Annotated in this window: 54 protein-coding genes, 1 tRNA gene and 1 riboswitch (1 of these 56 running past the window's edge); of the genes, 22 read left to right on the top strand and 33 right to left on the bottom strand. The window is 64.7% G+C overall.

The window, feature by feature from the left end:
• From ychF to BT108_RS03670, 8 genes are all read right to left on the bottom strand, one after another.
• A protein-coding gene (ychF, locus tag BT108_RS03705) for a redox-regulated ATPase YchF (protein ID WP_072293206.1) crosses the window boundary here: on the bottom strand, positions 1–464 show its 5' end (the start). 628 nt of this gene lie to the left of the window's left edge; the window shows 464 of its 1,092 coding nt (coding positions 1–464); it begins with the start codon at positions 462–464; its stop codon lies off the left edge, out of view.
• A 26-nt stretch (positions 465–490) separates the two neighbouring features.
• A complete protein-coding gene (gene pth, locus BT108_RS03700; protein WP_143142389.1) occupies positions 491–1,072 on the bottom strand; it encodes an aminoacyl-tRNA hydrolase in 582 nt (193 codons plus the stop codon).
• Between the two features lie 279 nt (positions 1,073–1,351).
• Complete coding sequence (locus BT108_RS03695; protein WP_072293205.1) at positions 1,352–2,035, bottom strand: 50S ribosomal protein L25/general stress protein Ctc; 684 nt, start codon at positions 2,033–2,035, stop codon at positions 1,352–1,354.
• A 54-nt stretch (positions 2,036–2,089) separates the two neighbouring features.
• The gene (locus BT108_RS03690; protein ID WP_072293204.1) at positions 2,090–3,040 is read right to left on the bottom strand and encodes a ribose-phosphate pyrophosphokinase; all 951 of its coding nucleotides are present in this window, start codon (positions 3,038–3,040) and stop codon (positions 2,090–2,092) included.
• Between the two features lie 68 nt (positions 3,041–3,108).
• Positions 3,109–3,183 (bottom strand) — tRNA-Gln (locus BT108_RS03685).
• A gap of 6 nt (positions 3,184–3,189) precedes the next feature.
• Positions 3,190–4,053, bottom strand: a complete 864-nt coding sequence (gene ispE, locus BT108_RS03680) for a 4-(cytidine 5'-diphospho)-2-C-methyl-D-erythritol kinase (protein ID WP_072293203.1) — start codon at positions 4,051–4,053, stop codon at positions 3,190–3,192.
• On the bottom strand, positions 4,050–4,730 hold the full coding sequence (gene lolB / locus BT108_RS03675; protein ID WP_072293202.1) for a lipoprotein insertase outer membrane protein LolB: 681 nt from the start codon (positions 4,728–4,730) through the stop codon (positions 4,050–4,052). Before lolB ends, ispE begins: the two co-directional genes overlap by 4 nt.
• 6 nt (positions 4,731–4,736) lie before the next feature.
• A complete protein-coding gene (locus BT108_RS03670; RefSeq protein ID WP_072293201.1) occupies positions 4,737–6,458 on the bottom strand; it encodes a tetratricopeptide repeat protein in 1,722 nt (573 codons plus the stop codon).
• Positions 6,459–6,654: 196 nt separating this feature from the next.
• Between BT108_RS03670 and BT108_RS03665 the strand changes: the two genes are divergently transcribed.
• From BT108_RS03665 to BT108_RS03635, 6 genes are all read left to right on the top strand, one after another.
• A complete protein-coding gene (locus BT108_RS03665) occupies positions 6,655–7,422 on the top strand; it encodes an ABC transporter ATP-binding protein (protein ID WP_072293200.1) in 768 nt (255 codons plus the stop codon).
• A complete protein-coding gene (locus BT108_RS14090) occupies positions 7,419–9,494 on the top strand; it encodes a DUF4350 domain-containing protein (RefSeq protein WP_255369597.1) in 2,076 nt (691 codons plus the stop codon). Before BT108_RS03665 ends, BT108_RS14090 begins: the two co-directional genes overlap by 4 nt.
• A 28-nt stretch (positions 9,495–9,522) precedes the next feature.
• Positions 9,523–10,338, top strand: a complete 816-nt coding sequence (mutM, locus tag BT108_RS03650) for a bifunctional DNA-formamidopyrimidine glycosylase/DNA-(apurinic or apyrimidinic site) lyase (RefSeq protein ID WP_072293199.1) — start codon at positions 9,523–9,525, stop codon at positions 10,336–10,338.
• Between the two features lie 116 nt (positions 10,339–10,454).
• Positions 10,455–11,267, top strand: a complete 813-nt coding sequence (gene proC, locus BT108_RS03645) for a pyrroline-5-carboxylate reductase (protein WP_072293198.1) — start codon at positions 10,455–10,457, stop codon at positions 11,265–11,267.
• Positions 11,268–11,284: 17 nt separating this feature from the next.
• Positions 11,285–11,857 (top strand): YggT family protein, encoded by a 573-nt coding sequence (locus tag BT108_RS03640; protein ID WP_072293197.1) that lies wholly within the window; start codon positions 11,285–11,287, stop codon positions 11,855–11,857.
• Positions 11,858–11,916: 59 nt separating this feature from the next.
• On the top strand, positions 11,917–12,216 hold the full coding sequence (locus BT108_RS03635; protein WP_072293282.1) for a DUF167 domain-containing protein: 300 nt from the start codon (positions 11,917–11,919) through the stop codon (positions 12,214–12,216).
• 12 nt (positions 12,217–12,228) lie between these two features.
• Here BT108_RS03635 and BT108_RS03630 read toward each other — a convergent pair whose 3' ends face one another.
• From BT108_RS03630 to BT108_RS03615, 4 genes are all read right to left on the bottom strand, one after another.
• Positions 12,229–13,428 carry a hypothetical protein gene (locus BT108_RS03630; RefSeq protein ID WP_072293281.1) on the bottom strand — a complete coding sequence of 400 codons (1,200 nt, stop codon included), beginning with the start codon at positions 13,426–13,428 and terminating at the stop codon, positions 12,229–12,231.
• A gap of 5 nt (positions 13,429–13,433) precedes the next feature.
• Positions 13,434–13,745: a hypothetical protein gene (locus tag BT108_RS03625; protein ID WP_072293196.1), complete on the bottom strand. Its 312-nt coding sequence runs from the start codon at positions 13,743–13,745 to the stop codon at positions 13,434–13,436.
• A 132-nt stretch (positions 13,746–13,877) separates the two neighbouring features.
• Positions 13,878–14,207, bottom strand: a complete 330-nt coding sequence (locus BT108_RS03620) for a hypothetical protein (protein ID WP_072293195.1) — start codon at positions 14,205–14,207, stop codon at positions 13,878–13,880.
• Positions 14,204–14,764: an EndoU domain-containing protein gene (locus BT108_RS03615; protein WP_177257247.1), complete on the bottom strand. Its 561-nt coding sequence runs from the start codon at positions 14,762–14,764 to the stop codon at positions 14,204–14,206. The genes BT108_RS03620 and BT108_RS03615 overlap by 4 nt, the downstream gene beginning before the upstream one ends.
• 456 nt (positions 14,765–15,220) lie before the next feature.
• On the opposite strand from BT108_RS03615, the gene BT108_RS03610 reads away from it, so the two are divergent.
• Together BT108_RS03610 and BT108_RS03605 are read left to right on the top strand one after the other, a co-directional pair.
• Positions 15,221–17,329, top strand: coding sequence for a TonB-dependent receptor (locus tag BT108_RS03610; protein ID WP_218184805.1), 2,109 nt, complete (start codon positions 15,221–15,223; stop codon positions 17,327–17,329).
• 264 nt (positions 17,330–17,593) lie between these two features.
• Positions 17,594–19,738 carry an Agd3-related carbohydrate deacetylase gene (locus BT108_RS03605; RefSeq protein ID WP_072293192.1) on the top strand — a complete coding sequence of 715 codons (2,145 nt, stop codon included), beginning with the start codon at positions 17,594–17,596 and terminating at the stop codon, positions 19,736–19,738.
• A 73-nt stretch (positions 19,739–19,811) separates the two neighbouring features.
• On the opposite strand, the gene BT108_RS03600 is transcribed toward BT108_RS03605, so the two are convergent.
• Entirely contained in the window at positions 19,812–20,483 is a 672-nt protein-coding gene (locus BT108_RS03600; RefSeq protein ID WP_072293191.1) for an O-methyltransferase, read from the bottom strand.
• Positions 20,484–20,640: 157 nt separating this feature from the next.
• On the opposite strand from BT108_RS03600, the gene BT108_RS03595 reads away from it, so the two are divergent.
• The 5 genes from BT108_RS03595 (at position 20,641) to BT108_RS03575 (ending at position 26,937) form a co-directional block, all read left to right on the top strand.
• Positions 20,641–22,767, top strand: a complete 2,127-nt coding sequence (locus BT108_RS03595; RefSeq protein ID WP_072293190.1) for a TonB family protein — start codon at positions 20,641–20,643, stop codon at positions 22,765–22,767.
• An 11-nt stretch (positions 22,768–22,778) separates the two neighbouring features.
• Positions 22,779–23,102, top strand: coding sequence for a hypothetical protein (locus BT108_RS03590; protein ID WP_072293189.1), 324 nt, complete (start codon positions 22,779–22,781; stop codon positions 23,100–23,102).
• 10 nt (positions 23,103–23,112) lie between these two features.
• Positions 23,113–24,300: an exonuclease/endonuclease/phosphatase family protein gene (locus BT108_RS03585; protein ID WP_143142384.1), complete on the top strand. Its 1,188-nt coding sequence runs from the start codon at positions 23,113–23,115 to the stop codon at positions 24,298–24,300.
• Positions 24,301–24,645: 345 nt separating this feature from the next.
• Complete coding sequence (locus BT108_RS03580) at positions 24,646–24,888, top strand: hypothetical protein (RefSeq protein ID WP_072293187.1); 243 nt, start codon at positions 24,646–24,648, stop codon at positions 24,886–24,888.
• Between the two features lie 210 nt (positions 24,889–25,098).
• Positions 25,099–26,937 carry a S9 family peptidase gene (locus BT108_RS03575; RefSeq protein WP_072293186.1) on the top strand — a complete coding sequence of 613 codons (1,839 nt, stop codon included), beginning with the start codon at positions 25,099–25,101 and terminating at the stop codon, positions 26,935–26,937.
• Between the two features lie 22 nt (positions 26,938–26,959).
• Here BT108_RS03575 and BT108_RS03570 read toward each other — a convergent pair whose 3' ends face one another.
• The 3 genes from BT108_RS03570 to BT108_RS03560 are packed head-to-tail and all read right to left on the bottom strand — an operon-like array spanning position 26,960 to position 28,783.
• A complete protein-coding gene (locus tag BT108_RS03570) occupies positions 26,960–27,736 on the bottom strand; it encodes a hypothetical protein (RefSeq protein ID WP_072293185.1) in 777 nt (258 codons plus the stop codon).
• Positions 27,737–27,746: 10 nt separating this feature from the next.
• Positions 27,747–28,148, bottom strand: a complete 402-nt coding sequence (locus BT108_RS03565; protein WP_072293184.1) for an ExbD/TolR family protein — start codon at positions 28,146–28,148, stop codon at positions 27,747–27,749.
• 2 nt (positions 28,149–28,150) lie between these two features.
• A complete protein-coding gene (locus BT108_RS03560) occupies positions 28,151–28,783 on the bottom strand; it encodes a MotA/TolQ/ExbB proton channel family protein (protein ID WP_072293183.1) in 633 nt (210 codons plus the stop codon).
• A 538-nt stretch (positions 28,784–29,321) separates the two neighbouring features.
• Between BT108_RS03560 and BT108_RS03555 the strand changes: the two genes are divergently transcribed.
• Both BT108_RS03555 and pbpG read left to right on the top strand, forming a co-directional pair.
• Positions 29,322–31,178, top strand: coding sequence for a putative bifunctional diguanylate cyclase/phosphodiesterase (locus BT108_RS03555; RefSeq protein WP_072293182.1), 1,857 nt, complete (start codon positions 29,322–29,324; stop codon positions 31,176–31,178).
• A gap of 142 nt (positions 31,179–31,320) precedes the next feature.
• Entirely contained in the window at positions 31,321–32,157 is an 837-nt protein-coding gene (gene pbpG, locus BT108_RS03550; protein ID WP_072293181.1) for a D-alanyl-D-alanine endopeptidase, read from the top strand.
• Between the two features lie 94 nt (positions 32,158–32,251).
• Here pbpG and BT108_RS03545 read toward each other — a convergent pair whose 3' ends face one another.
• The gene (locus BT108_RS03545; protein ID WP_255369596.1) at positions 32,252–32,890 is read right to left on the bottom strand and encodes a tetratricopeptide repeat protein; all 639 of its coding nucleotides are present in this window, start codon (positions 32,888–32,890) and stop codon (positions 32,252–32,254) included.
• 59 nt (positions 32,891–32,949) lie between these two features.
• Positions 32,950–34,359, bottom strand: coding sequence for a type I glutamate--ammonia ligase (gene glnA / locus BT108_RS03540; RefSeq protein WP_072293179.1), 1,410 nt, complete (start codon positions 34,357–34,359; stop codon positions 32,950–32,952).
• A 238-nt stretch (positions 34,360–34,597) separates the two neighbouring features.
• Here glnA and BT108_RS03535 point away from each other — a divergent pair, with 238 nt between their 5' ends.
• Positions 34,598–35,050 carry a rhodanese-like domain-containing protein gene (locus BT108_RS03535; protein WP_072293178.1) on the top strand — a complete coding sequence of 151 codons (453 nt, stop codon included), beginning with the start codon at positions 34,598–34,600 and terminating at the stop codon, positions 35,048–35,050.
• Positions 35,051–35,089: 39 nt separating this feature from the next.
• Here the strand turns inward: BT108_RS03535 and BT108_RS03530 are convergent, their stop codons facing one another.
• Positions 35,090–35,914 (bottom strand): undecaprenyl-diphosphate phosphatase, encoded by an 825-nt coding sequence (locus tag BT108_RS03530; protein ID WP_072293177.1) that lies wholly within the window; start codon positions 35,912–35,914, stop codon positions 35,090–35,092.
• Positions 35,915–36,010: 96 nt separating this feature from the next.
• Positions 36,011–37,918, bottom strand: coding sequence for a phosphomethylpyrimidine synthase ThiC (gene thiC, locus BT108_RS03525; protein ID WP_072293176.1), 1,908 nt, complete (start codon positions 37,916–37,918; stop codon positions 36,011–36,013).
• A gap of 45 nt (positions 37,919–37,963) precedes the next feature.
• Positions 37,964–38,070: riboswitch (TPP riboswitch) on the bottom strand.
• 83 nt (positions 38,071–38,153) lie between these two features.
• Here thiC and BT108_RS03520 point away from each other — a divergent pair.
• From BT108_RS03520 to hpnA, 4 genes are all read left to right on the top strand, one after another.
• Positions 38,154–38,825: a protein-L-isoaspartate O-methyltransferase family protein gene (locus tag BT108_RS03520; protein WP_072293280.1), complete on the top strand. Its 672-nt coding sequence runs from the start codon at positions 38,154–38,156 to the stop codon at positions 38,823–38,825.
• A 108-nt stretch (positions 38,826–38,933) separates the two neighbouring features.
• Complete coding sequence (locus tag BT108_RS03515) at positions 38,934–40,322, top strand: TolC family outer membrane protein (RefSeq protein WP_072293175.1); 1,389 nt, start codon at positions 38,934–38,936, stop codon at positions 40,320–40,322.
• A 141-nt stretch (positions 40,323–40,463) separates the two neighbouring features.
• Entirely contained in the window at positions 40,464–42,113 is a 1,650-nt protein-coding gene (locus BT108_RS03510) for a MutS-related protein (RefSeq protein ID WP_072293174.1), read from the top strand.
• Positions 42,114–42,219: 106 nt separating this feature from the next.
• Complete coding sequence (hpnA, locus tag BT108_RS03505; protein WP_072293173.1) at positions 42,220–43,230, top strand: hopanoid-associated sugar epimerase; 1,011 nt, start codon at positions 42,220–42,222, stop codon at positions 43,228–43,230.
• 46 nt (positions 43,231–43,276) lie between these two features.
• Here hpnA and lysS read toward each other — a convergent pair whose 3' ends face one another.
• The 4 genes from lysS to BT108_RS03485 all read right to left on the bottom strand — a co-directional run bounded on the left by lysS (position 43,277) and on the right by BT108_RS03485 (position 48,005).
• Positions 43,277–44,806 carry a lysine--tRNA ligase gene (lysS, locus tag BT108_RS03500; protein WP_083566163.1) on the bottom strand — a complete coding sequence of 510 codons (1,530 nt, stop codon included), beginning with the start codon at positions 44,804–44,806 and terminating at the stop codon, positions 43,277–43,279.
• A 2-nt stretch (positions 44,807–44,808) separates the two neighbouring features.
• A protein-coding gene (gene prfB / locus BT108_RS03495; protein ID WP_143142383.1) for a peptide chain release factor 2 occupies positions 44,809–45,913 on the bottom strand; the annotation gives its coding sequence in 2 pieces (ribosomal slippage) (positions 44,809–45,831 and positions 45,833–45,913; 1,104 coding nt in all).
• Between the two features lie 107 nt (positions 45,914–46,020).
• A complete protein-coding gene (gene fghA / locus BT108_RS03490) occupies positions 46,021–46,884 on the bottom strand; it encodes an S-formylglutathione hydrolase (RefSeq protein ID WP_072293172.1) in 864 nt (287 codons plus the stop codon).
• Positions 46,881–48,005, bottom strand: a complete 1,125-nt coding sequence (locus BT108_RS03485) for an S-(hydroxymethyl)glutathione dehydrogenase/class III alcohol dehydrogenase (protein ID WP_072293277.1) — start codon at positions 48,003–48,005, stop codon at positions 46,881–46,883. Before BT108_RS03485 ends, fghA begins: the two co-directional genes overlap by 4 nt.
• Positions 48,006–48,245: 240 nt before the next feature.
• Here BT108_RS03485 and BT108_RS03480 point away from each other — a divergent pair, with 240 nt between their 5' ends.
• The gene (locus tag BT108_RS03480) at positions 48,246–48,755 is read left to right on the top strand and encodes a DUF1269 domain-containing protein (protein WP_072293276.1); all 510 of its coding nucleotides are present in this window, start codon (positions 48,246–48,248) and stop codon (positions 48,753–48,755) included.
• A gap of 69 nt (positions 48,756–48,824) precedes the next feature.
• On the opposite strand, the gene BT108_RS03475 is transcribed toward BT108_RS03480, so the two are convergent.
• Positions 48,825–49,439: a GNAT family N-acetyltransferase gene (locus tag BT108_RS03475; RefSeq protein WP_072293171.1), complete on the bottom strand. Its 615-nt coding sequence runs from the start codon at positions 49,437–49,439 to the stop codon at positions 48,825–48,827.
• Between the two features lie 59 nt (positions 49,440–49,498).
• Positions 49,499–50,047 (bottom strand): inorganic diphosphatase, encoded by a 549-nt coding sequence (gene ppa, locus BT108_RS03470; RefSeq protein WP_072293170.1) that lies wholly within the window; start codon positions 50,045–50,047, stop codon positions 49,499–49,501.
• A gap of 284 nt (positions 50,048–50,331) precedes the next feature.
• Between ppa and BT108_RS03465 the strand changes: the two genes are divergently transcribed.
• Entirely contained in the window at positions 50,332–51,009 is a 678-nt protein-coding gene (locus BT108_RS03465; protein ID WP_255369595.1) for a glycerophosphodiester phosphodiesterase, read from the top strand.
• Between the two features lie 22 nt (positions 51,010–51,031).
• Here the strand turns inward: BT108_RS03465 and BT108_RS03460 are convergent, their stop codons facing one another.
• From BT108_RS03460 to BT108_RS03430, 7 genes are all read right to left on the bottom strand, one after another.
• Positions 51,032–52,513, bottom strand: a complete 1,482-nt coding sequence (locus BT108_RS03460) for a M48 family metalloprotease (RefSeq protein WP_072293275.1) — start codon at positions 52,511–52,513, stop codon at positions 51,032–51,034.
• Positions 52,514–52,853: 340 nt separating this feature from the next.
• Positions 52,854–53,078, bottom strand: a complete 225-nt coding sequence (gene rpmE, locus BT108_RS03455; protein WP_072293168.1) for a 50S ribosomal protein L31 — start codon at positions 53,076–53,078, stop codon at positions 52,854–52,856.
• A 118-nt stretch (positions 53,079–53,196) separates the two neighbouring features.
• Positions 53,197–55,386: a c-type cytochrome gene (locus BT108_RS03450; protein ID WP_072293167.1), complete on the bottom strand. Its 2,190-nt coding sequence runs from the start codon at positions 55,384–55,386 to the stop codon at positions 53,197–53,199.
• On the bottom strand, positions 55,383–55,793 hold the full coding sequence (locus BT108_RS03445; protein WP_072293166.1) for a copper resistance CopC family protein: 411 nt from the start codon (positions 55,791–55,793) through the stop codon (positions 55,383–55,385). The genes BT108_RS03450 and BT108_RS03445 overlap by 4 nt, the downstream gene beginning before the upstream one ends.
• Before the next feature lie 113 nt (positions 55,794–55,906).
• Positions 55,907–56,485, bottom strand: coding sequence for a hypothetical protein (locus BT108_RS03440; protein WP_072293165.1), 579 nt, complete (start codon positions 56,483–56,485; stop codon positions 55,907–55,909).
• 80 nt (positions 56,486–56,565) lie between these two features.
• Entirely contained in the window at positions 56,566–57,099 is a 534-nt protein-coding gene (locus BT108_RS03435) for a hypothetical protein (protein ID WP_255369594.1), read from the bottom strand.
• A 293-nt stretch (positions 57,100–57,392) separates the two neighbouring features.
• Positions 57,393–57,671, bottom strand: a 279-nt coding sequence (locus tag BT108_RS03430; RefSeq protein ID WP_218184804.1) for a methane monooxygenase/ammonia monooxygenase subunit B, incomplete at its 5' end; no start/stop codon positions are given.

Here is a 57,671-nt window from a genome sequence, read left to right as displayed (position 1 = left end):
CTGCCCGACCGGGCGAGCTTGGTCTCGCGCTGCAGGGCCTTCTCCACCGTCGCAAGGTCGGCCAAGGCGAGTTCGGTCTGGATGGTCTCGATGTCGGAAACGGGATCCACCCGGCCGCCCACGTGGACGACGTTGTCGTCGATGAAGCAGCGCACCATGTTGACGATGCCATCGGTCTCGCGGATGTTGGCGAGGAACTGGTTGCCCAGCCCTTCTCCCCTGGAGGCGCCCGCGACCAGGCCGGCGATGTCCACGAACTCGACGATGGCGGGCTGCACCTTCTGGGGGTTGACGATGGCGCTGAGCGCGGCAAGGCGCGGGTCGGGCACCTCCACGATGCCGACGTTCGGCTCGATGGTGCAGAAGGGATAGTTCTCGGCCGAGATGCCCGCCTTGGTCAGAGCGTTGAACAGGGTGGACTTGCCCACGTTGGGCAGGCCGACGATTCCACACTTGAGGCTCATGATGTCTCTCCGCCCGTGGTTGTCCGTTATATCCTGGTATGCAGCTTCAGCATGGCCGCCTGGCAGTCGCCCTGCGCGAGGAGCGGCCAGGTCTCCAGGCTGCGGCCGATCGCCTCGTCGATGAGCGCCCCCTCGTCCTTGTGCGGCGGCTGCAGTACGTAGCCCACCACGGCGTCCCGATCCCCCGGGTGGCCGATGCCGATGCGCAGGCGCCAGAAGTCCTGCGTGCCGAGCCGGGCGGCGATGTCCTTCAGGCCATTATGCCCACCCAGCCCGCCGCCCAGCTTCAGCTTCGCAGCACCGGGCGGCAGATCCAGCTCGTCGTGCACCACCAGCACCTCGTCGGGGTCGATCCTGTAGAAGCGGCACAGTGCCGCCACGGCCTTGCCGCTGGCGTTCATGTAGGTCTGCGGATTGAGCAGCCACACCTCTGCGTCATTCTGGCTCACGCGCGCACACAGGCCATGGAACTTCGCCTCGGCGTTCAACGTAACCCGCAGTCGCTCCGCCAGACGCGCCACCCACCAGGCGCCGGCATTGTGACGGGTGGCGGCGTACTCCCTGCCCGGATTGCCGAGGCCGACGACGAGTTTCATCGAGGATGCGATGCCGCAATGGGCATATGGGTAATAAAAAGATTCATCGAAGATTGCCGGGAAAAGCGGCACGGATTGTCAGGAAGGCGTACTCCTGGTCGTGAGATCCACAAACCAGACAGGATGGGCCAAATGAAATGCAACCCATCGCAGCCCCGTTCTCCAGGATGTGATGGGTTGCGCTGCGCTCCACTCATCCACTGATTCGCTCCACGCTATTCCACGATGAACCAATGAAAAGGCCCGCCGGAAGCGCGCTGCGCCAGCGGGCCGCTTGGAAGACTGCCGGGATTATTTCTTCCCGGAATCCTTCTTGTCGTCCTTTGCGCCGGCTTCCTTCTTCTGCGCCGCCGCAGCCGACTGGGCCTCCGCGGCAGCCGCCTCGGCGGCGTCCTCGGCGGCGACGCCGCGCGGGATGACGATGGTGGCGACCGGCAGGTCCTCACCCTTGGCCAGGCTGGGAATCTCCACGCCCTCGGGCAACTGGAGAGCGCTCAGGTGCACCGTGCTGCCGGCCACGAGTTCGGAGAGATCGACGGTGATCGACTCGGGCAGGTCCTTGGGCAGACACGAGACGTCGAGCTCGGTGAGGACATGGCTGACGATGCCCCCCGACAGCTTCACGCCCGGCGCGATGTCGCCGTTGATGAAGTGCAGGGGAACCTTCACGTGTATCTTCTTGTTGCGGTCGATGCGCTGGAAGTCGACGTGCAGCACCTGCTGCTTGAACGGATGCATCTGGATGTCGCGCAGCAGCACCTGCTCCCTTTCGCCATCCAGGCTCAGGGAAAGGATGGAGGCATGGAACGCATCCAGCTTGAGTTTGTGGAACAGGGCGTTGTGATCCAGTTCGATGGACTGGGCCGGACCCTCCCCGCCGTATATGACGCCCGGCACCTTGCCGGCCACGCGCAGGCGGCGGCTCGCACCCTTGCCCTGCAGCGTACGCTTGCTGACGCTGATTTCCAGTTGCATCTTTTTTCTCCAGGATGAGGAGCCTCCGCGACCAGACGGCTCCGGTTAAAAACCCTACTCCATGAACAGCGAACTCACCGAGTCCTCGTTGCTGATTCTCAGCATCGTTTCCGCCAGCAGGCTCGCCACGCTCAGCTGGTGGATGCGATCGCAGCCCCGGGCGTCTTCGCGCAGCGGAATGGTGTCGGTCACCACCAGCTTGTCGAGCGCGGAACCGGCGATGCGTTCCACCGCCTTGCCGGAGAGTACCGCGTGCGTACAGTAGGCCAGCACGCTTTCCGCGCCCTCTTCCTTCAGCGCGCGGGCCGCCTCGCACAGGGTGTTGGCGGTATCCACCATGTCGTCCATGATGACGCAGGTGCGTCCCTCCACTTCGCCGATGATGTTCATCACCTTGGCGACGTTGAACTTCGGGCGGCGCTTGTCGATGATCGCCAGGTCGCATTCGAGGCGCTTCGCCATCTGCCGGGCGCGCACCACGCCCCCCACGTCGGGCGATACCACCACCAGGTCCCGGTAGTCGCTCTTCCACAAATCCCCCAGCAGGATCGGCATGCTGTAGATGTTGTCCACGGGGATGTCGAAGAATCCCTGGATCTGGTCCGAGTGCAGATCCATGGTCAGCAGGCGATCGATGCCGACCGTGGTCAGCATGTTCGCCACCACCTTGGCGGTGATGGGCACCCGCACCGAACGCGGCCGCCGGTCCTGGCGGGCATAGCCGAAGTAGGGAATCGCCGCGGTGATGCGGCTGGCGGAAGCCCGCTTCAGCGCATCCACCAGCACCAGCAGTTCCATCAGCGTGTCATTGGTGGGCATGCAGGTGGATTGCAGCACGAACACGTCCTTGCCACGGACATTCTCGAGGATCTCCACCATCACCTCGCCGTCGCTGAAGCGGCCCACCGTGGCGCGCCCCACGTGGATGTTGAGATGCCGCACCACCTCCTGCGCCAGCTTGGGATTGGCGTTGCCGGTGAAGACCATCAGGCTGTCGTAGGACATGGGATAGGATGACCGTCAGAGGGCTCCCGGCAGCCCCCGCATGGCTCGCGCCCGGGGCTGCCGAAACCTGGCTGGGGAGGTAGGGATCGAACCTACGAATGCCGGAATCAAAATCCGGTGCCTTACCACTTGGCGACTCCCCAAGTCTGCTACTCCAAAAAAGCGTGCATGGGATGACGTTCCAGCCCTCGCGCCACGAAACCCGTCATGTCCGCCGGAATCTGCGCCCATGCCGCCCGTGCCGCGGATTCCGTCGAAAACTCTGCGAATACACAAGCGCCCGACCCCGTCATCGCCACTTTCCGGGCGTGCTTCCCGAATCGCCCGAGCCACTCCAGATGCCGCGCAACCTCCGGATATTCGCTGCACACCACCGGCTCCAGGTCGTTGCGTCCATGCTCGACCGAAAAGGGCGGTATTTTGATGGGAATCGTGTTTCGTGTCAATTCCTTACTGGCGAACACCCGCGGCGTCGACACGTGCACGGGGGGCGTCAGAATCAGGTACCATGCGGGTTCCAGCCGGATGGGCGAGAGCTCCTCGCCCACCCCTTCGGCGAAGGCGTTCTCGCCGAAGATGAATACCGGAACGTCCGCGCCCAGCTCGAGCCCCAGCGCCTGCAGGCGATGCCGGCTCCAGCGTGTGCCCCACAGGCGATTCAGCCCCAGCAGCGTCGCCGCGGCATCGGAGCTGCCGCCCCCCAGCCCGCCTCCCATCGGGATGCGTTTTTCCAGTGCGATGTCCGCCCCCAGCGCGGTGCTGCTCGCCGCCTGCAGCCGCCTCGCGGCACGCACGCACAAATCCTGCTCCGCCGGCACGCCCGGTGTCGGTACCACGAGCCTGATGAGGCCATCCTCCCGCAGGGTCAAGGTGAGACGATCGCAAAAATCCACGAAACGGAATACCGTCTGCAGGAGATGGTAGCCGTCCGCCCTGCGCCCGACCACGTGCAGGAACAGGTTGAGCTTGGCGGGCGCGAGGCAGGCGAGTTCGGTCTTGCGCGCGCGGCTCATCGCTCGCCCGCGTCCCAGCTATCTATGACCAGCTTCATCCGCAGACCGGGGCGCCTGAGCACCAGCAGCTTCGGGCGGGCGGAAGACAGCCGCGCCTTCCCGTCCTGTGCCTCAGCGGCAGGAAAATAGCGCATGTAGTCGATTTCCCATCCATCCTGACGGATGGCCACGACGGTGCCCTGCGCATCGCTGTCCACCTCTGCCGCCGACACCGGCGCGTGCACGCCCTGCACCCAGTACAGCAGGCCCGCCAGCGGCAGGCGCCAGCCCAGCACCTCCTGTGTCAGGGTTTCCGCATCGGGCGCATGGAAGGTCTCGTCCGACGCGGTCGTCAGCGACACTCCCGCGCTATCCTGCCGTATCCGCGCCACGGCCTGCCCCAGCGGCGAAAGCAGCAGGATTTCGTCGCCCGCGCCGGCGTGGTGCCACTGGACACCGCCGGAGAAATCCCCATCCTCGCTGTCCACCGACGCCCGCCCCGCCAGCCTGAAGACGTTCGGATCCGGCGCCGAGGCACCCGCCACCGGCTCGATGACGACGGTGCTGACGGCGGCCTGCCTGTGCGCCGGCCCGGTGCAGGCGGCAGAGAGCATCCCCGCGCACGCGATCAGCCCCAGCCACGAGGAGATCCGGCGGGATGCGGGCGGAACCGGCACGATGCCGGCAATGTCCGTCATCCGCGCCTACTTCATGAATTTCTTCATGGTGCCGATCAGGGTTTCATTGCCGGGATTGTTCTCGAGCGAGTTTTTCCAGACCTCCCTGGCTTCATCCTCTATCCCCTGCACCCAGAGCACCTCGCCCAGGTGCGCGGCGATCTCGGGATCGGGATTCATGCCGAAGGCCTGCCTCAGGTAGCTGAGCCCCTGGTTGAGATTGCCCATGCGGTAGTGCGCCCAGCCCAGGCTGTCCATGATGTACGGATCGTTGGGAGACAGCGTGACGGCTTTTTCTATCAGCTCCAGCGCTTCCGGGAGGCGGTCGTTGCGCTCGACCAGGCCATAGCCCAGGGCATTGTAGGCATGGGCGTGATCGGGCTTCAGCTGGATGAGCTTGCGCAGATCCTTTTCCATGATGTCGGGCTTGCCGATCTTCTCCGCCGCCAGCGCCCGGTCGTAGAGCAGATCGACATGATCCGGCAGCTGTTTAAGGCCATTGCTCAGCAGCTCGTACACCTTCCGGTGGGCGCCCGTCTCCCGCAGGAGCTGTGCCTCGGCGATGATCAGCTGGGCACGCTGCTGCTCGGTCGCGACGGGGAGTTTGTGCAGGTGCTCGCGCGCCTCTTCCATCCTGCCCTGCTTCGTCAGCAGCATGGCGTACCGTACCTGCGCCGGGATGTACTGCGTCCCGTCCGTGACGGAACGGTACCACTCCATCGCCTCGTCGAAGCGCTGCGTCTTTTCGTAAATGCCGCCGATATGAAAGCGTATCAGCCCCGGATCCTTGTATTCCAGCTCCAGCGCCTTCTTGAAATTCGATTCGGCGATGTCGTATTCGCGCAATTCCATGGACAGCAGGCCCACCGCCAGGGCCACCTCGGCATTGCCCGGGTTTTCGGCCAGCAGCCTTTCGAATTGCTCGCGGGCTTCCCCATATTTCTTTTCCATCAGCAGCAGGCGCGCATAGGTGAGGCGCGTATCGTTGGCGCGGGGATAGCTGTCCAGATAGCTCTTGTAGAAATCCATCGCATCGACATGGGAAGTGCGCGCCAGGATCCTGCCCTGGTAGATCGCGGCCGCCTCCCACTCCGGACGCAACGCGAGCGCCTGCTTCATCTCGCTCAGCGCGGTATCGAAATCGCTGGCGAACCAGGCGGCCTGGGACAGGGCGAAGTGCGCCTCCGGCAGAGCCTCGTAAGGCTGGGCAAGCTGGCGCACCAGCTCGAATACCGCATACTTGTTCGGGTTGCGCCCCAGCAGATTGTTCAGCTGCATGAAGGCTTCGTCGACCTTGGTGCCTTCGGAAGCCAGCAGTTGTTCAAGATACGGACGCGCCTCGTCCAGCCTGCCGGTATTCACCAGCAGCGCCGCGATGGCCTGGCGGGCAGGCACCGAATCCGGATCGAGCTCCGTCCACAGTTTCGCGGCCTCGAAGGCGGGGGCGGCCAACCGCGAATGCAGCGCGATTTCGGTAGCGCGCTGGGCCACGCGCGGATCGCGGGTTTCCTGCGCCAGCTTCAGGTAGGTGCGCGTGGCGACATCCTGGTCGCCTCGCTGCAGCGCCGTCTCCCCCAGCAGGAAGTCGAACAGCAGGGGCGGGGTCAGATCCCGGTTGGGCAGGCTGGTCACGCCCGCGCTGGCCCGTGGCGCCGGCTTGCCCGCCACCACGGCGGATTTCCCCGGCATCTGCGCACAGGCGGCAAGAAAGAGCAGCGGCAGGAATCTGCCGGGCGTTCTAAAATTCATGGAGAATGGGATTCGAAAAAAATATGGCGATAGGAAGCATGGAACCAGGCGGGCCGGGATACAAGCCCACATACTAGCAGGCTGTCGGACTGCTGGGTACATTTTACGCTTCTCGCGCGTGCGCGCCGACCGATGAAGACAGCGGGATCACCATGACTTATGGCAATCGGGCCGATTCAAAGTTCCGGATCTTCCGATGACGAGGACGCCAGCCCTGCTCGCCACGAATCTCGTGCGCGACTTCGGCGCATGCAGCGCCGTGCGCGGTGTCAGCCTGGTGCTCGCGCAGGGGGAAGTCCTCGGGCTCCTGGGCCCCAACGGTGCCGGCAAGACCACGCTGATGCGCATGCTCACCGGCAATCTCGCGCCCGGTTCGGGCAGCGTCGAGATCTGCGGCATCGATCTGCGGGACAGGCCGCTCGAAGCCAAGGCGCACCTCGGTTACCTCCCTGACGTGCCACCGCTCTATCCGGAACTGGCGGTCGGCGAGTACCTGCGGTTCGCGGCCGGTCTGCGCCGCGTCCCGGCCGCGGCCATTCCCGCGGCACTCGACAGGGTCATGCGGAAATGCGGCCTGGAAGGCACCGGCAGACGCCTGATCGGGGCCCTGTCGCAAGGCTACCGGCAGCGCCTGGGCATTGCCCAGGCGATCCTGCACGAACCGGACGTGATCGTACTCGACGAACCCACGGTCGGCCTGGATCCCGCCCAGATACGGACGATGCGCGCGCTCATCCGCGAACTGGGCACGCGCCACGGCGTCATCCTCTCGACCCACCTGCTGGCGGAAGTGGAAAGCGTCTGCGACCGCGTGCAGATCATGCATCGGGGAAGCATGGTACACCAGGATACCCTGGCCGGCCTTCGCCGGCGGGGACTGAGCCTGGAAGCGCTGTTCATGCAGGCCACCACAGGTGGGGGCGATACCGAAGACGCGGCGGATGAGCCCGCGGCCCTCTCATGATCCAGCTCATCGCCCGCAAGGAACTGGTGAGTCTGTTCGGCTCGCCGCTCGCCTGGATACTGCTTGCACTGGTTCACTGGGTATTGGCGTGGAGCTTCCTGGCACGCCTCGATTCCTTCCTGCACATCCAGCCGCAGCTGGCGATGATCGCCAACGCGCCGGGCGCGACGGAAGCGATCGTCGCGCCGGTGTTCGCCATGGCCGCGGTGATGCTGCTCATGGCCACACCCCTCATGAGCGCGCGCCTCATCGCCGGAGAGCGGCACAACCGCACCCTGGCCCTGCTGGTGTCGGCGCCCGTGGCGGCGAGGGATATCGTGCTGGGAAAATTCCTCGGCCTGATGACGTTCCTGTGCGTAATGATCGTGCTGGCGACCGCGCTCCCGGCTTGCCTCCTGGCGGGCGGAAGACTGGACCTCGGCCTGGTGCTGGGCAATGCGGCCGGGCTGTTCCTGGTCGCCGCCTGCTTTGCCTCCCTCGGGCTCTATCTTTCCTGCCTCGGCACCCGCCCGGCGACCGCGGCGGCGGCCACGCTGGGACTCCTGCTGATATTGTGGATGCTCGACACGCCGGGAGAAAGCGGCAATCTCGGCCTCGCTCGCGACCTCTCCCTGTTGGCGCACTACGAGCATTTCAATCGCGGCCTGATCGACAGCTTCAGCCTGGCCTACCTCACGTTGTTCGTCGTGGTTTTTCTGACGCTGTCGTCTCACCGCCTGGGCGGCGAAGGATTGCATGACGGCGCCGGCCGCGCGCTGCGGCACGGGATGCTGGCGCTGCTGGCGATCTTGGTGGCGGCATCGCTGGGCTATCTCGCACGCGAGACCCGCACCCAGTGGGATATCAGCCAGAACGGGCGCAATAGCCTGAGCCAGGCCAGCGTGACGGTGCTGGAGAACATGCACGGCCCTCTGGAAGCGGTCGTCTATGCTGCGCCGCAGGATGCGCAGGCAAGGGACGTACGCCGCATCGTCCGCGAATTCCTGGCGCGCTACCAGCGTGCCAAGCCCGATTTCAACGTCACGTTCGTCGATCCCGCAGAGCATCCCGACCACGCCCGCAAGGCGGGCATCCAGGCCCCGGTGGAAATGGTGGTCTCTTTCAGGGATCGCCACGAGCGCCTGGACCAGTTCAACGAGCCGGCGCTCACCCATCTGCTGATGCGCCTGGCACGCCCCGGCGAACGGGTGGTCGCCCTGCTCGGCGGCCACGGCGAGCGCAGGCCGGACGGCATGGCGGGTCACGACATGGGTGCGTTCGGCAGCCGGCTGGCAGCGAGGGGATACACGGTCGAGACCTTCAACCTCGCCGCCACCGCCGGTACGCCGGCCGGTTTCGATCTGCTCGTCATCGCGTCGCCCCGCATCGAATTGCGGGAAGGGGAAGTCGACAGGCTGCTGGCCTACCTCGACGCGGGCGGCAACCTGCTGTGGCTGGTGGACGCGGGCCCGCTGCACGGCCTGCAGCCGCTCGCCGAGAAACTGGAACTGACACTCATGCCGGGCGTGGTGGCCGACCCCCGGGCACGGGACCTGAAGCTCCCCATGACGGTCGCGCTGGGTATCGGTTATGGCCGGCATCCGGTCACGCGGGATTTCGGCGATACCACCATGTTCCCCTTCGCCCGCCAGGTGATCGTCGACGAGAACGAAACCTGGCGCAGCGTGCCGCTGGTCGAGGCGGCACACCAGGGCTGGGTGGAAACCGGCGACGCCGATGCCGCCATGGCCTTCGACGCAGCCTACGACGTGCCGGGTCCCGTGAACGTCGCCGTCGCCCTGACCCGCATCCTGCAGGATCGGGAGCAGCGCGTCGCCGTCGTCGGCAGCGGGCACTTCCTCACCAACACCTACCTGGGCTACGGCGGCAACCTGGACTTCGGCATCAATCTCGTCAACTGGCTCACCGAGGACGAGGATCTCATGACCATCCAGCTGCGCAGCGTGCTCGACGCCGGCCTGGCGTTCGACGAGCCCACGCTCGCCGTCATCTCGGCAACGCTTCTCGCCATCCTGCCGCTGGGTCTGCTGATGAGCGGATTGATCATCGGCTGGCTGCGTGGTAGAAGGTGAGACCCGAATCCCGCGAAACACGCCGCCCTTGCCCGAACTGCCCGAAGTCGAAGTCACCCGCCGCGGCATCGCTCCATATCTGGAAGGATGCCGCGTCGCGAGCGTCGTGCTGCGTACTCCCGGCCTGCGCTGGCCGCTGCCGGAAGATCTGGCGCGCACCCTCGAAGGCGCCACCATCCGCACCGTGTCCCGGCGGGGGAAGTATCTGCTGCTGGACTGCGGCCGCGGCACGCTGATCCTGCACCTGGGCATGTCCGGCAGCCTGCGGGTGCTGCACGCCGCCCTGCCGCCGCGGAAACACGACCATGTCGACCTGGTGCTGGCCACCGGCGCCATCCTGCGCTTCCATGATCCGCGCCGCTTCGGCGCGATGCTGTGGTCGACCGGAGACGTCATGCGCCATGCGCTGCTGGCCCGGCTCGGCCCCGAGCCCCTGGCCGCGACGTTCACCGGCCGCCTGCTGTACGAAAAGACACGGGGGCGCACTGCCAGCATCAAGCAGATACTGATGAACAGCCAGGTCGTGGTGGGCGTGGGCAACATCTACGCAAGCGAGGCTCTCTTCGCCGCGGGGATCGATCCCACCGTGTCCGCGGGGCGCATCGGCCTGCGCCGGTACGGAAAATTGGTGGAGGCCATCAAGGAAACGCTCAGCCTGTCGATTGCGGCGGGCGGCAGCACGCTGCGCGATTTCGTCGACAGCACCGGCAATCCCGGCTACTTCCAGCAATGCTACTGGGTATACCGGCGCGGAGGCCAGCCCTGCCGCAGGTGCGGCACCGCCATCCGCCACATCCGCCAGGGGCAGCGCTCCAGCTTCTACTGCCCGCACTGCCAGCGATAGCCCATGGAGGAAGAAACGATGCCATATTCCCGCAGGAACTTCCTGGCCCGGCGGTTGTTGCCCCCGGGAGTCAGGCGGTATACTTGACCCGATACGGATCGGCTGATGGAACATCCATGAACATTGCATTCATCGGCGGCGGCAACATGTCGTTCGCCCTGATCGGCGGATTGCTGCGGCAGGGCTATTCGCCTGGACGGATACGGGTGGTGGAGATCGACGCCGGCCGACGTGAAAGGATACGGACGGAACTCGGCGTCGCGTCGACGGCGGAACTTGCGGAGGGCGTCGCCGGCAGCGACGTGGTCCTGCTGGCGGTCAAGCCGCAGCAGCTTGCCCCCGTGGCGCGCGCACTGGCACCCCTGCTCGAGCGCCACCTGGTGGTTTCCATCGCGGCCGGCATCCGCGCCATGGATATCGGCCGCTGGCTGGGCGGCTACGAACGGGTGGTGCGGGCCATGCCGAACACACCTGCGCTGGTGCAGGCGGGGGTCACCGGCCTGTATGCGCTGGCGGGGGTCGACGCGGAGCAAAGACACGCCGCCGAAACCATACTGGGTGCGGTGGGCTCGGTGCTGTGGTGCCAGAGCGAGGAGCTGCTGGATGCGGTCACCGCCGTCTCGGGCAGCGGCCCGGCCTACGTCTTCTATTTCATGGAGGCCCTGCAGGCAGCAGGACAGACGCTGGGCCTCGATGCGGATCAGGCGCGGCAGCTGACGCTGGACACCTTCCTGGGGGCCGCCAGGCTGGCAAGCCATGGCGGCGACGACGCCGCTACGCTGCGCGCCCGCGTCACCTCGCGAGGGGGAACCACGGAACGGGCGATCCAGGCGCTGGATGACGGCAAGGTCAGGGAGGCGATCCTGCACGCGGCCCGTGCGGCCAGCCTGCGATCGCGCGAACTGGGCGACCAGCTGGGCGAACCGTAGCGATTCCGGAGATACGCGTGCTCAACCAGATGCTGGCATTCCTGCTCGATACCCTGCTGGGCCTGTTTTCCCTCGCGCTGCTGCTGCGATTCTACATGCAGCTGGTGCGTGCGCCCTACCGCAACCCGCTGTCGCAGTTTCTGGCAGCGCTCACCGACTTCATGGTGCGGCCGGCACGCCGCATCATCCCCGGCTACGGTGGCATGGACCTGTCCACCCTGGTACTGGCATGGCTGACCCAGTGCATCCTGCTGGCCAGCATGCTCATGCTGCAGGGATACGCGTTCGCGTCGAGTCCCGGCATCGCCGTCGCGGGGCTGGGCCTGCTGGGTATACTGGCCATCATCCGCACGACGCTGTACATCATCCTGGTGGCGGTGATCGCGCAGGCGCTGCTTTCGTGGGTCAACCCCCATACCCCCTTCGCTCCGATACTCGACAGCTTCACGAGACCCTTCCTGGGAGTCGTCCGCCGGTACGTTCCGCCCATCGCCAACGTCGACCTGTCCCCCCTGTTCGTGCTGGTGATCATCCAGTTGCTGCTGTTCATGGTGGCAAGCGCGAACCGCCAGGTCTCCATGCTGTTCTGACGCCCGGGAACCCTGCCCTGCCGCAGCCCCTACAGCCTTTCATGCCCGGCACCCCGCCCATGCCATCCTGGTACCGCAGCGACGACGCCGGACAGCGGTATACGCTCACCCTGCACGTGCAGCCCGGCGCGAGGCGTACCGAGGTCGCCGGATTGCACGGCGACGCACTCAAGATCAGGCTTGCCGCACCCGCGGTGGACGGCGCGGCCAACGCCGCCCTGCTGGCGTTTCTCGCCGAGGCGTTCGGCGTGTCGCGGCATCGGGTCACGCTCCGGCATGGGGCGAGAAGCCGCCGCAAGACGGTCGAGATCCGACAGGCGGCGCTGCCTCCGGAGGCATTGATCAGCGAAGGGCATTGAGGCGCGCCCGGCCTACTTGGCGATGGTGATGCTCGGTACGCCCGTACGCGGCAAATCGGTCACGGTCATCTGGAACAACAGGTACAGCATCTGGAACGCGTCGCGGTTCCAGCGGGCATGCGCTCCCCGCGCATGCAACGCGTAGTATCGGCCGTGCGAGCGGATCGACAGGTCGGCATCCGGCGGCACGGCGTCCTCCACGACGAATTCCATGGTGGCGGCAGGATTCTCGTCGTCGATGACGGGCGGGGTACGCGGATCCTTTCCCACGGCATACTCCGGTTCATCTCCCAGCGAGCGGCCGAGGAAACTGATGATCGCGTGAAAGCTTCTCAGGCGGAACACGCCGCGCATGGGCCACTCTCCGCCCGCTCCATCGGGACGGATGTCGAATGCGACGTCATGGACATCCCAACCCTTGGCCTCTTCCGCCAGTTGCGCGCGCTCGGTGCCGGATAGCATGCCAGGATCATAATTGGTGATCAGAATGGGTCCCTGCCTCTTGCGATGGAGCGTGAAGGCGTCATCCTGGCGGTCGTAGCGTACAGAGAACTCCTTCTCCAGGGCCTGGAACCCCTCGGCGGACACCGACGCCGCAGGCAGGACCCAGCTGTGCTCCAGGTTCAGCGGCTCGGCGTACAGGCGGTTCTGATCCTGGATCGCCGACAGGTGCAGCACCACCTTGCGAAACATCTCGTAACCCACCGCATCAGAAGGCCTGTTGCGGTACGTCGCCACCGATCCGAGCTCCTGCACGAGGACTTCCTGTGCCATCAGCCGCAGCAGCAGATCGATATCGAAGCGCTGGCGCAACAGCAGCATGAGCTTGCCCTGCTGGAACGGGGTCAGCAGCCGCCTGGTGAACTCCTCGCCTTCGATCGGAACGATGCTGATCGTGGGATTCTCCGCCACGCTGCCGCCGAATATCGGCATCAATACCTGCCCGGCCAGCCCTCCGAGCGCAGGCGTGGCGCCGGCACTGAAGCGGAAATCGAAGGTGGCCGCCACGTTCGAGACGCCGGTGAAATGGATCGGCTGGTGATGGTGGGCACGGGCGATGTTCGTCAGCAGCTGCCGGGAAACGGCACTGGTGATGGCATCGTCGTAGGCGCTCACCGCGCGATGCAGCGCCACCGGCGACACGCATCCGTAGAGCAGGGGCAGCAGGCACACGCACAGGAACCGCGATGGATGGCGCCACAGGATCGGCATGGCGGTCAGGGCGCGTCCGGTGCGGGCCGGGGATGGCACCTGATCTCCCAGACGAGGCGCGAAGAGACCACGCTTCCGCTGGGATTCATGATCGGGCGCGCCTCCTCGGACAAGCGCGTGTACTCCGCTCCGCACAGGTTGCGCGCATCGATGTCCAGGGCGTACAGGGCCTGCTCCCTCGACCCCGATTCGCCGTCGTACAGGCCGGTGATGGAGTATACCCTGCGGCCGTCGTTCGCCACGGCGGATTCCCGATCGGCGAGCAGGGCGCATCCTCCCAGGCAGAGAATGGACAGCGCCGCAAGTACGCTCTTCATGAGGAACAAGGCATCGGAATGAGGGAACGGGGCGAGGCGCGCAGATCGATGCCTCGCGGAACGCTGGAAGTATCCCGAATAATCGCCTGGTGGTCAACGCTCCCGGAACGGATCATCCGCCCCGGATGGATTTCACCCACGCAGCGCCAGGAATGCCCGCCATGCTACAACAGCCGCCTCGAACTCGCCAAGGGGAACCGTGGTGGCACTGCCGGGTTCTGCGGCATAGTCTTCCTCGATCTCGGCATGGTCGGGGTACAGGCGCAGCCAGTAGGCGTTCCCCATCCTCTCCCAGAAGGGTGCCTCCCCCGCTCCCACCGCCCGTGTCTTGCGCAGCAGCTCCTCAGCCCACTGGAGATTCTTCTGGATGTCGACGACGAGATAGGCGACGATCAGGTCGTGTGCCGGATCGCCGTGCAACCGTCCCGGCCAGGTGAAGTTCGCAATGGGGGAAGCATTCATGGGCGGATGGGGAATGCGGTGTTGATCCTGCCGTTCCAGGGCTCGGAGAAGCCGATCAGAAAAAACGTCCCGTCGCGGCTGCAGTAGTTCGCCAGCCCGCCCGCCGCGGGATCGGCGGGGCGGTTCCTGCCGCACCGGATCCATCCGGGGGCGCCCGGCGGACAACTGCGCTCGGGATGCGACGAGGCATGGGCGACGGACTTGAGGATCTGTTCCACCGAGCAGTCGTCCGGAAACATGGAGGAAAACTTCCCGCGCCCGGGGCTGCGCACGTGGGACCATCGCCCGCTGTAGATTCCCGTGGAATCGGGAAAATCCTGGATCGTGAAATCCCGCACCGTCGCCGGGTTCTTCCCCCCGGGACGCGCATGCAGGCCCTTCGCGCGACCTTCCGATTCCTCGCCACAGAAAACGTGCGCCTGATTCAGCCGCACGCCATTCTCCATCCTGACCCAGCGCGGCAAGGTAGCGCAATCCACCGCTGCCCATGCAGCGTGCATGAATGACAGCGAAACCAGCAGGCAGGCGGCATAGATCGCCACACATGCAGAATTCATGGCCATTCCCGGCCGCTCCAGCGGCAGGCTCATACCGGACCTGCATAGGATAGCACAGTCTCATTTCACGCGGAAACCGCAGGCGGCATGACGGCGGGGTATTCCGCGCACGGGTGTGCGGCAACGGCGACTCGGTATCTGCTCAACGCAAACGAAAATGCTTATCATTCATTTTACAAGCCGGCTATAATCTCCGCGCGGATGGATCCGCCATGCATCGGGCGACGTCCCGCCACCTTTTCCCGACCACCGATTATTGATACGGCCTTCATCGCCGTCCGACATCCTATGCCATCGAACCGATTCCCTCCACTACTCCTAGCCGTCGCACTCGCCGCCGCGACTCACGCCGCCCAAGCCCAATCCGTCAGCCCCGGGGAAGTCCCGCCGGGGAAGGCCACCACGCCCCCAACCGATCTTCGACCCGCCTCCGGCTCAGAGGCACCCGAGGTCGGCATGGCAGCGGTGGAACTTCCCGCCATCACCGTCAATGCGAGTGCCGATGCCTCCGCCCAGGGCCTTTCGCCCGCCTACGCGGGCGGCCAGGTGGCGCGCGGCGGACGGGCGGGGATACTGGGCACGAACGACAACATGGATACCCCCTTTTCCATCACCAGCTACACCAATGAATTCATCCAGGACAGACAGGCGCGCAGCGTCGGCGAAGTCCTGCAGAGCGACCCCAGCGTGCGGGTGGCGCGCGGTTTCGGCAACTTCCAGGAATCCTACTTCATCCGCGGCTTCACGCTGGGTTCCGACGACCTGGGCTTCAACGGGTTGTTCAGCGTGCTGCCACGCCAGTACATCGCCACAGAACTGTTCGAGCGCGTGGAGGTGCTGCGCGGGGCCTCGGCCTTTCTCATCGGCGCCAACCCGGGCGGCGGGGGCATCGGCGGCGCGATCAACCTGCTGCCCAAGCGTGCGCCGAACGAAGCCCTCACCCGCCTGACGGCGAACGTGGGTAGCGGCCTGCACCATCATGTGGCGGTCGACGTCGCCCGCCGCTTCGGACCCGATCGGAACCTGGGCATCCGCTTCAACGGCGCCTATCGCGGCGGCGGCACGTCGGTGGACCACGAGGATGTGGGCCTGGGACTGGCCGCCGTGGGACTGGACTGGCGCAGCCACAGGCTGCGCCTGTCGCTGGACGCCGGCTGGCAAGACAACCGGCTGAAGCGCACGCGCACCAACGTGATGCTCGACAACAGCCTGACCTCCGTACCGCGGCTGCCCCACCCTACCACCAACTACGCACAGCCGTGGTCCTACTCCAACGAGCGCGACCTGTTCGGCACCCTGCGCGGCGAATTCGACATCACCTCCCGTATCACCGCGTGGGGCGCATACGGCCTGCGCCGCTCGACGGAGAACAACTCACTGGCCAACTTCACCTTGACCGACGGCGCAAGTGGGGACGGCGGGGCCGCGCGCTTCGACAACGCCCGCAAGGATTACATCGATACGAGCGAACTGGGCCTGCGCGGCAACTTCGACCTCGGCCCGGTCAATCACCGCTGGGTCCTGTCCGGTGCCTATTTCAAGGACGAGCGCAGGAACGCCTACGCCTGGGACTTCTTCAATCCGCTACCCACCAATCTCTACGCACCCGTGTCCTGGAACCGGCCCGCGTTCAGCGGCACCGCATTCACGGGCAACAACCTCGCCGCGCCGGCGTTGAACGCGCGGGTGCGCCTGATGAGCTTCGCAGCCGCCGACACGCTCTCGGTGATGCAGGACAGGCTGCTGCTGACTTTCGGCCTGCGCTACCAGACCCTGCGCATGGAGGACTTCGAATACAACACGGGTATTCGGGCACCCGTCTACGACCGCGACCACGTCAGCCCGACCATCGCGGCGGTCTACAAGCTCACCCGGCAGATCTCCCTCTACGGCAATTACGTGGAGGGCCTGAGCCGGGGCGAGCAGGCGCCCGTGACGGCGACCAACAACGGCAGGATGCTGGCCCCGTACGTCTCCAAGCAGACCGAGGTGGGCGTCAAGTTCGACGGCGGCAGGCTTGGGGCGACGCTGGCACTGTTCACCACCAGCAAGCCGCGTGGCGTGATCGACGCGAGCTCGACCTTCGTCGCCGCCGGGCAGGACCGTCATCGCGGGGTCGAATTGGGCGTGTTCGGGGAACCGGTGCGCGGTCTGCGCGTGCTGGGAGGCGCGACCTGGCTGGACGCAAGGCAGCAGGCCACCGGCAACGCCCGCCTGGATGGCATGCGCGTGATCGGTGTGCCCAACTTCCAGGCCAGCATGAGCGCTGACTGGAACATCCCCTTCGTGGACGGGCTGATCCTGGACGGGCGTGTCGTACACACCGGCCCGCGATATTCGTATATCAACGACACGGATCCGGTCAAGATCGCGGGATGGACCCGCTTTGACCTCGGCCTGCGCTACCTCGCCGAGGTAGCGGGACGCCTGGTCACGGTACGCGGGCGCATCGACAACATCACCAACCACGGCTACTGGGCATCCGTGGGAGGCTATCCGGGACAAGGCTACCTCGTGGCGGGCATGCCCCGCACCTTCCTGCTGAGCGCCAGCGTGGACTTCTGAGCCGCGCGGCGGTTCCTCCTTCGCGAGCGCTGCAAGGCTTGGCGCCGCCAGCCGCGAGCCATCCCCATCCTTCGGCATGCCGTGCCATGCGCTGGTCCGTCTCGAGACCGGCGGGCCGGCAAGCCCGTATCCGGGGATGCCCATCTCGTGGAAAATATGCGGAACGCGATACGCTGGCCGGCGTCAAACCACCCGGGACGATCCTCGGAAACGAGGCCACGCAGCGCGGCAGGCCGAGCCTGCGCCAGCACAAGGAGATTTTCCATGAGATGGAACCTGGTTACGAAAAGCTGCCGCTTGGCAGCACTGTCGGCATGGCTGGCCCTGATCGCGATTGCGATCGCGTTCCCCGCGTGGGCGGACGACGCCGTCAGGCTCAGGATGCTGGTCATCGCGACGGGAACGGAGGGGGAGGATGCAGGACTCGCCTACATCCGGCCCGTCCTCGACGTGATCGGCATCCCCTACGACATCCTGGATGCCCGCAGGCAGGATCTGGCACCGGCGACACTGGCGTCACTCCCGACGGGGGATGGCTGCCAGGCGGAGGATGCGGGCTGCACGGGCCGCTACAATGGCGTCATCCTGACGCAGGCGGGGCTGGTTCCCGAGTTCACGCCGGCGGAATGGGACGCCCTGCACCGCTACCAGAAGGACTTCGGTGTGCGTGCCGCGGTCCTCGCAGGCCGGGCCGTCACCTATTCCGACCCTGCTCCCCCGCACGGCGTCTACCTGGACTACGGTCTGGCCCACGCCGCCAGCAGGAACGGCCTCGAGGCGCAATGGACGATCCCGGCCGCGTACGACCATGAAGTTTTCGAGTATGTGAACCGGGCCTACCCGCTTTCCATCGCGGGTCCCGCCCATCCCGCCCATCCCCGGCAACCCCCTGGCAGCCTGCGGGACGGTTCCCGGCCGCAGGTCGAGGTGCTGCTGAAAACGCCGGACGGCGCGGCGCTGGTATCGGTCGTGCGCTACGTCATGCCGGACCAGGAAAAACCGGTACGCGAGGTGATGATCTCCACGATCGACAATGCTTCCTCCCATCTCCACTCGAGCGTCCTGGCCTACGAATTGATCAACTGGGCGGCGCAAGGCGTTTTCTTAGGGGCGCGCTACGTGCATCTGGCCGTGCACCTGGACGACCTGTTCCGTCGCAATACCCTGTGGGATGTGGATCTGAACCGGGACAATCCCGCCACCACCTATCGCCTGAACAGCGGCGACATCGCCAACGCGGTCGACCGACAGAACGCCTTCCGCGCCGCGCATCCGCTCGTCGCCGACTTCAAGCTGGACTTCGCCTTCAACGGCTCCGGAGCGGTGGTCGACGCGGCGGCCATGCCGCTGGCAGCAAACCTGAAGGAGGATCTGGTATCCGCTGTGGTGGCCAACAGGGCGAGCTTCCGCTTCATCAACCATACCTTCGCGCACTCGGACATGGACAAGGCGCCGGCCTTTCCCGGGACGCCGTGCGACTACGCCACCTTCAGCAGCGTCGCAGCGGCGCAGGCGGACATCAACCGGAACCGGGTCATTTGGGCGCTACTGGATCTGCCCGAACGGGAGCCGAACCGGCGCGTGCTGGTGACCGGCAGCCACTCCGGCTTGAGGGATCGCAGGTGTACGGACATTTCCGCCGCCCATGCGGACATGTCCGACGTCCAGGCCGACGACGTCGCCTTCGATGCCGGCGGCGCCAATCCGCTCTTCCTGGAGGCCGCGGCGAGGGCGGGCGTGGACTACCTCGCCGCCGACGCATCCCAGCGTAGCCAGGATGTCGAACAGTACATCGCCCGGTACGACGACCGCAGCCCGAAGGATCGGCTGATGCTGCCGCGCTGGCCGACCAACGTCTTCTACAACGTGACCCATCCGTCCCAGCTCGAGGATGAATACAACCATGCCTACCACGGCAGATTCGTCGATGCGGGGCAAAACCCCTGCCGAATACCGGGCGCGCTCTGCGTCCCCCGCAGCTACCGGGAAATCCTCGAGGCCGAGGCCGACAAGGGGCTGCGGCACATGCTGACCTTCAGCCGGTGGCCGCACTTCTTCCATCAGGCCAATCTCGCCCGTTACGACGAGAGCGGGCATACGCTCCAGTTCGACTGGCTCGACGCCGTGCTCGTGCGGTACGAGCGGCTGTTCACGCTGCCCGTCAGGAACCTTCCCTACTACCTGATCGGAGACCGCACCGCGCAAAGCCTTGCCGCCCGGTCAGCCGTCATCCACGCGATCTGGAACCGCACGACCGGCCAGGTCACCCTTTCCGCGGACCGGGCCCTGCCCCATCTGCGCGTCACCGGCCTCGCGGGCGGAGAACGCTACGGCGGACAATCCATCCGCGAGGTCGCCGTGGACACGCATCCCCGCACCTATCCGGTCGACCGGGGCCTGGAGTGGTGAACGTCGGACTGGGAAGCCGCCGGACGCAACGCATCCGCTCAGGCACGCCGGGTCGCGACCGACGGGGGACACGTCATCCGCCCTCGACGAGTGAGATGGAGAGGCCGTCCCAGCCCTTCACCCCCACCGTCTGGATCGCGGTCGAAATCAGCCGCGGCTGCTCGGCGAGCAGTTCGAAGTAGCGGCGGGTGCCCGCAACATCCGCGTCATCGCTGCCCGCATCCAGCACCCGCCCGTTGCGCACGACGTTGTCGCAGACGATCAGGGATCCCGGACGGGTGAACCTGAGCGCAGCCTTGAGGTACACCGGATTGTTTTCCTTGTCCGCGTCGATGAACACCAGGTCGAACGGCTCGACGCCTTCGGCCGCCAGGCGGGCGAGCGTGTCGGTGGCCCTGCCGACCATGATCGAGACCGCATCCGACAGGCCGGCGGCCTCGACGTTTTCCCGCGCGACCTGCGCATGCGTGGCACTCACCTCCAGCGACACCAGCTTCCCGCCGGGTGCAAGCGCCCTCGCCAACCAGATGGTGCTGTATCCGCCCAGGGTGCCGATCTCCAGGATGCGTCCAGCCCCGCGGATGCGTGCCAGCAGATACAATAGCTTGCCCTGGTTCGGCGCCACGCCGATCGGCGGCAGGGCAGCCCGGACACAGCTGTCCAGCACCGCGTCCAGCACGGGGTCGGAGGGGATCAGCATCGCTGAAAAATACTCGTCTACTGCGGACCACTGCTCAAGGCTCATGTCGAACGCTCCTTTCTTCCATCCCTTCCACGGGATGCAACTGAAGTATAAAATAGGGTCGAATCCCGTCCGCGATCGAGGTGTCCATCCGTTCCAACCTGCGGATGCATGGCGGCTCTCGACGGCTGCGGCGGTCCCCGGACGATACGCGCATTCCATGGATCGATACAACAACAACCGTGCGAAGCGCCGCACGAGACCCGTCCTGGCTCTCCTGGCACTGGCCGCCTTGATTGCCGCCTCGCCGCTGCGGGCGCAGCAGAACGAGAGCGAAATCCAGGCCTATAGCGAGGAGTTCGACGAACTGTACGGCGAGCGGCGCTTCAGCGAGGCCGAGACCGCGGCCAGACGGGCGTTGGCGGCGGTCGAGCAGCGCCACGGGGCGTTCCACCCCGGCACCGCCGACATGCTCGACCATCTCGCCAAGGCGCTCACGGTTCAGGGATGGTATGTGCAGGCCCTGCCGCTGCGGGAGCGCGCACTGGAAATCCGGGAAGCGGCGTACGGCACGGATCACCGCGACGTGGTGCTGGGCCTGGCCGACGTTGCCATGATCCATTGGACGCGCGGACGCCAGCAGGAGGCCGAGGCATTGCTGCGGCGCGCCCTGGCGATCGGCGAGCGTGTCTATGGCCCGGATCATCCCGCCATCGCCATGATCCTCGAGAATCTGGGAGTGGTTCGTATCGAACAGGATGCGCATGAGGAAGGAGAATTCTTGACGCGGCGTGCCCTGGCGATACGGAGGGAAAAATCCCGCCATTTCGGGCACGATCGCCTGGGCATGGCCACGAGCCTGAACAATCTGGCCGCATCGCATGACATCCAGGGCCGTCCCGCGCAGGCACAACCACTGTACGAGGAAGCGCTGGCACTGATCGAAGCGTCTCCCCTGGATACCGATCCGTCGCTGACCGTGATTCTGGAGAATCTTGCCAGGACACACATCACCACCGGCCAGCCTGTGAAGGCGGAAGCACTGATCCAGCGCTCACTGGCGCTCGGTGAAAAAACACCGGCCACCAATCCTCTCATGCTTGCCATGAGCTTGAACCGTCTGGGAGAATTGCGCCGTTTCCAGGGCAACGATCGGCAGGCTGAGCAGGCTTTTGTGCGCGCCTTGGAACTTCTGGAAAAAATGAAGGGCACGAACTGGCCGCTCACCGCGCGGATCGCCAGAAATCTGGCCGGACTGTACAGAGCCGCTCATCGGGAGCAGGCCGCTGCGGATGTCGAAGCCCGTACAGGCCTGAAGGGATCGAGTCTACCCGACCCACTACCGAATCAGCCCTCGCCCCCTTCGCTGCTCCCGGCACGGGACGATCTCGGCAAGGTCGAGGCAATCTCTCAAAAAGTGTCGGAATATCCCAGGAGCCTGCAAACCAGGAATGGCGGCAAAGTAATGGTCAAATTCCGGGTCACGCGCGAAGGAGAGGTGCGCAATCCCGTCATCATGGAGTCCGTGCATCCTGCATTGGAGCAGAGCGTGGTGAAGGATGTGCTGGGATGGCGCTTCAAGCCCTTGTTGACAGTTGCGGGCAAGCCCGTGACATTGGAGGTATATCAGCCGTTCAGATTCCATCTGGACTACGGTGATCATGAGGATGAAACGGCCCCGTTTGTCCTGTCCGGCAGCATGAAAACGCTACCCCCGGAATTCCAGTACGACACGCCTCCTGTCATCAAGATGGTGGCGCTGGCTGTCTATCCCTTCGATCTGCTGGACCAGGGAATCTCGGGCTCCGCCAGGGTATCTGTCCTGATCGATCCGGAAGGGGCGATACGGGAAACGAAAGTACTCCAGGCGACCCATCCGGAATTCGGCCTGGCGGCCCAGGCGATGATGGCTTCCTGGACATTCGCTCCTGCCACGAAGGAAGGCCGCCCTACCTGGGCAATCCTGGCCAAGGAACATAGATTCAATCGCAGCCACCGGGATACGGAAGTCATCCTCGAAGCGTACGCCCGGATGAAGAGTGCGGACAAACGATCGGACATCCACGCCCTCTCCGCGCTGGACCATCCGCCCCGGGCGCTCTATGCGCCGCATCCCGCCTACCCCTACCACCTGAGGCGCAAGGGCATCACCGGAACCGTCCTGGCCGAATTCTACATCGACGAAGACGGCGCCGTGCAGCTCCCGCGGCTGGTGGAAGCCGCCAACCCGGAGCTGGGCTGGGCCGCGCTCACGGCGCTGTCGCGCTGGCGCTTCGAACCGCCCCTGCGCGGCGGCAGGCCGGTCATGGCGCGCACCCGGATACCCCTGGAATTTTCGCTCGAGTGAGGAAAGCATTAATGAGAAACATCGCCGTCGTTGCGGGCCTCGCCCTGCTCCTGCTGGCTGGCTGCGCGGGTACGCCCCCCTATGAGCATACCTCGACCCGGCTGGCTGACGGCACCACCCGCCACGTCCTGCGCACCAGCTTCAGGCCCTGCCAGTCCAGCCGCGACTGGGCGGTGCGGACCTTGACTCAGGGTGCCGACGAACTCTGTCCCTCGGGATATACGCTCGTGGACGAGCAGACGCCCGTCACCCTGGATCCCCTGGGGGAAGGACCGCCGGAAAAAATCCTGTCGTGGGAGATCCGGTGCAGGGACGCAGGGCGTCCCCGTCCCTGAGCATCCGCCGTTGCCGCATAGCCCGCCCCCTCCTCGCTTCCGCCGTCTGCTCCCCATGCTGGCGCTGCTGTCCGGCCTTCCGGCGGTGGGGCTGGCACGGGAAACGGCGCCGGTCGGCATCGCCACCTTCAACATGGCATGGGCGGGAACCCTCGACGACTTCAGGCGGCACGCGGAAATCTGCAGCGCACCGGAGGTGAATGGATGCGGCACCCGCAGCCGCGCCTCCTCGGCGACGCATCCGGTCTCTCCGCAGGATGCGCGGACCGAACGCTGCCGCGAGGCAACCCTGGCGGCAGCGGGCGGTTTCGAGGCGATGATCTCGGCTGCTCCGTGCGGCGCGTACGGCATCCGCAGATATCTCAGCCTGCCCGAAGCGGCCCGAAACTACCGGCTCAAGCTGGAAGGACTGCGCGCCACCGTGGAAGGCCTGATCCGCGACGAGGGTGTCCGGGTCATCGCCTTCCAGGAAATCCGGTCGCAGGCGGTCATCGACTACGTGCTGGGCGATTTCGCCAGCCGCTTCAATGCCTGTGTCGCATCCCACGAAGCCTTCCAGACGGTGGGATTCGCCTGGGAGAGATCGCTTTCGCCAGACTCCGGCGCAAATGACTGCACCCCCAATCCGGAACTGGCCATCGCATCTCCGGCACCCCCGCGCCAGGATGCCTCCCACGGCTACCGCACCCGGCCGGGACTGGCCCTGCGGCTGACCATCGGCGGCGCACCGGTGACCTTCCTCAACATCCATCTCAAGGCCGGTTGCGCCCACCCCACGGCGGGGGCGCGCGGCGACCCGCCATGGGACGAGCGCGACTCCGCCTGCGGGGCGCTCGGACGCCAGATACCCGTCCTGAGGGCATGGATCGGAGGCGTGGCCCGGAGCAGCCCCCGATTCGTCCTGCTCGGCGATTTCAACCGCCGCATAGACGAGGAACTGGCGGCGGGCGCCGCCCCCGAAAATTCCTTCTGGCGCAGGCTGGCGGACGGGCTCCCCGGCATGCGGCCGATACCGCCGACATCCTCCGCCAGGGAGTGTGGCCGCACCGCCGGCCTGGATCACATCGTCATCAGCGCGGTCCTCTGGGGATCGCAGACGCATCCGCCCGCAGTACGCAGGATCGCGACGACACAGGCGAGCGCGCAGGCCATCCCCACCAGCGATCACTGCCCCAATATCACGACCGTGGAATTATGAGCCGATTCGATCCCATTTTTCGGATCTGGCCACCCCGTAGAAAGAATAAATACGGTAAAATTGGTCAAGGGTGGGATCCTGATCGGGCAAGGTGCCGCAACGTATCGCCACCTCGACCTGGACAGCGAGACAAGGAAAAGGCAGCCCTGCCCGGATCGAAGGAGCGGTCGCGCGTCATTTGCGAGTGGACTGGGGTATATTGGCTATTCGTTCCGGGTTCAGGGACGTGCCTTCCCGACATTTCCGCCCGTCGATACCGGATACGGGGGCAAGATCGACACCACGACACTACAAGACAAGAACGACCGGTTTCAATCGATGTCTTTTAAATAGGAGAAGTCATAAATGATGAAGAAGCTGTCCGCCATTATCGGCGCTATCATGCTTACGCTGGGCTCCATGTCCGCCATGGCGGCGGGAGGCGAAGTCGATCCCAACAGAAAGCCGGACGCAAGCCCGCGGGAGATCCTGAACAGGATGGCCTGCAAGGACAAGAAGGCCGGAGAGATCGTCAGGGATCAGAGCACCAACGGCAAGCACGTCTGTCCTGAAATCAAGGATGACGACGAAGACGAGAACGAGCACTAGGCAGCGGGGATACGGATAGGCAGCATGCCGCATCCCGCCTATCCCTATTCCATCGCATCGGTATCGATCCTCGGGCTTTCCTGCCGCGGATAGCGGAGAACCCGGGGATCAGGCCCTCCCCCCGTTGCGCCCATCGCGCTGGAGCGATGCCGTGCCGGTTTCCATATTCCATCCTTTCGCGTGCCCAGACGCTATACCATTGAACAGTTCATGGCGACGACCTCCATGCTGGGCGCGTCGTTCAGCATGGATGAGCGTCGCATCCTCTTCAGCAGCAACGCCTCGGGCATCTTCAACGTCTACGCCTTGCCGTTCGACGGCGGCGACCCCCAGCCGCTGACCCGGTCGACGCTCGACAGCACGTTCTCCGTCAGCTTCTTTCCGACCGACGACCGGATACTCTTCACGCGGGATCGTGGCGGCGACGAGCACTTCCATCTGTATCTGCTGGCTCCCGGAGGCGTCGAAACCGACCTGACCCCCGGAAGCGGTCACAAGGCCCAGTTCATGGGATGGCGCGCCGACGGCAGCGCCTTCTTCGTATCCAGCAACGAGCGCGACCCGCGGTTTTTCGATATCTACCGCTATGATGCGCGCACCTGCGAGCGCATCCTGTTCTACAGGAACGAGCATGGATTCGACCTGGGGCCGATCAGTCGCGACGAACGCTGGGTGGCCCTGAACAGGAACCACACGCCCTCCGATGGCGACATCTATCTGTTCGACGTCGTCCGGGGGACGCTCAGGCACCTGACCCCGCATGCCACCCCGGTCGGCTTTCGAGCGGAAACCTTCGATCCGGCCTCCCGGAAGCTGCTCTTCCTGACCAACGAGACCGGTGAATTCAAGCGCCTGTGCAGCCTCCACCTGGAGACAGGCGACATCCGCGAGCACGAGCGCGCCGACTGGGACGTAGCCTACACCAGCTACTCCCGGGACGGCCGCTTCCGGGTGACGGGAATCAATCGCGACGGCCGCATCGCGGTCCGCATCGTGGAGGTCGACGGCGACAGGGAAAAGCCGGTGCGCGTTCCACGCCTCCCGGCTGGAGAAATCCGCGGCGTCGCCTTTTCCGCGAGCGGCACCCGCATGGCCTTCTACCTGAACAGCGACCGCGCACCCGACGACCTGTTCGTGCATGAGCTGCGAGCGGAGCGGAGCGGCGGAAGAAATCCATCCGAAAGGCCACCTGCCCGGCGGCTCACCCGGAATCTCGGTCCGGACATCGACACGGCGGATCTGGTGGAGGCCGAGGTGGTGCGCTTCCGATCGTTCGATGGCACGGTAATCCCCTCCATCTACTACAGGCCCCTCCAAGCCTCGGCCCGGGACAAGGTGCCCGCCATCGTCTACGTCCACGGCGGGCCGGGCGGCCAGACCATGCGTGGCTACAACGCCCAGTTCCAATACCTTGCGAACCATGGCTACGCCGTGCTCGGGATCAACAATCGCGGCAGCTCCGGATACGGCAAGACCTTTTTTGCCGCCGCCAACCGCAGGCATGGACGTGAACCGCTGTGGGACTGCGTCGAAGCCAGGACCTGGCTGGCCAGCCTCGGCCACGTCGACCATGAACGCATCGGCATCATGGGCGCGAGCTACGGCGGCTACATGGTGCTGGCGGCGCTGGCCTTCCGGCCCGAAGTCTTCAAGGTGGGGGTGGACATCTTCGGTGTCAGCAACTGGCTGCGGACCCTGGAAAGCATCCCGCCCTACTGGGAATCGGTGCGCAAGGCCATCTATGCCGAGATCGGCGACCCCGTGCACGACATCGACAGGCTCGTCGCCACCTCGCCGCTGTTTCATGCCAGGGAGATACGCAGACCGCTGATGGTCATTCAGGGTGTCAACGATCCCCGGGTCACCAAGGCGGAAAGCGACGGCATTGTGGAAGCCGTCAGGCAGCATGGTGTTCCGGTGGAATACCTCGTGTTCGACGACGAGGGTCACGGCTTCACGAAAAAAAAGAACCAGATCGAGGCCAACCGCCGGATACTGGCGTTTCTGGACAGACATCTCAAGGGCGGCGGTGCCGCCGCGGGCGGCTGAGCCCGGCACGCGCCCGGGGCGGCTAGAAAAACTCGCGTATCAGAAAATCCTCCAACCCCCGGGTATCCTCCATGCGCGCAGACAGGGTGACCACGCGATTGAGCCGGTATGATTCCCAGTTGAAATCCTCCTTGTGGTACTGGCGTATCAGTTCGATCATCTTCCGCACCACGGCGCGCTGGATGTCGCCATCCGGCCCGGCGACAACCTCGACCAGTTCACGCCGCGGCAGACTGCTGTCCATTCGCCATGCCTGGAAGATGAACTGGGCGGAGCGGACGCCCATCCGGGTCATGGTGAAGATCCCGCTCGTGCCGGGCTCACGCAGGTTGCGCTTGACGTTGGCCATCCTGAGCTCCTCCTCGGTGGCTTCCGGCTCGAGGTTCTTGGGTTCGTCGGGCTCATCCTCGAATATCCCCCCGGCGGTGCGGCGCTCCCTGTTTTCCTTCATGTAATCCGCAAGATCCTTGGGGGGTTGCGGGCGTGGCGCCGGCGTGCGGTGATTTGCACCCTGCTTCGCCGTGCTCCTGTCGCGCGGGACGGATTTGCCTCTGGCCTCACCCAGGCGAGGCCGGGACCGGGGTTGGGTTTTGGGCTCCTGGCGTGGCGTGACCACCGGATGTTCCGCCTTCTTTTCTTCCGGCAGCTCGATGAAGCTCGCCTGGACGGGCGGGCTCTCAATTTTTTCCTGCGGAGGCGTCAGGAAGAATCCGGCGATCCAGACGGCGACCAGCCACAGCAGGGCCGCCAACGGAAACGGCCACCAGAGTCGAATCTCCTTCGGCCTGGAATACCGCATGCCGGGCACGCTACTCGTGCTTCACCGCGATCAGGAAATGCTGCACTCCGGTGGTACGGGCGCGCAGCATCGCCTGTACCACGATACCCTGCGGCGCATCGCTGTCGGCAGACACGATCAGCTTCTGCTCCGATTCCGGAAGCAGCGGCTTCAGCGTGTCGGCCAGGGTATCCAGCGTGACGGGCGTGCGGTTGATGTGAATCTGGCCGTCCCGGGTCACCGTCAGGGTCGCGGGTGTTTTCGCGCTGAGTTTCTCGGCTTCGCCCTGGGGAAGGTTCACCTCGAGGGAATCGAGATTCTGCATGGACAAGGAGGCCAGGATGAACGTGGCCAGCAGGAAGAACATGACGTCGATCATCGGAATGATCTCGATGCGTCCCTTGCGAAACTCCCTGGATTTGCGCAGCTTCATCGCTATCGCCCCTCCTGATCCAGGCGGATGTGGTCGATCAGGCGCGTGCCCAGCCGCTCCATCTCGTCCATCGTCTGGGACTGCAGGCGGGAAAAATAGTTGAAGCCGAACAGGGCGATCAGGGCGATCACCAGGCCCACGACGGTTGCGATGAGCGCCTCGGCCACCCCTCCCGTCACCGCGGTGGGATTGACGACGCCGTCGCTCCCGATGACCTGGAATGCACGCATCATGCCGATCACCGTTCCCACCAGTCCCAGCAGCGGCGCCGCGGTGACGATCGTCTCCAGCACCCACAGGCGCTTGGCGAGCGCGGTTTCGATCAACTGGGCTTCGTCAGCCGCACGCGATTCGGTCCACCATGACGGACGATGCCTGTTGCTGATCACGACCTCGAAGAATCTCTTGTAATAGTGGCGCTCATCCAGCCCGGAAAGTATCTTCTCGAGATCGGCCCAGGCAAAACCATAGGTCTCGACCAGATTCAGAAGATCATGCGACAGGCGCGCATACCGCCAGTAGACAAAGGCCTTTTCCAGCATGATGGCAAGCGCCGCGACCGCCAGCACGGACAGCGGCACAATGATCATTCCGCCCAGCTTCAGGGCGATCCAGGCTGCCTGTAGTTCCTGCATACACGTCTCCAAACGGGGCAGAGCCTGCCCCCTGTCACTAATGCGTCGGCGCGGGCTTAAATGACCGACTCCGCCCCCGCCCGACCCCCTTCCATGCCGATGCGTGCCGGACCGGCGGATTGCCGATACGGAAATCCGCCCTCCTCGGGATGCAGCCTGTCCTGGTCACACTTGCCGGGCCATGCGCAAATCCTGCAAGCTGCCCATGACTCCTGTTTCAAGAGCCTCATGATCCCATAATCCCGAGTGCGGTGGCGGACCCGCCCGCGGCGAGATGTGCCGGTGCGTGACCGCATCCGCCCGGCGCGGCGGTGCCGCCTTCCCGTACTCCCCATTGACATTGCCACGAAACCTTGTCAAGCTCTACCTTTCAAATCTCCAGGCATCCGTGCCGCTGCGCAGGATGACGAGGATATCGCAAAATGGTCTTGCAAGCTTGACGTGGACGACGATTCGGCGATGGAGCAGGCTGCGCGCAGAGGCGGCATATCCGGCTGCGGCAGCATGAAAATATGGACGACAAGGTAATAACGATATTGTGGACAATACTACCGGGCACGAAAAGGGAGCGCTCACCAACCGGCAGCATGCAAGGCAGCAGGAGGCCATTGCCGCACTCGAGCAGCAGGCGCTCGATGATGAAGCGGTGGACACGCTGTGGGACGCGGTGGTGGGAACCGCGTCCCGTACGCTGGAAGCCTCCCATGGCAAGATCCTCCTGACATCGCCGCACGACCACGCACTGACGCTCAAGGCGGGCGTCGGCTGGCAGGATGGGTGGATCGGTCGCCACATATGCGGTGTTGGCGAAAACACGCAGAACAGACATGTGCTGATGAGCCATGAACCCGTCATCGTCGCGGATTTCCTCATGGACACGCGCTTCGCTCCCTCGGAGCTTCTCCGAATCCATGGCATACGCAGCGGTGTCAGCGTTCCCATCCTGGGGATCGACGGCCTGACCGGCGTCCTCAGCGTCTTTTCCCGTGACGCGGGCAGTTTCAATTCTGCTGCGGCCCGCTTCCTGCAAACTCTTGTCAAGGTACTCGTCGCCACGATCCATCGCAGGCAGGCCGATGAAAAACTGAGCTATCCGTCCCGGTTCGATGCCCTGACGGGACTGCCCAACCGGCGTCTGTTCATCGACCGGCTCGGACAGGCGATGGCACTGGCAAAGCACCGGCAGGCGAAAGTCGGCGTGGTATTCGCCGATCTCGACCATTTCAGGATCGTCAACGACGCCATGGGACGCGGCAACGGCGACAAGCTCCTGGTGCAGGTCGCTCAGCGCCTGCAGCAGTGCGTGCGCTCCGGTGATACCGTTGCGCGCGTGGGGGGAGATGAATTCGCATTCATCCTTTCCGGCATGGCGCAGGCCAAGGATGCCACCCTGGTGGCCGAGAAGGTGATCGCGGCCCTGTCCGTGCCGTGCGAACTGGAAGGCGAGGAGATCTATATTTCCGCCAGCCTGGGCATCAGCGTCTATCCCAGCGACTGCACGGACGTGGACGGGCTGCTCCGGAATGCCGATGCCGCGATGTTTCAGGCCAAGGAAAACGGCCCTGCGATCTATCGGTTCTATCTGCCGCAGATGAACGAGCGCGCCGTGGCACGCCTGAAGCTGGAAACCCAGTTGCGCGGTGCGCTGGCGCGGGATGAATTCGTACTGTACTACCAACCCAGGGCCAGCCTGGCGAACGGCAGCATCACCGGCTTCGAGGCCCTGCTGCGCTGGCAGCACCCGGCGCTGGGTCTGATGCCACCCCTCCAGTTCATCTCGATACTGGAGGACACCGGATTGATCGTCTCGGTGGGCGAATGGATCGTTCTGGCAGCCTGCAAGCAGATCATGAGGTGGAAGAGCCAGGGCCTGATGCCCCATCCCATCTCGGTCAATCTCTCGGCACGACAGTTCCAGCAGAGGAATCTGGGCTTCGTGATCGAAAGAACGCTCAGGGCGACCGGAATCGATCCCGCGCTGCTCGAGTTCGAATTGACCGAATCGATGCTGATGAAAGAAGCCGAAGCAGCGATCCATGCCCTGCAGGTCCTGAAGACCTTCGGGGTCAGGGTCTCGATAGACGATTTCGGCAAGGGCTATTCGAGCCTGGCCTATCTCAAGCGTTTTCCACTCGACGTGCTCAAGATCGACCGCGCATTCATCCGGGACGTCGCTTTCGATCCCGACGACGCGACCATTACGGTGGCGATGATCAAGCTTGCGCACAGCCTGGGGCTGAAGGTCGTCGCGGAAGGCGTCGAAACCAGGGATCAGCTGGATTTTCTGATAGAGAATGGCTGTGATGAAATGCAGGGCTACTATTTCTCCCGGCCCCTGCCGCTCGAAGGCGCATCCCGGGCATTGATGGAAAACCACCGGCTGGCGTTGCACTGATGGCACACTCCATGCGCAACTCGCCAAATTATCCAGGCCAGGCTCTTTTCCTCGTCCGTATTATTTGCTAACTTACCCGCCAATAGCAGACCCGGGCATACATGGGCTCATCCACCCCCAACGAGACAAAACAGCAGGCGGCATGAAAATACACATCCCTTCAATTTTCCTGGCATGTCTACTCGCATCCACCGGCGACGCCCTCGCCCAGCCGGCAGGATTGCATCTCAAGTCACAGGCCGCCTTGATCATGGACGTGCAGCATGGCCGCGTTCTTCATGCCAAGAATCCGGATACGATACTGCCGATCGCCTCCATCACCAAGCTGATGACGGCGATCGTGGTGCTGGACGCCAAGCTGCCGCTCGACGAAAGGATTAGGATAGACACTGCCGACATCGACCTGCTCAAGAATACGCGCTCGCGTCTGCACGTCGGCACCAGCCTGACCCGCCGCGAGCTGCTGCGCCTGGCGCTGATGTCTTCGGAGAACCGTGCCGCTGCGGCGCTGGGGCGCGCCTATCCCGGCGGCCGGCCCGCGTTCGTCGCGGCCATGAATGACAAGGCATTCGAGCTCGGCATGGGGAACAGCTACTTCGTCGAACCCACCGGACTGAACAGCGCGAACGTCTCCACCGCCCGCGACCTGGCCAAGCTGGTCGATGCCGCATACAGTTACGATGCCATCCGGCAATTCACGACGACTGCCGCCCATGCGGTCACGCTGGGCGATCAGGATCGCAGCCTGCAATTCATCAATTCCAACAACCTGGTGCGCAGCGGAACCTGGGACATCGGCATATCCAAGACGGGCTTCCTGAGCGAGGCCGGCCGCTGCCTGGTGATGCACGCGAAAATCACCGGCAAGCCGATCATCATCGTCCTGCTGGACTCGGTGGGCAAGAACTCCCGTATCGGCGACGCCAACCGCATCAAGAAATGGATGGAAACCGGGTTCACCCGCAAGATCCGCGGCTAGCCGGGAAGCGCCTCTCCGCTCCGGCTGAGCGGATTCCGGGCCCGGACGTGATGCGAGAGGACGTGATGCAGATCCGCCAGCAGCCTCTGGCTTCTCACTTCATGGCGTCGAGGTTGGCCTGGGCATCCGCGTTTCCGTTCGCCGCCGCCTTCTCGAACCATTCCACGGCCTTGGCGACGTCTCTCGGCATTCCTTCTCCGGCATAGTACATCACGCCCAGATTGTTCTGGGCATCGACGTTTCCCTGCTCAGCAGCCTGCCGAAACAGGTCTGCCGCCTTGACGGAATCCTTCGGTACGCCTTCGCCGTTCGCGTACATCAGCCCAAGATTGAACTGTGCGGCGGCATATCCCTGCTCGGCGGCGCGATGAAACCACGCTGCTGCGGTTTCCGGATCATTGCTCAGGATCCTGCCGGACGAATCCTTGGATATGGCCTCGCCCGTGTAGTACATCACGCCCAGCCCGGTCTGCGCCTCGGGGTCTCCGGCATCCGCATCCCTTCTCAGCTTCAGGAACTTTTCCTCGGGTGTGGCCTCATCGGGCGATGGCGGCATGATCTTGCTCAGCAGGTCGGATTTTTCCTCCGCCGTCAGCGTCTCCTCCAGAATGGAGGGAATCTCCTTCTCGGAGGTGAACTCATCATCGAGCCTGACGGATGTCTCCGCTGCGGTTCCATCCACCGGAGTCTTCTCCGCACACCCGGCCATGGCCAGGAGAACGGCCGCAACCATCCAGACCCCGGATCGGATCATCCCCTTCGGTCGCAGCTCCCGTTCCGTCATGAGCTTCTCTACAGGCTGTAGTACATGTCGAATTCCACCGGATGGGTGGTCATGCGAAAACGCGTGACCTCCTCCGCCTTGAGTTCTATGTAGGCATCGATCATGTCATTTGAAAACACCCCGCCATGCGTGAGAAAATTCCTGTCCCTGTCGAGGCAATCGAGCGCCTCGTCCAGGGAGGCGCATGGATTCGGAATATTCCGCGCTTCCTCGGGAGGCAGGTCGTACAGATTCTTGTCCATGGGATCTCCCGGATGGATCCTGTTCTGGATGCCGTCGAGTCCGGCCATCAGCAGTGCCGTGAACGCCAGGTAGGGATTCGCGGTGGGGTCGGGAAAGCGCACCTCGATACGCCGCCCCCTGGGGTTGCTGGCATGGGGAATGCGCACCGCGGCGGAACGGTTGCTGACCGAGTAGGCGAGATTGATCGGCGCCTCGAAGCCCGGAACCAGCCGCTTGTAGGAATTGGTCCCCGGGTTGGTGATGGCATTCAGGGCTTTGGCATGCCGGATGATGCCGCCGATATAGAACAGCGCCATTTCGGAAAGCCCGGCATAGCCGTTCCCGGAGAAAAGATTCTGCCCTGCCTTCCAGATCGACTGGTGCACGTGCATGCCCGATCCATTGTCGCCGACGATGGGCTTGGCCATGAAGGTCGCCGTCTTGCCGTAGGAATGGGCGACGTTGTGCACGACATACTTGAATACCTGGGTCCAGTCCGCACGCCTCACCAGGCTGCCGTACTTGGTGCCGATCTCGCACTGACCTCCTGTCGCCACCTCGTGGTGATGCACCTCCACCTCCACGCCCATTTCCTCCAGCGCCAGGCACATCGCGGAGCGGATGTCGTGCAGGGAGTCGACCGGCGGGACGGGGAAGTACCCGCCCTTCACGGGGGGACGATGCCCCGTGTTGCGGCCGTCGTATTTCTCCGCCGAGCTCCATGCGGCCTCCTCGGATTCGATCCTCACGAAACACCCGGACATATCCGCGTGCCACGTCACCGAATCGAAGATGAAGAATTCGGGCTCGGGGCCGAAATAGGCGACATCGCCGATCCCGGTCGACTTGAGATAGGCTTCGCCGCGCTTGGCCAGCGAACGGGGATCGCGGTCGTAGCCTTTGCCATCCGCGGGCTCGATCACGTCGCACGTCATGAGCAGCGTGGCTTCGTTCATGAACGGGTCCATGTGGGCGGTTTCGGGATCCGGGATCAGCAGCATGTCGGACGCCTGCACGCCCTTCCAGCCCGCAATGGAGGAACCGTCGAACGCATGACCATCCTCCAGCTTGTCCGCATCGAACGCGTGGGCGGGAAGCGTGACGTGCTGCTCCTTGCCGCGGGTATCGGTGAAACGCAGATCGACGAACTTGACATCGTTTTCCTGAATCATCCTGAGGACATCCACTCCCGCCATCGCACTCTCCAGACCATGAACCGGTTATTCGGCGCCTACGCAGGGAATGCGCGCCGATGCCGCCAAATGTCGATTATATATCAGCATGGAGCCCCGGCACGCATGTCGCCATCAAGCCACAAACAAAGATCCGGATGTCGCGCGGGCCGCGGTTTCAATCCTGATAGAATCCGGGAATCGCAGGATGCCTGCCGGGCACGTGCGATCGTATCTTCAACCATGCCTAACCGAGGTCCACATGGAAACCATTGCTGCAATACTTGATCGGGCACGACAGCGTGCCCAGGAAATGAACCTGCCGTACGAGGGTGCCTTGCTGCCGGCGGAGGCCCTGGTGCTGCTGCAGGAGACTCCCGACGCCCGGCTGGTGGACGTGCGTTCCCAGGCCGAATGGGACTGGGTCGGGCGGATTCCCGGCGCCGTCGAGATCGAATGGCAGTCCTACCCCGGCATGCGCGCCAACCCGGACTTTCTCGATCTGCTGGCCGGTCGGGCGGACAAGGCCTCCCCGGTGATGTTTCTCTGCCGCACCGGAGGCCGCTCGCACCAGGCCGCCAGCGCGGCGGCGGATGCCGGATACACCCGAAGCTACAACATCCTGGAAGGCTTCGAGGGCGACAAGGATGCGACCGGCCACCGGGGCACCGCTGGAGGCTGGAAGGCAGCCGGGCTGCCCTGGGTACAGAGCTAGCCCATACTCAGCCAGGGAGAATGCCGTTTCTCCTCCGGGTCATGCCTCCGACCACTGCACCCAGCCGAAGTGGGCGGTCGCCAGCACGAGGAGGCCGAAACCGATGCGATACCATGCGAACACGGCGAAATCATGCTGGCTGATGAATCGCAGCAACCCGCGCACCGCGATCAGCGCGCTGATGAACGAGGCCACGAACCCCGTCACGAACACGCCCGCATCGTCGAAGTGCAGGATCTCGCGATGCTTGTAGACGTCGTAGAACGTGGCGGCGAACATGATGGGAATCGCGAGGAAGAACGAGAATTCCGTGGCGGCCTTGCGCGACAGGCCGAAGAAGAGCCCCCCGATGATGGTGGCACCGGAGCGCGAGGTACCCGGTATCAGTGCCAGGCACTGGGCCAGTCCGACCTTGAGGGCATGCTTCCAGTCCATGTCTTCCACCCGGTGAACGTCTATCACGTGCCGCCTGCGCTCGGCCCAGAGGATCAGCAGGCCGCCGATGATGAACGCCATCGCCACCGGAACCGGGTGAAACAGGTACTGCTTGATCACCTTGATGAACAGCAGCCCCAGAAGCGCCGCGGGCAGGAACGCGATGAGCAGGTTGAGGGCGAAGCGGTTCGCCTCCTCGTGACTGCCGATGTCGGCGATCACCCTGCCTATCCGTGCACGGTACTCCCAGCATACGGCCAGTATCGCTCCCAGCTGGATCACGATCGCGAACACCTTCCCCTTCTCGTCGTTGAAGTCGAGCAGGTCGCTGGCCAGGATCAGGTGGCCAGTGGAAGAAATCGGCAGGAATTCGGTCAGCCCCTCGACGATGCCGAGAAGCAGAGCCTTGATGATCAGGTGCCAATCCATGGCCATCTATCCGGGCAGTGGGGCGCGGGCCCGGACAGGCGAATGCGGGGTGAAAGGCATCGGATCGGGAAGCGGGAGGATGAACGCCTGCCGATGCTATAGCCGGGTATAGATTTCGGCCCCCTGAGCGACGAACTCGAGTGCCTTCTCCTCCATGCCTCTCTCGATCGCCTGACGCTCGCCCAGACCCTGGTTGGCGGCATAGTCGCGCACGTCCTGCGTGATCTTCATGGAGCAGAAGTGGGGGCCGCACATCGAGCAGAAATGCGCCAGCTTGGCACCCTCCTGCGGCAGGGTCTCGTCATGGAACTGCCTGGCCTTGTCGGGATCGAGCCCGAGGTTGAACTGGTCGTTCCAGCGGAACTCGAAGCGCGCCTTGGACAAGGCGTTGTCCCGCACCTGGGCGCCGGGGTGGCCCTTGGCCAGATCCGCCGCGTGGGCGGCGATCTTGTAGGTGATGATGCCGTCCTTCACGTCGTCCTTGTCCGGCAGGCCGAGGTGTTCCTTGGGCGTCACGTAGCAGAGCATGGCGGTGCCGTACCAGCCGATCATGGCCGCGCCGATCGCGGAGGTGATATGGTCGTACCCGGGCGCGATGTCGGTGGTCAGCGGCCCCAGTGTATAGAAAGGCGCCTCGTCACAGTACTTGAGCTGCAGATCCATGTTCTCCTTGATGAGATGCATGGGCACATGCCCCGGCCCCTCGATCATCACCTGCACGTCGTGCTTCCATGCGATCCGGGTAAGCTCGCCCAGCGTCTCCAGTTCCGCGAACTGCGCCTCGTCATTGGCGTCGTGGATGGAGCCCGGCCGCAGGCCGTCTCCCAGCGAGAAGCTGACATCATACGCCTTCATGATCTCGCAAATCTCCTCGAAGCGGGTGTACAGGAAGCTTTCGCGGTGATGCGCCAGGCACCACTTCGCCATGATGGAGCCGCCGCGGGAGACGATACCCGTCAGGCGTCGCGCCGTCATGGGCACGTAGGCCAGCCGCACGCCCGCATGGATGGTGAAATAGTCCACGCCCTGCTCGGCCTGTTCGATCAGGGTATCGCGGAAGATCTCCCACGTCAGATCTTCCGCCTTGCCGTCGACCTTCTCCAGTGCCTGGTAGATCGGCACCGTGCCGATGGGCACGGGACTGTTGCGGATGATCCATTCCCGGGTCTCATGGATATTCTTGCCGGTGGACAGATCCATGACCGTATCCCCGCCCCAGCGTATCGCCCAGGTCATCTTCTCGACCTCTTCCTGGATGCTCGATCCCAGCGCGGAATTGCCGATGTTGGCGTTGATCTTCACCAGGAAGTTGCGCCCGATGATCATGGGCTCGGACTCGGGGTGGTTGATGTTGGCCGGAATGATGGCCCGTCCCCGCGCCACCTCGTCGCGCACGAACTCCGGCGTGATGACCCGGGGCAGGCGCGCCCCGAAATCCTGTCCAGGATGCTGCCGGGTGAGCAGTTCGCGGCGCTGGGCGTCGAAATGCTCGCAGCGCTGGTTCTCCCGTATCGCGACGTATTCCATTTCCGGCGTGACGATGCCGCGGCGGGCGTAGTGCATCTGCGTCACGTTCGCTCCCGCCTTCCCCCGCCGCGGCTGGCGCCGCAGGTTGAAGCGCATGCCTGCCAGCCGAGGATCGGCCAGGCGCTGCCTGCCGTAGACGGAGGCGGGGCCGGCAAGGGCCTCCGTATCTCCGCGCGCATCGATCCATGCCTCCCGCAGGGCCGGCAGGCCGGAGCGGATGTCGATCTTCACCGCCGGATCGGTATAGGGTCCCGACGTATCGTAGACATGGATCGGCGGATTGCGCTCCGCCCCCATGCCGGCGGGGGTGTCGGACTGGCTGATCTCCCGCATCGGCACCCGGATGTCGGCGCGCGACCCCTGCACGTAGACCTTGCGGGACTGCGGCAGCGGCTTGACCGCCCCCTCGTCGACATGGGCGTTCTGGCTCGAGAACGGAGGGGCGGCCGAAGGGGAATTGAGGGCTGGGGCATTCATGGTAGTGGTGCGCTCCTTTAAGTCTGCAATGCCATAAACGAGCGGGACGGACCGTCCCAGCTTCCCTACGGCGGCATTATCCGTATCAGGTATTGAGGGACTCTCTCACCGGTTTCCGGAGGTTCTCCGGAAACGGACCCCTAGCTGCTGCTGTGAAGCTAATGGAAATATGGAATAATTGCAAGCCTGCGATGGCGGCCGCTCCCTGAAAACAACATTCATTGACAAGATGGACATGGATCTCGAACAAACCCGATTCAACATGGTGGAACAGCAGATTCGCCCCTGGGACGTACTGGATCAGGAGGTGCTCCAGCTGCTGTTCGAACTGCGGCGCGAGGAATTCGTCCCGCCGGCCTATCGTTCGCTGGCGTTCGTCGACATGGAGATTCCCCTGGGATATGGCGAGGTGATGCTGACCCCGAAGCTGGAGGCGCGCATCCTCCAGGATCTGCAGGTGGAAAAAACCGACCGGATCCTGGAAATCGGCAGCGGCAGCGGCTATCTGACCGCCCTGCTGGCAAGCAGGGGGCGTCATGTCCACAGCGTGGAAATCGTACCGGAACTGAAGACGATGGCGGAAAGGAACCTCTGCGCGCACGGAATCGACAACGTGACCCTGGAACTGGGCGATGCCGGCCGGGGCTGGCCGCAGCATGCGCCCTACGACGTGATCGTGCTGACCGGCTCCACGCCGGTCCTGCCGGATACGTTCCGCCAGAGCCTCGGTGTCGGTGGACGCCTGTTCGCGGTGGTGGGCGAGGAGCCGGTGATGCAGGGTCGGCTCGTGACCCGCATGCCGCAGGCTCAGGGTGAGGATGCCGACGCCTTCCTTGCGGTCAACCTGTTCGAAACCTGTATCCCCCCGCTGAGAAATGCGGAGCAACCCAAGCGATTCACGTTTTGATTCTGCGAATGCATTCCCCGACCTGCGCGCCAACCCGATGACTCCGCCCATCGGGCCCGGCCAGACATCGGCCGTTGTTTCCAGTCAGGCGAGGCATCCCGGATCAAAGTGAAAACTTCGCGCATTCTCTTCCCTGCCCTTCTGTTCCTCGGTACCTTCCTGCACGGTGCGTCACATGCCGCCGACCTGATGGAGGTCTACCGGGAGGCGCTGGAACAGGACGCGCTGTACAGCGCGGCGCGCGCCACGCACCTGGCCGCCCAGGAAAAACTTCCCCAGGGACGGGCCGGGCTGCTGCCCACGGTCACCTTCTCGGGTGTGCGACGCCGCCAGCTGATCGACCGGGCGCTGGCGCCCCAGGTCACCATCGACAACCAGAGCCTGACCATCACCGCCACCCAGCCGCTGTACCGCAAGGAAAACTTCGCGATCTACGAGCAATCCAAGATCCAGGTCGCACAGGCGGACTGGCAGTTCATCATCGCCTCCCAGGATCTCATCCTGCGGGTGGCCCAGGCATACTTCGACATCCTGGCCGCCCACGCCAGCCTGGAGGTGGCCGAGGCCCAGAAGAAGGCCATCGGCGAACAGCTGGAGCAGGCCAAGCGCAATTTCCAGGTAGGCACCGCCACCATCGTCGACACCTACGAGGCCCAGGCCCGCTTCGACCTCACGCTCGCCCAGCAGATCGCCGCCATGAGCGAGCTGGAAGTACGCAAGCGAGCCCTGCAGCAGATCATCGGGCACATGCCCGATGATCTCATACGCCCGGATGAGGCCACCTCCGACCTGCTCACCCTGAAATATACGACGATGGACGAATGGATCCGCGTGGCCGAACAGAACAATCTCGCGCTCAGGGTGCAGGAGGCCATCGTCAGCATCGCCAAGCAGGACATCGAGAGGGCCAAGGCGGGACACTATCCCACATTGGACCTGGTCGCGATATACAGCGATCAGCAGGGCGTCGGCGGCACGATCACCGGCCGCGGGATCGATCTCACTTCCAAGGAAATCGGCCTGCAGCTCAACATTCCGATCTTCCAGGGGTTCGCCACGCAGTCCCGGGTACGTGAAGCACTGGCGAATCAGCAGCGGGCGCTCAGGGATCTGGACAATACGCGGCGCAACAGCGTGCTGCAGGTGAGCCAGCAATTCCTGAACGTCACCAACGGCATCGCCCAGGTGAAGGCGCTGGAGCAGGCGGTGGCGTCGAGCAGGAGCCAGCTGGATTCCACCAAGCTCGGACAGGAGGTGGGTGTCAGAACCGAGGTGGACGTACTGAACGCCCAGCAGCTGCACTATTCCGCCCGACGGGATCTGGCCCAGGCCCGCTACAACTTTCTCATGGCCAAACTGAAGCTGGAAGCGGAGGCGGGCGAACTCGACGAGGACGATCTGCGGCAGCTCAACGACGTGCTGACGAAAAAACCTCCTCCCGGCATTCCTTCCACCTACAGCCGGGGACAGACGGACCCGGTATCACGAATTCAATGAGAGCAAGGGTCGCCGCCTGTCGGTGCCGCCTCCGGCCGGACTCTGGCTCGCTGCAGTCCTTTCCCATACGGATTACCATGCCCGGATTGTCATCGCGGCCCCTTCGTGGCAGGATTCGGGTTCGATCCTCACGATAAGGCCATGCACACTCCGACACCCGCCCCCGCCGCCTCCGGGGAGCACCCTCCCATCCTCGCCCGCGGCGACCGCCCGGCGGGAATACGCGATACGCGCCCGGGCGAAGGCAGGGAGGGCGTCCTCGATGCCCGGACGTTCGACGCGATCGAGGTCGATGCCCTGTTCGACAGCTGCAACCATGCGGCCACGCACGTGGGCCAGGCAGTTCTGTACCGCTCCCTAGCACGCCCTTCCACCGATCCCGTGCTGGCACGGGAAAAGCAGGAAGCACTGCGCGAACTCGAGTCCGAGCCCGGGCTGCAGGAGGCGCTGCAGAATTTCATCAAGACGATGGCCGGCCAGGAGCATGCACTCCATCAACTGCTCTACGGCACCTTCACCGGCGGTCTCGCCGTGGATGGCGGCGGCAATGACCGGAACAGCATGGAATTCAGCGGCTACGGCTACCACCAGTACGTCGACGGCACCGGATTCGTGATCGATATGGTCGAATCGATCGATACCCTGCCGCCTCCCCGCAGCACCTATCTGCAGCGCCTGTTCGGCGTCATTCGCGATTTCGGCGCCTCGCGCATCTATTCCCTGATGCGCGGCCCCGTCTATCCCCTTGAGGGGAAATTCAGGACACGGGAGGAAAAGCCGCGCTATTCGCCCGCACTGCGCTTCACCCCGTCGCTCGTCAAGCCGCTCCCGGTGGTGGCCACGTTCGCCGCGCTCGGAGCAGCCCTGTTCTTCTTCCAGGATATGCTCGCCAGCTTCGGGCTCGCCCGTCTGGGATACGGGCTGTTCGTGCTCGCCATTCCCGTCCTGGCCGTCCTCCTGATCGCGATCGCGGCCTCGGATCGCGACACCGTCATCTATCCGCTACGCAAACTGTTTCGCCAGAGCCCGGAACTGGGGCGGGCACTGGACGCCCTGGGCATGCTGGACGAACTGCTGTCGTTCCGCCGCTACGCGCAGGGCTTCGGCGGCCCGATGACGCTGCCGGAGATCGTGGAGCATACGCGCCATCTGCTCATCGCCGCGGAGGCCCGGAATCCCCTGCTCGGCCACGCCAATCCGGATTACGTGCCCAACGACATACGCCTGGACGATGCCGGACGGGTACTGGTCATCACGGGGCCGAACAGCGGCGGCAAGACGGCCTACTGCAAGACCGTGGCCCAGCTGCAGCTGCTGGGCCAGGTCGGCTGCTACATGCCTGCCGCGACTGCACGGCTGGTGCCTGCGGAGCACATCTTCTACCAGGTACCGGATCCGGGCAAACTGGATGAGGGCATGGGCCGTTTCGGCCACGAACTGAAGCGCACACGCGAGATATTCTTCAATTCAACCGCGCGCAGTCTGGTCGTGCTGGACGAACTTTCGGAAGGGACGACGTTCGAAGAAAAGATGGAGCTTTCCGAGTACGTGCTCACGGGCTTCCACCAGCTCGGCGCCAGCACGCTCCTGGTCACCCACAACCATGAATTGTGCGAACGCCTGCAGGGCAAGGGCATCGGCCGCTACCTTCAGGGCGAATTCGGGCGTGGTGGGCCGACCCATCGCCTCGTTCCCGGCATATCGCGGGTCAGCCATGCCGACCGCGTGGCCGCCGCGCTGGGCTTCAGCAAGGAAGACGTGGAAAAACACCTGGCTACGCGTACTCCCTGACGGTCGCCAGACGGGCTGGATATCGCGCCGGCGCGAACCGGATGAATCACGACGCCGACTGCCCACTTTCCCGAAGCTGTTCTGAAACCGGAATGAAGGGAATACGATGAGATCACTGGTGACGGGAGCAAACGGTTTCGTGGGCTCTGCGGTTGCGCGCTGTCTGCTCGGCGCCGGCCATGAGGTCCGCTGCCTGGTCAGGCCGGGCAGCGACCGGCGCAACCTCCATGCGCTGCCGGTCGAGATTTCCGAAGGCGATCTGCGCTCGGTGCCTTCCCTGAAACGTGCGGTGGCCGGTTGCGACAACCTGTTTCACGTTGCGGCCGACTATCGCCTGTGGGTGCCCAATCCGGAAACCATGTACGACATCAACGTCAGGGGAACGGAAGCGCTCATTCGCACGGCTGCGGAAGCCGGCATGGCGCGCATGGTCTACACCAGCAGCGTCGCGACCTTGGGCGCCTGTCGTGACGGGACATGCGTCGACGAGGAAACGCCGTCCAGCCTCGAGTGCATGACCGGCCACTACAAGCGCTCCAAGTTCCTGGCGGAACGCGCCGTGCAGCGGATGACCGACGAACTCGGGCTGCCGCTGGTCATCGTCAATCCCTCGACGCCGATCGGCCCGCGCGACGTCAAGCCGACCCCGACCGGACGCATCGTGGTGGACACGCTGCGCGGCCGCATGCCAGCCTACGTCGACACCGGCCTCAACATCGCCCACGCCGACGACATCGCGCACGGCCACCTGCTGGCCTACGCGCACGGCCAACCGGGAGAGCGCTACATCCTGGGTGGGGAGAACATGACCCTGCTGCAGATACTGCAGGCCATCGATGCACTCCAGGGCAAGCGGACACGGCGTCTCGGCATCCCCATCAGCCTGATGCTGCCGGCCGCCTGGTGCATGGAGAAAATGGCGCTGGTGACGCGCGCCGAACCGCGGGCAACGCTGGACAGCGTGCACATGGCGCGCAAGAAGATGTACTACTCCAGCGAGAAGGCGATGCGCGTCCTGGGGTATCGCTACCGGCCCGCGGTCGAGGCGCTGGCGGACGCGATGGCGTGGTTTCAGGGCAACGGCTACTGCAACCCGGCGTATCGACCCGACGGGTGACGTTCTTTTCTCGCAATGGCTGCCCGCGCACCGCGATCGGAAAAGTTCAGCCTTCCGGCCGCAGCTGTGGAAACAGAATGACGTCGCGGATGCTGGGGCTGTCTGTGAGCAGCATGACCAACCGGTCGATGCCGATGCCCTCGCCCGCGGTGGGAGGCAGGCCGTACTGCAGGGCACGGATGTAGTCGGCGTCGTAGTGCATCGCCTCCGCATCGCCCGCATCCCGGGCGCGGGCTTGCTCTCGGAACCGGTCTGCCTGGTCGTCCGGGTCGTTCAGTTCGGAGAAGCCGTTGGCGATCTCGCGCCCCGCGATGTAGAGCTCGAACCGGTCGGTGATCTCCGGTCTGGCGTCGTTGCGCCGCGCCAGGGGCGAAACCTCGGCGGGATAATCGACGATGAAGGTGGGATCGAACAGCAGGTGCTCCGTGGTGGCGTCGAACAGGGCCAGCTGCAGAGTGCCGATGCCGTCGCCGGCATCGGCGGTTGTGCCCAGCAAACGCAGCCTGTCGCTCAGGAACGCCCGGTCGCCGAGCTGGGCGTCCGTGCAGTCGGGGTGGAACTGGCGGATCGCCTGGACGACGCTGAGCCGCGCGAAGGGGCGGGCCAGATCGATCTCCCTGCCCTGGTACGCCAGGCGGGTGCTCCCCAGGGCCGAGATCGCGACCTCGCGCAGCAGGGCTTCGGTGAAATCCATCAGATAGGCGTGATCCTGGTAGGCCTCATAGAATTCCAGCATGGTGAATTCCGGATTGTGCCGCGTGGATATCCCCTCATTGCGGAAATTGCGATTGATCTCGAACACCTTTTCCATGCCGCCCACCACCAGCCGCTTCAGGTACAGCTCCGGTGCGACGCGCAGATAGAGCTGCATGTCCAGGGCATTGTGGTGAGTGACGAAGGGCCGTGCCGCGGCGCCGCCGGGGATGGGATGCATCATCGGCGTCTCCACCTCGAGATAACCCCGTACCACGAGGAAGTCGCGGATCGACTGGATGACGCGCGCGCGGATGGCGAATATCCGGCGCGTGTTCTCGTTCATGACGAGATCGAGATGGCGCTGGCGATACCGCTGCTCCTGGTCGGCGAGGCCATGGAACTTCTCCGGCAGGGGACGCAGTGACTTCGTCAGGAGGCGCATGCGGGTGACGCGCACCGAAAGTTCGCCGCTGCGGGTCTTGAAGACTATGCCCTCGGCCCCCAGGATGTCGCCGAGATCGTAGTGCCGGAATGCGTCGTAGGCCTCCGCTCCGATCGCGTCGCGGGTGACGTAGAGCTGGATGCGCCCGCTCATGTCCTGCAGCGTGGCGAAACTCGCCTTGCCCATCACCCGCTTCAGCATCATGCGTCCCGCGACGCTCACCGGATGGGCCGCCGATTCCAGGACGTCCGCGGCCTGTTCCCGGTACTGCCGATGCAGCGCGTCCGCCAGATGTCCGCGGCGGAAATCGTTGGGAAAGGCGCCACCCGTCTCGCGCAGCGCGGCCAACTTGGCGCGGCGCTCCTCAGTGATCTCCCGACCGTCGACACATGCCTTGTCGGCAGCCTCGGAGGGAAACTCCCGTTCTTTTTCGATCATGGCTACATTCCCTGCTTCAGGCTCGCCTCGATGAATTCATCGAGTCCGCCGTCGAGCACCGCCTGAGTGTTGCCGACTTCGACGCCGGTGCGCAGATCCTTGATGCGCGACTGGTCCAGCACGTAGGAACGGATCTGATGGCCCCAGCCGATGTCGGTCTTGCTGTCCTCGATCACCTGCTTCTCATCGTTGCGCCTGCGCAGCTCCGCCTCGTACAGCCGGGACTTCAGCATGGCCATCGCATCGGCGCGGTTGCGGTGCTGGGAACGGCCGCTCTGGCACTGCACCACGATACCCGAGGGAAGATGGGTGATGCGGATGGCGGAATCCGTCTTGTTGATGTGCTGACCGCCGGCACCGGAAGCCCGGAACGTATCCACGCGCAGATCCGCCGGGTTGATCTCGATCTCGATGGTGTCGTCCACCTCGGGATAGACGAACACGCTGGCAAAGGACGTATGGCGCCGATTGCCGGAATCGAAGGGCGACTTGCGCACCAGCCGGTGCACGCCGGTTTCGGTGCGCAGATAGCCGTACGCGTACTCGCCGGTCACCTTGAGGCTGGCGCTCTTGATGCCGGCGACATCCCCGGTGGATTCCTCCAGCGTCTCCACGGCGTATCCCCGCCGCTCGCAGAAGCGCAGGTACATGCGTTGCAGCATGGCCGCCCAATCCTGCGCCTCGGTGCCACCGGATCCCGCCTGGATGTCCACGAAGCAGCTGCCGGCATCCATCGGGTTGGAGAACATGCGGCGGAACTCCATCTCCGCCACCCTCCGCTCCAGTCGTCCGGCATCGTCGGCGACGCTTTCCAGCGCGGCCGCATCCTGTTCCTCCCGGGCCATGGCGAACAGTTCGCGGGTATCGCGCAACTGCCGCCCCACACTCTCCAGGGTCATGACGACGTCTTCCAGCGCCTTCTTTTCCCGTCCCAGTTCCTGTGCACGCTTGTTGTCGTCCCAGATGGCCGGATCTTCCGTCATCCGGGTCAGTTCGTTCAGGCGTATCCGCTTGCTGTCGAAGTCAAAGATGCCTCCGTAGCTGAGCCGCCCGATCGTCGAGATCGTCGAGTTGGAAAAAGATGGCGTTGAGTCGTTCCGCTTCCATGGCGTGGCCGAAGATCCTGTGAAAGAAGCGGGATTATACAGGAAGAAGCCGCCACGTTTAGCCGTCCCGTGGGACGCGCCTTGCAACCCACCTGCGGCAGGCGGCGCTCAGGCCAGCGCCTGCGCATGAAAGCGCAGGTGGCTGTCGATGAAGGTGCTGATGAAAAAATAGCTGTGATCGTAGCCAGCCTGCAGGCTGATGCGTGCCGGATAGCCGGTAGCCCGGCAGGCGGCCTCCAGACGATCGATGCGCAGCTGCTCGGTCAGGAATTCGTCGGCATCGCCCTGATCGATCTTCATCGGCACGTGCGCCTCCGGCGCGGCGGCGCCGATCAGAAGCACGGCGTCATAAGGACTCCAGGCGGCCTCGTCCTCGCCGAGGTAGTGCCTGAAAGCCTTGCGTCCCCAAGGCGAAGCGGTCGGATGGGCAATGGGCGAGAAGGCGGATACCGAGCGGTAGCGGCGGGGATTGCGCAGGGCAGCGACCAGCGCCCCATGGCCGCCCATGGAGTGTCCGCAGATCGATCGCCGGTCGTTTACCGGAAAGTGCCGTTCGATGAGCGCGGGAAGCTCCTCGACGACATAGTCGTACATGCGGTAGTGGCGACTCCATGGCGCCCGGGTGGCATTGACGTAGAATCCCGCACCCAGCCCCAGGTCGAAGGCGCCGTCCGGCGCGCACGCCACGCCGTCCCCCCTCGGGCTGGTATCCGGCGCCACCAGGGCGAGGCCGAGTTCCGCCGCCACCCGCTGCGCGCCCGCCTTGAGGACGAAATTCTCGTCGGTGCACGTCAGCCCCGACAGCCAGTAGACGACCGGCACTCTCTCCCCGCGGGCGACGGCCGGCGGCAGGTAGATGGAAAAGTTCATGGCGCAGTCCAACGCGACCGACACGTGCCGGTAGCGCGCCTGGGATCCCTCGAACAGGCGATGCGAAGAGAGCAGCCCCGGTTCCGGCATATCCCGCGTCATGCGCCGAAGTGGATGACGGTACGGATGGACTTGCCCGCGTGCATCAGGTCGAATGCGGCGTTGATGCGGTCGAGCGGCATGGTATGGGTGATGAAGGTGTCGAGCTCGAACTCGCCGTCGAGATAACGCTGCACGTATCCCGGAAGCTGGCTGCGGCCCTTGACTCCCCCGAACGCCGAACCGCGCCACACGCGCCCCGTGACCAACTGGAACGGCCGCGTTCGGATCTCCTCGCCCGCGCCGGCCACACCGATGATCACCGATTCGCCCCACCCCTTGTGGCAGCACTCCAGCGCGGAACGCATGACGTCGACGTTGCCGATGCATTCGAATGAAAAATCCACCCCGCCACCCGTCATCTCGACGATGACCTCCTGGATCGGCTTGCCATGCTCCCGCGGATCGACCACGTCGGTGGCCCCGAGTTGCGTCGCGATCGCAAACTTGTCGGGATTGACGTCGATCGCGATGATGCGCTCCGCCCTCGCCATCGCAGCCCCCACGATCACGGCCAGGCCGATGCCGCCCAGCCCGAATACCGCCACCGTGTCGCCCGCCCGGACCTTCGCCGTATTGGCGACCGCGCCCAGGCCGGTGGTGACACCGCATCCCAGCAGGCACACCTTTTCCAGGGGCGCCTCCTTGCTGATCTTGGCCAGCGCGATCTCGGGGATCACGGTGTATTCGGAAAAGGTCGAGGTTCCCATATAGTGGTGGATCGGCCTGCCGTCCTTGATGAACCGGGTGGTGCCGTCGGGCATCAGTCCCTGCCCCTGGGTTGCGCGTATCGCCTGGCACAGGTTGGTCTTTCCCGACCTGCAGAACCCGCATTCGCCGCACTCGGGCGTATACAGCGGGATGACATGGTCGCCCACGGCGACGCTGGACACACCCTCACCCAGCGCCTCGACGATGCCGCCACCCTCATGGCCCAGAATAACGGGAAAACGCCCTTCAGGATCATTCCCCGACAAGGTGAACGCATCGGTATGGCACACCCCCGTTGCGATCATGCGCACCAGAACTTCTCCTTTCCGGGGGGGCAGCAGATCGACCTCCTCGATGCTCAGCGGCTGGCCTGGGCCCCAGGCGACCGCCGCGCGTGTCCTGATTCTTTCCATGAAGAGCGCTCCGTAGACAGGGAGGGCCGGTGAAATCGGCGCACCAGCCATCACCCACAGGATCGATATTACCAGTTCCATCCCTCACGGGGGCATCTCGCTCCCCGCGGCCGGCGCCTCCCATTTCCATGTAACAAGCATGGATATTGCTTTTTTCGAGGGACATTCTATGATGGGAGTGGGAGGGACGCCGCATTCCGGACGGAATGCCTCATCTGTCAACCTTCATAGGAGAGCATGATGCGACGAATCTATTTTCTCGTTCCCGACATCGACACCACCCGGCGCATCGTCGATGAGCTGCTGCTGGCACGCATCGAGGAACGGCACATACACGTGATCGCGAAACGCGGGGTACCGCTCGAGGATTTGCCCGAGGCCAGCCTGATGCAGAAGAGCGATTTCATTCCTGCAGTGGAACGAGGTCTTGCCCTCGGTGGCTCGGCCGGCATTCTCGCCGGGCTCGTTGCGCTCTCCATTCCACCCGCCGCGGCGGTCGTCGCCGGCGGCGTGCTGCTGGCGAGCACCGTGGCCGGCGCCGGCGTGGGCGCATGGGCAGGCGGCCTGATCGGTATCAGTACGGCCAGTTCGAGGATCAGGCAGTTCGAGGCGGCGATCGAGGCGGGACAGCTCCTGGTCCTGGCGGACGTCCCCAAGAGCCGTGTCGAGGAAATCGAAGGCGCCATCAAGGCTCACTTGCCCAGCGTGGAAATCGAGGGGACCGAGCCCGTGATTCCGGCGTTTCCGTAAGGGACGCCGGCAGGCCGGCCGCAGGGAGGACGCGCCGGACACCCGGCACTGCTCCGCTGCGAACACCCGCTACGTCCCCTGGCCAGCTGCGTCCGACGCATGCATGGCGAGCCTGCTCGACAGGTTGCTCCTGACCGCCGGCCACTCATGCTGCAGTATGGAATAAACGACCGTATCCCGGATCGATCCATCCGCCATCCTCCGGTGGCTGCGCAGGATGCCGTCCTGCCGGGCCCCCAGCCTCTCGATGGCTGCCCTGGATGCATGGTTGAAGGCGTGCGTCCTGAACTCCACCGCGATCGCGTCCTTCTCCTCGAAGATGTGCCGCAGCAGCAGCAGCTTGCTCTCGCTGTTCACGCCCGTCCTGCAGGCTGACCGGGCGTACCAGGTATACCCCAGCAGCGCCCGTCGGGTCATCGCGTCGACGTCGTAGAAGCGGGTAGTGCCGACGATCCGGCCATTCCTATTGAGCTTGACGGCAAACGCGATGTCTCCCCCCGCCGCGGCCTCCATGGCCTGAACCACGTAACGCTCCATGAGATCCGGCGACGGCACGCTTGCAAACCAGAGCTTCCAGTATTCCCCATCGCGCACCGCATCCTTCAGGGGTTCGATGTGGTCGATCCCCAGGGGGAGAAGGGTCACGATCTCCCCCTTCAGGGTCACGGGGTCAAGCCAGTTCATATATCTGTCGTGAGTGCCCCTGCTATGGACGGCAAGGTGTGGTCAGGACCCCGTCTTCGCTAGAATCTGGGCTTTTTCTTTGCCGAATTGTAACGCTTGACGCCGCCCATGATCTCGGCCTTGGCCTGCTTGACACCCACCCAGCCGTCCACCTTGACCCATTTCCCCGCTTCCAGATCCTTGTAGTGGGCAAAGAAGTGTGCGATCTGCGAACGCACCAGTTCGGGCACGTCGTCCGGAGACTTGATCTTCCGGTAAAGGCTGCACAGCTTGTCGATGGGCACGGCCAGCACCTTGGCGTCGTCGCCCGCTTCATCGACCATCTTCAGCATGCCCAGCGGCCTGCAGCGCACCACCACGCCCGTGATGAGCGGAACCGGAGAAATCACCAGCACGTCCACCGGGTCGCCGTCCTCGGACAGCGTATGCGGAATGTAGCCATAGTTGCACGGATAGTGCATCGATGTCGACATGAAGCGATCGACGAACATTGCGCCGGTCTCCTTGTCGACCTCGTACTTGATGGGATCCGCGTTCATGGGTATCTCGATGATGACGTTGAAGTCGTCGGGCACATCGCGACCGGAGCTGACTCGATCCAGGTTCATTCGCTTTCCTGCAGAAATTGGCAAGGATTCGGATTATAACCGCGGGCGGAGAGGATTGCCCGGCTTCCACGGCCACCGGCGCCGCACGCCGATCCCGGTAGTTGCTTTCCCTATCGACCATTCGAGGCCGGGTAGGGTTACAATACCCATCATGAATACCGTGTCCGCCGCCCCGGCATCGCCCCTGAAATCCGGATTGGACGGGCGCGCTGCCCATCCACGGACCCGAATCCGTTTTCATTCCGCCGGCCATACGGGATGGCCGTAGCCATGGCCGAGACCTCTTGCCCGGACGGACCGGCATGCTGGTGATCGCCCATCGCGGCGCCCACGCTGCGGTTCCCGAAAACACGCTCGCCGCTTTCGAAGCTGCGGTGGCCTTGGGCGCGAACGGCGTCGAGACCGATGTGCGCATCAGCCTGGATGGCCTGCCGGTGCTCGTCCACGACCGCATCACGCCCGCCGGTCCCGTCGCCGGCCTCGTCCGCCGGGACATCGAGCATGCCGTCGGGCACGAGGTGCCGACTCTGGATGAGGCGCTCGAGGGGTTTCCCGGGATCCTGTGGAACATCGAAATCAAGACGATACAGGCTCTCTTCACCGTGATGGAGGTCATCCGACGGCATGAAGCGGGCCACCGTATCCTGGTGACCTCGTTCCGCCACGACGTGGTGGCCCTCTGCGCCGCATCCCTGAAGGTGAATTTCGGGGTATTGGTTGCACACCGGCCGCGCACACCGGATTCCCTGCTGGCCTATCTGGGCGGCAACAGCAATCCCAGGATCAACCACGTTGTATGGGATTACGAGGTCATCGACGGCAGCCTGCTGGAAAAGGCCATGATGGAGGGGTTCCGCAACTTCGTCTATGGCCCGGTGACCAAGGACGAACACGACCACTGCCGGGAACTCGGGGTGGACGGCGTGATCACCGACCATCCCCTGCTCGCGCAGAACATGTGACGGAGAAGACGGTACGGTGCGTCTACTCGACGATCTTGAGGCGCTGACCGATCATCGGCTCACCGTCGGGATAATGGCCGTTGAGAAGGCGCAGGTGATTCTCGGCGCTCGCCCCCAGCGGCGAGTCCCGTGCCAGATCCGCATAGCGCACCCCGCCTGCGGCAGTGATGATCTTGATGGTCAGCGGCCTGATGGCGGCCCGTTCCGCATCGGCGAGTGTACGAAAGCTGCCGATCGAGTCGGCGAGCGCATCGCGATGGCGGTCGTACGCGGCGGGGGAAGCGCCCTTTCCCGCAAGGAGGAACGCCTGGTCGTCGTGATAGATCACAGCCACCATGTACGGCTCCCGGTTCTGCACGGAAGCGGTGACGAGTGCCATGGGAAGACCGTTGCGGGTCATCGACACCACCCGATCCGATGGCGCGAGACGCAGGCGCGCACGGATGAGATCCGCCGGCGAACCGCGAGGCTCACCGAAGAGGCGCAGGGCCACCAGCGCGTCGCCTTCCGGACTGAGCGCCGCTACCTCGTCTGGCCGGTTGCGCACGCGCCATCCCGGTGGGAACGATACTGCGAATCCCATCTCTCGATGCCGAAACGTATTGCCGCGCACGACCCCGTGGGCGACGCTGTCCCCGAACACGATACCCTCGATTTGCTGTAGAAATTCGGTGCGCCGGCCGTCTGCGCGACCGGACGGGCGGACAGGGCGGCCCGCCTCGCCGACCACTTCCTGCAGGCGTGTGTCGTTATCGGGGTGCGTGGCGAAGATGCCGTGGTAGCGGCGCGGCTCGCGACCCTCCTGGCGCGCGATCTCGACGTCGAACAACTCCTGGTTCTTGAGTACCCCGATGACCTGAATCATGGCCTGCGGATCGTAGCCGGTGCGCGCGAGATATTCGGCTCCCAGGCGATCCGCCTCCAGTTCGTGACCGCGTCCATAGCCGGAAAGCAGCGCGTTCCCGGTCAATCCCAGGAAGCTCTGCAACCCCTGTGCCAGCTGGCCGCCCGCCTGCGGCATCAGGATGCTCGCCGCCAGGCTGCCGACGGTGGCCACCGCCTGGGTGGCGACTGCTGCGCTGTACTGCCGCACGCCATGACGGGCCGTCACGTGGCCGATCTCATGCCCCAGCACGGCGGCAAGCTCGGCCTCGGAATTGAGATACGCCAGCATGCCGCGCGTAACGTACACATGGCCGCCCGGCAACGCGAAAGCATTGACCTGGGGACTGTCGACGACCGTAAAGTGGTAGTCGAGCTGCGGCCGGTGGCTTTCGCGGGCCAGCCTCTGCCCGACTGCATCGACGTATGCCTGCAGAGGCGGCAAATCGTAGCGCCCGTACTCCTTGAGTATATCGGAAGCCGCCTGGCGCCCCTTGTCGATCTCCTCGGCTTCGGACATGAGGGTGAAATCGCGGCCACCGGTCACCGGATTGATCGCGCATCCGGTCAGCAACAGGACGGTGCCCAGAAGGAGGTTCAGCCCGGATGCCGGTAACGCCATATCCGCACCCGGTCGATCCGGCCGCTTCTGCCCGGACATGTGCCGCCGATATTCATGTCGCCTGTCTCATCCCGCTTGCATCCGCCAGACCTGCCGCCTGTGCGTCGACACCCGCTCGACCCTGACTCCCTGTTTGAGACATTCGTCTGCCGGACGAGTTCGTAACGCCTTCCATGCATCGATTCCGCCGCGGCCTTCCGAGGCCGCCCGGCACGAAAATCGGGTCATGCCCGCGATCGACACGCAATAAAAAGGCCGCCCGAACGGGCAGCCCGAAGCAAGGGTTGGGGAAACCGCGCACCTGCTCAGATGGAAGCGCGCGGAGAGTCGGGAAGCGCTATCAGACCGCTGTCTGGCCGTCTGCCTTCTTGCCGTATTTCTGACGGAACTTCTCCACCCGCCCGGCGGTATCGACGATCTTCTGCTTGCCGGTATAGAACGGATGGCAAACCGAGCAGACTTCTATATGCAGAGGCTTGTTCATGGTGGAGCGCGTCTGGAACGTGTTGCCGCAGCTGCACGTCACGGTGATCTCCTGATACTCGGGATGTATCGCTGCTTTCATGGTTTCTGTCCTTGGTCGATGCCCGGCACGGCCTGGTTCGCCTCATGCCACGGGAGGCCGCATATTATCCTCCAATCCGGAAATGCTGGCAATGGCAGCACCGTCCGCGAGAGTGCATTCAATGCACGTGGTCGCCTGGAGGTGGGAGGATTTCGGGTTCCTGGTTGAGTTGTTCGATCTGCTGCATCAGCATGCTGGTGTTCTCCCATCCGGGGCCGTCCGCATCCGGGATCCAGCGCGCCCGCAGGTAGCCGAACCGATCCACCAGGAACTCCATGTGCGCAGGCAGCGTCCCCTCTCCCAGCAGGTCGGGCTTGTTCAGCGTGCGCCGGAACAGGGCGTAGCTCGGCACGATGTCGCCCACCCCCTGCGTCACCACCGGGAAGGTCGCCTCATTCAGGATCTGGGCGATCTCCCCGGCATCCGGGTCGTCCTCGGGGATCGCCAGCAGCACCGTGTCGGCCGACTCGACACGGGCCGCCAGCGCCCGCAACTGCACCAGCCGCTCGCGCGACTGCGGCCAGGAGAAGAAGACCAGCAGCAGGTTCTTGCGCCCACGAAAGTCCTTCAGGGTGCCGCTCGTGCCGTCATGCGCGCTGTAGGAGAAGTTGGGCGGGCCCAGGTTCGGCTGGGGCTGTTCGGGTACGACCCGCGGACTCATCAGGCGCGCCTGGTAGCCGCGCGACATGGCGTGCAGGAAGTTGACCACGTCCCACCGGTCTTCTTCGGTGAGGTTGTCAAACGGCGGCATGCCGGTGTTGGGAATGCCGTAGGTGAGCCAGTGCAGGAAGTCGCCCGCGGTGTGCCGCGCGGTGTGCGGTTCGGTGAGCAGGTCCACGGGCGGGGGGTTGAAGGATTTGGCGAGTACGCCGTTGCCCTTGCCCTGCGGGCCGTGGCAGGCGGTGCAGTTCTCGCCGAACAGGACGGCCCCGTTGGCAATCGAGATGGTGTCGAACGGAACCGGGGTCTTGCGGTAGGTCTCGGGATAGGCGGGTACCGCCAGCGGCGGCAGTGCCAGCGCCAGGGCGCTCGCAGCCAGCAGCGCCGGAATGCCCAGCCTGCGCTTGCGTTCCCAGCCGTGCCTGCGCCCGTAGGCGAGCGCGCCGAAGGCGAGGAGGAGCAGGGTCACGCCGCTCCAGACGCGTATCATGACGCTGGTCTCGCCCCAGGTGGCCGCCAGGGAGAAGCGGAAGCCGTAGGGCCAGTCCTGGATGATGGCGTGCTTGGCCGGAACGGTGTTGGAGACGATGGTGGCCAGCAGGACGATGAAGAGGGCGAGGATGAGTTCGAGGCCTACCCAGCGGCGCATGTGGCGCCCCGCCGCAAGCGCTTTCTCGAGGATGCCGGCAGCGGCCCCGGGCACGGCCTGGGAGAACAGCGGCAGCCAGGTGGCGCGCGCCCGCGCGGCGATCACGAGGACGAGGGCCAGCAGCAGAAGCTTGGCGTTGAGCAGCCAGCCGTACCAGGTGGAAACCATGGCGGCGTAGGCGCTGTCGACCATGCGGTCGGTGATGAGGATGCCGGTGGCGATCACCGCCAGCATCACCGGCAGCGCCAGCACCGAGAAGCGCTGCAGCGCCCGGGCGCCGGCCTGGATCAGTTCTTCGCGGGTGCGCAGGACGGGATGCAGGCGCGCGACGGCGCCGTCTCCGGCGTCAAGATCGAGGTCGGGGCCCGGATGGGCGTGCGCGGCCGCGCCGCCCCCCGACGCGCCAGGGCCGGGCCGGGCCGGGAGGGCGCTTGCGCCCGCCTCCCCGGGCGCAAGCGCACCGGTGCAGGTGAAGCAGACCAGGAGGAAGGCGGGCAGGGCGCCGAACCAGACGCTCGCGAGGATGATGTGCAGGGCGTAGGGCAGCACCGAGAGCACCGACAGTTCTTCGGCGGCGGAGTGGCTCGCGAGCGAGCCCACGATCAGGGTCAGGCAGGCGGCCGCGGTGCAGGCCAGGTAGTGCCAGCGCGCCCGCGAGGCGCTGTGGCGGATGTAGAGGACGATGGCAAGCACCAGGATCGCGCTGGCGGCCCGTCCCGCCCAGATGTGGCCCATGCGGGTGTTCTGGATGAGGGCGAGCCAGGCCTGCAGGTTCCACAGGCTGGCGTCCTCGCCCGTGGCCTGGGCAGTGGTGGTGGCGAGGATGCCCACCAGTCCCACCAGGAGCATGAGCGCCAGCCATGGCAGCAGGCGTTCGAGCCGTCCCACCCAGGGGGAGCGCCAGGCGCCGGCGATCGCCATGAAGACGCAGCCGCCCACCAGTATCATGTTGGACGCGAGCTGCAGCCAGCGAAACAGCGTCGCAACGACCTCGATCATTGCGACGGGTCTTGGCTCTTTATCGTGAAGTCATAGGAGGATTTGACGGTGTGGCCGTCCACCGAGAGAACCTTGTACTCCACGGTGTATTTGCCAGGCGCCAGCTCCGGCAGGGGGTGGACGATGGAGCGCGGATCGTCGGCCGACACTTCCGGCTTGATCCTGTCCACGATGGGGGTCTTGTCGGCCTGGTAGATGCTCAGCAAGGGGTAGTCCTTTTCGACTTCCTCGTTGAACCACAGGCGTACCTGGGTCGGGGGCTTCTTGAGCACCGCGCGCCGCGGCGGCTCCGCCTTGACCAGCATGGCGTGCGCGAGCACCGGCGCGCTGTGCAGTCCGAGTGTGGCGATCAGGAGCAGCGCACAGCCTCGGGCGGCACGCTGCAGGGGTGTCGTGCGTGATTCCATGGTGTTGACCCTCGTTTTGTAGCCGTCTCCCGGTCTTCATGAAAGCGGCGATTGTATTGGGTATGACCGTATTGCCGGTATATGGTTCGTCCGCGGCGCCAGCTCCGCCTTGCTCAGGCCGCGGCCCCGCCGCCGGAGCGCCCGCGCAGGAAGAAGAATGCGGCGGCACCCACGGCGGCGACGATGCCGCCGATCAGGAACGGGGAGGTGCCCTTGGGCTCGCCCACCGAGAAGGGAAAGCGCGAGATGTGCTCCGCCTGGTCGCGCACGGTCACGAGCCCCACGAATTTGCCCGGCTGGGCAAAGTCGTATTCGAAGTTGATGGAGCCGTTGGGGTAGACCTTGGCGGGTATGTGCAGGATGGTGATGTCGTCCAGGTTGCCTTCGCCGCCTTCGGCCGCACCGGTGTCGCGGATGATGCGTACTTCGGTGGGCAGGGGACGCAGGGCTTCTTCGATGTAGTCCAGCGCCACGACGGTGCGCCCGGTGCCGGGAATGTCTTCGCAGAATTCCTTCTCCTGGGTGGCCTCGGGCTGGTAGCCGGTGAAGTGCATGGTGTAGGGGCCGATGGTGAGCTTGCAGATGTCGTCGGCCAGCGAGAGGCCGCCGTGGGCGTGGACGGCGCTGGTGTGCGGCAGGCCCGCGGCCAGGATCAGGCCGAGCAGGGCAGGTTTGAGTGTGCGTAGAAACATGTCGGATCCACCTATAAAAAAGAGTTGTTGTCGGGCCTGCGCCGGATCTTACCGCCTTCGGCGGGCAAATGCAGCCCCTGTCAGGGCCGCTTGCGGGTTTCCCGCCATTGCTGCACACGCTTGGATTTCATGAGCTTGTAACCCAGAAGCGTCAGGATCAGCAGGATGATCAGCGGACCCACGGCGGAGCGGAACAGTTGCGCGTAGTTGACCATCTGTACCCGCAAGGGATACTGGAAGCGCAGCGGCGGCTGGCCCTCGGCGGTGATGAGGACGGTGTACAGGCCCTGATCCAGCCCGGTCTCGGTGGAGATGACGCCATCCGGGTGGTAGCTCGCCGCGAGGTATTTGAGGGTCTCGTCCTCGGCCTCGCCGGTGCCGCGCGTCACGCGCACGCTGATGGGCATGTCGCGCAGGGCAGGATCGATCAGGTCCACCACCAGGTAGGTGTCGCCCACCGCGGGGATTTCGGTACAGTACTGGGCGGTGGGTTCGAACTGCGGCTGGTAGGCGCTCAGGTGCACCATGCTCTCGCCGATGCGGCGCACGCACGGGTCTTCTTCCAGGGAGACGTTGCCGTGCCCTGCCGCCGTGCCTGTGTGCAGCAGCGCCATCAGGACGAGGGCTGCAGCACCCGCCTGTTTCAGTTGTCTGACGATGGACGGGCAAGCCCGTCCGGATTGTGATGGTGCATGGTACACGTCCCGCCCCCTCGGCCACTTCCGTTCGATTCGTATCCGCCGGCCGCTCGCCGGGGTCGTTCCTGGGCCTGCGGCGGCAGCGCCGCCAGGAGGCGCGCAGGTTGCGGTTATCCGGGCCCGGGCGCTGGCGCGCGTGCGGGCGCATAAAAAACACCGATCCCCCTTGCCGTCTGTCGACGGGGGCGGATCGGTGTCATGTGTGAAGCTTACAGCTTGGTGAAGACCGGTATCACCGCTCCGGCGATGCTGTTGATGTTGCGATCGCCCGTGTCGCTCCAGGTCATCAGCAGGCCGCCAAACCGGCTCTCCGGGTCGCCCAGGAGCGCCATCAGCCGCTGTACTTCCCACAGCGCGTCCTTCGCTTCCATCTTGATCTCGCGCGTCTCTCCCGGTTGGATCGGGGTCTCGTTGTCAAACGACAGGCCGGTGGCCACCAACTCCTTCGGGTAGTTGCGATCCAGGTGCTTCAATCCCACCTTGTTGAT

It is taken from the genome of Nitrosovibrio sp. Nv17, assembly GCF_900119085.1.
GTDB lineage: Bacteria > Pseudomonadota > Gammaproteobacteria > Burkholderiales > Nitrosomonadaceae > Nitrosospira.
Note: the sequence above shows the minus strand (reverse complement) of the source record. Positions and strands in the feature narration are given on the sequence as shown.

Coding starts and splice junctions, on each gene's coding strand:
- BT108_RS03695 (WP_072293205.1), bottom strand. CDS start 2,035: ATGCAACTGGAAATCAGCGTCAGCAAGCGTACGCTGCAGGGCAAGGGT.
- BT108_RS03690 (WP_072293204.1), bottom strand. CDS start 3,040: ATGTCCTACGACAGCCTGATGGTCTTCACCGGCAACGCCAATCCCAAG.
- ispE (WP_072293203.1), bottom strand. CDS start 4,053: ATGAGCCGCGCGCGCAAGACCGAACTCGCCTGCCTCGCGCCCGCCAAG.
- lolB (WP_072293202.1), bottom strand. CDS start 4,730: ATGACGGACATTGCCGGCATCGTGCCGGTTCCGCCCGCATCCCGCCGG.
- BT108_RS03670 (WP_072293201.1), bottom strand. CDS start 6,458: ATGAATTTTAGAACGCCCGGCAGATTCCTGCCGCTGCTCTTTCTTGCC.
- BT108_RS03665 (WP_072293200.1), top strand. CDS start 6,655: ATGACGAGGACGCCAGCCCTGCTCGCCACGAATCTCGTGCGCGACTTC.
- BT108_RS14090 (WP_255369597.1), top strand. CDS start 7,419: ATGATCCAGCTCATCGCCCGCAAGGAACTGGTGAGTCTGTTCGGCTCG.
- proC (WP_072293198.1), top strand. CDS start 10,455: ATGAACATTGCATTCATCGGCGGCGGCAACATGTCGTTCGCCCTGATC.
- BT108_RS03635 (WP_072293282.1), top strand. CDS start 11,917: ATGCCATCCTGGTACCGCAGCGACGACGCCGGACAGCGGTATACGCTC.
- BT108_RS03630 (WP_072293281.1), bottom strand. CDS start 13,428: ATGCCGATCCTGTGGCGCCATCCATCGCGGTTCCTGTGCGTGTGCCTG.
- BT108_RS03625 (WP_072293196.1), bottom strand. CDS start 13,745: ATGAAGAGCGTACTTGCGGCGCTGTCCATTCTCTGCCTGGGAGGATGC.
- BT108_RS03620 (WP_072293195.1), bottom strand. CDS start 14,207: ATGAATGCTTCCCCCATTGCGAACTTCACCTGGCCGGGACGGTTGCAC.
- BT108_RS03615 (WP_177257247.1), bottom strand. CDS start 14,764: ATGAATTCTGCATGTGTGGCGATCTATGCCGCCTGCCTGCTGGTTTCG.
- BT108_RS03610 (WP_218184805.1), top strand. CDS start 15,221: ATGGCAGCGGTGGAACTTCCCGCCATCACCGTCAATGCGAGTGCCGAT.
- BT108_RS03605 (WP_072293192.1), top strand. CDS start 17,594: ATGAGATGGAACCTGGTTACGAAAAGCTGCCGCTTGGCAGCACTGTCG.
- BT108_RS03600 (WP_072293191.1), bottom strand. CDS start 20,483: ATGAGCCTTGAGCAGTGGTCCGCAGTAGACGAGTATTTTTCAGCGATG.
- BT108_RS03595 (WP_072293190.1), top strand. CDS start 20,641: ATGGATCGATACAACAACAACCGTGCGAAGCGCCGCACGAGACCCGTC.
- BT108_RS03590 (WP_072293189.1), top strand. CDS start 22,779: ATGAGAAACATCGCCGTCGTTGCGGGCCTCGCCCTGCTCCTGCTGGCT.
- BT108_RS03580 (WP_072293187.1), top strand. CDS start 24,646: ATGATGAAGAAGCTGTCCGCCATTATCGGCGCTATCATGCTTACGCTG.
- BT108_RS03575 (WP_072293186.1), top strand. CDS start 25,099: ATGGCGACGACCTCCATGCTGGGCGCGTCGTTCAGCATGGATGAGCGT.
- BT108_RS03570 (WP_072293185.1), bottom strand. CDS start 27,736: ATGCGGTATTCCAGGCCGAAGGAGATTCGACTCTGGTGGCCGTTTCCG.
- BT108_RS03565 (WP_072293184.1), bottom strand. CDS start 28,148: ATGAAGCTGCGCAAATCCAGGGAGTTTCGCAAGGGACGCATCGAGATC.
- BT108_RS03560 (WP_072293183.1), bottom strand. CDS start 28,783: ATGCAGGAACTACAGGCAGCCTGGATCGCCCTGAAGCTGGGCGGAATG.
- pbpG (WP_072293181.1), top strand. CDS start 31,321: ATGAAAATACACATCCCTTCAATTTTCCTGGCATGTCTACTCGCATCC.
- BT108_RS03545 (WP_255369596.1), bottom strand. CDS start 32,890: ATGGTTGCGGCCGTTCTCCTGGCCATGGCCGGGTGTGCGGAGAAGACT.
- glnA (WP_072293179.1), bottom strand. CDS start 34,359: ATGGCGGGAGTGGATGTCCTCAGGATGATTCAGGAAAACGATGTCAAG.
- BT108_RS03535 (WP_072293178.1), top strand. CDS start 34,598: ATGGAAACCATTGCTGCAATACTTGATCGGGCACGACAGCGTGCCCAG.
- BT108_RS03530 (WP_072293177.1), bottom strand. CDS start 35,914: ATGGATTGGCACCTGATCATCAAGGCTCTGCTTCTCGGCATCGTCGAG.
- thiC (WP_072293176.1), bottom strand. CDS start 37,918: ATGAATGCCCCAGCCCTCAATTCCCCTTCGGCCGCCCCTCCGTTCTCG.
- BT108_RS03520 (WP_072293280.1), top strand. CDS start 38,154: ATGGATCTCGAACAAACCCGATTCAACATGGTGGAACAGCAGATTCGC.
- BT108_RS03510 (WP_072293174.1), top strand. CDS start 40,464: ATGCACACTCCGACACCCGCCCCCGCCGCCTCCGGGGAGCACCCTCCC.
- hpnA (WP_072293173.1), top strand. CDS start 42,220: ATGAGATCACTGGTGACGGGAGCAAACGGTTTCGTGGGCTCTGCGGTT.
- lysS (WP_083566163.1), bottom strand. CDS start 44,806: ATGATCGAAAAAGAACGGGAGTTTCCCTCCGAGGCTGCCGACAAGGCA.
- fghA (WP_072293172.1), bottom strand. CDS start 46,884: ATGACGCGGGATATGCCGGAACCGGGGCTGCTCTCTTCGCATCGCCTG.
- BT108_RS03485 (WP_072293277.1), bottom strand. CDS start 48,005: ATGGAAAGAATCAGGACACGCGCGGCGGTCGCCTGGGGCCCAGGCCAG.
- BT108_RS03480 (WP_072293276.1), top strand. CDS start 48,246: ATGCGACGAATCTATTTTCTCGTTCCCGACATCGACACCACCCGGCGC.
- BT108_RS03475 (WP_072293171.1), bottom strand. CDS start 49,439: ATGAACTGGCTTGACCCCGTGACCCTGAAGGGGGAGATCGTGACCCTT.
- ppa (WP_072293170.1), bottom strand. CDS start 50,047: ATGAACCTGGATCGAGTCAGCTCCGGTCGCGATGTGCCCGACGACTTC.
- BT108_RS03460 (WP_072293275.1), bottom strand. CDS start 52,513: ATGGCGTTACCGGCATCCGGGCTGAACCTCCTTCTGGGCACCGTCCTG.
- rpmE (WP_072293168.1), bottom strand. CDS start 53,078: ATGAAAGCAGCGATACATCCCGAGTATCAGGAGATCACCGTGACGTGC.
- BT108_RS03450 (WP_072293167.1), bottom strand. CDS start 55,386: ATGATCGAGGTCGTTGCGACGCTGTTTCGCTGGCTGCAGCTCGCGTCC.
- BT108_RS03445 (WP_072293166.1), bottom strand. CDS start 55,793: ATGGAATCACGCACGACACCCCTGCAGCGTGCCGCCCGAGGCTGTGCG.
- BT108_RS03440 (WP_072293165.1), bottom strand. CDS start 56,485: ATGTTTCTACGCACACTCAAACCTGCCCTGCTCGGCCTGATCCTGGCC.
- BT108_RS03435 (WP_255369594.1), bottom strand. CDS start 57,099: ATGGCGCTGCTGCACACAGGCACGGCGGCAGGGCACGGCAACGTCTCC.